This is a genomic window from Undibacterium pigrum, assembly GCF_003201815.1.
GTDB lineage: Bacteria > Pseudomonadota > Gammaproteobacteria > Burkholderiales > Burkholderiaceae_D > Undibacterium > Undibacterium pigrum.
Window position 1 is genome coordinate 173,014 of sequence record NZ_QJKB01000002.1, and the last position, 57,671, is coordinate 230,684.

The 57,671-nt window shown below is 51.8% G+C and carries 50 protein-coding genes (2 of these 50 only partly in view); 25 read left to right on the top strand and 25 right to left on the bottom strand.

Going from position 1 to position 57,671, the window contains the following annotated elements; translation table 11 throughout:
* The 9 genes from DFR42_RS07815 to DFR42_RS07855 form a co-directional block, all read left to right on the top strand.
* Positions 1 to 360, top strand: partial view of a riboflavin synthase subunit alpha gene (locus tag DFR42_RS07815; protein ID WP_110254430.1) — the 3' portion only. Its footprint begins 348 nt before the window's first position; the window shows 360 of its 708 coding nt (coding positions 349–708); its start codon lies beyond the left edge, outside the window; it ends in the stop codon at positions 358 to 360.
* A 46-nt stretch (positions 361 to 406) separates the two neighbouring features.
* Positions 407 to 841, top strand: coding sequence for a YybH family protein (locus tag DFR42_RS07820; protein ID WP_110254431.1), 435 nt, complete (start codon positions 407 to 409; stop codon positions 839 to 841).
* A gap of 47 nt (positions 842 to 888) precedes the next feature.
* Positions 889 to 1,461: a protein tyrosine phosphatase family protein gene (locus tag DFR42_RS07825; RefSeq protein ID WP_170133441.1), complete on the top strand. Its 573-nt coding sequence runs from the start codon at positions 889 to 891 to the stop codon at positions 1,459 to 1,461.
* A gap of 153 nt (positions 1,462 to 1,614) precedes the next feature.
* Positions 1,615 to 2,025, top strand: a complete 411-nt coding sequence (locus DFR42_RS07830; RefSeq protein WP_110254433.1) for a hypothetical protein — start codon at positions 1,615 to 1,617, stop codon at positions 2,023 to 2,025.
* Between the two features lie 154 nt (positions 2,026 to 2,179).
* On the top strand, positions 2,180 to 7,324 hold the full coding sequence (locus tag DFR42_RS07835; protein ID WP_211324192.1) for an alpha-2-macroglobulin family protein: 5,145 nt from the start codon (positions 2,180 to 2,182) through the stop codon (positions 7,322 to 7,324).
* Between the two features lie 605 nt (positions 7,325 to 7,929).
* Positions 7,930 to 10,299 carry a penicillin-binding protein 1C gene (pbpC, locus tag DFR42_RS07840; RefSeq protein WP_110254434.1) on the top strand — a complete coding sequence of 790 codons (2,370 nt, stop codon included), beginning with the start codon at positions 7,930 to 7,932 and terminating at the stop codon, positions 10,297 to 10,299.
* Between the two features lie 90 nt (positions 10,300 to 10,389).
* A complete protein-coding gene (locus DFR42_RS07845; protein WP_110254435.1) occupies positions 10,390 to 10,716 on the top strand; it encodes a hypothetical protein in 327 nt (108 codons plus the stop codon).
* 103 nt (positions 10,717 to 10,819) lie between these two features.
* The gene (locus DFR42_RS07850) at positions 10,820 to 11,497 is read left to right on the top strand and encodes a DUF2314 domain-containing protein (protein WP_110254436.1); all 678 of its coding nucleotides are present in this window, start codon (positions 10,820 to 10,822) and stop codon (positions 11,495 to 11,497) included.
* Between the two features lie 282 nt (positions 11,498 to 11,779).
* Entirely contained in the window at positions 11,780 to 12,523 is a 744-nt protein-coding gene (locus DFR42_RS07855) for a hypothetical protein (RefSeq protein ID WP_110254437.1), read from the top strand.
* Between the two features lie 68 nt (positions 12,524 to 12,591).
* Here the strand turns inward: DFR42_RS07855 and DFR42_RS07860 are convergent, their stop codons facing one another.
* From DFR42_RS07860 to DFR42_RS07880, 5 genes are all read right to left on the bottom strand, one after another.
* The gene (locus DFR42_RS07860; protein ID WP_110254438.1) at positions 12,592 to 12,918 is read right to left on the bottom strand and encodes a type II toxin-antitoxin system RelE/ParE family toxin; all 327 of its coding nucleotides are present in this window, start codon (positions 12,916 to 12,918) and stop codon (positions 12,592 to 12,594) included.
* Positions 12,915 to 13,190 carry a type II toxin-antitoxin system Phd/YefM family antitoxin gene (locus tag DFR42_RS07865; RefSeq protein WP_110254439.1) on the bottom strand — a complete coding sequence of 92 codons (276 nt, stop codon included), beginning with the start codon at positions 13,188 to 13,190 and terminating at the stop codon, positions 12,915 to 12,917. Before DFR42_RS07865 ends, DFR42_RS07860 begins: the two co-directional genes overlap by 4 nt.
* Before the next feature lie 94 nt (positions 13,191 to 13,284).
* The gene (locus tag DFR42_RS07870; RefSeq protein ID WP_110254440.1) at positions 13,285 to 13,740 is read right to left on the bottom strand and encodes a GNAT family N-acetyltransferase; all 456 of its coding nucleotides are present in this window, start codon (positions 13,738 to 13,740) and stop codon (positions 13,285 to 13,287) included.
* Position 13,741: 1 nt separating this feature from the next.
* A complete protein-coding gene (locus DFR42_RS07875) occupies positions 13,742 to 14,803 on the bottom strand; it encodes a serine hydrolase domain-containing protein (protein ID WP_110254441.1) in 1,062 nt (353 codons plus the stop codon).
* A 65-nt stretch (positions 14,804 to 14,868) separates the two neighbouring features.
* Positions 14,869 to 15,951 carry a DJ-1/PfpI family protein gene (locus tag DFR42_RS07880; RefSeq protein WP_110254442.1) on the bottom strand — a complete coding sequence of 361 codons (1,083 nt, stop codon included), beginning with the start codon at positions 15,949 to 15,951 and terminating at the stop codon, positions 14,869 to 14,871.
* Positions 15,952 to 16,033: 82 nt separating this feature from the next.
* On the opposite strand from DFR42_RS07880, the gene DFR42_RS07885 reads away from it, so the two are divergent.
* The 3 genes from DFR42_RS07885 to DFR42_RS07895 all read left to right on the top strand — a co-directional run bounded on the left by DFR42_RS07885 (position 16,034) and on the right by DFR42_RS07895 (position 18,082).
* A complete protein-coding gene (locus tag DFR42_RS07885; RefSeq protein ID WP_110254972.1) occupies positions 16,034 to 17,017 on the top strand; it encodes a GlxA family transcriptional regulator in 984 nt (327 codons plus the stop codon).
* A gap of 91 nt (positions 17,018 to 17,108) precedes the next feature.
* A complete protein-coding gene (locus DFR42_RS07890; protein WP_110254443.1) occupies positions 17,109 to 17,624 on the top strand; it encodes a peroxiredoxin family protein in 516 nt (171 codons plus the stop codon).
* Positions 17,625 to 17,641: 17 nt separating this feature from the next.
* Entirely contained in the window at positions 17,642 to 18,082 is a 441-nt protein-coding gene (locus tag DFR42_RS07895) for a GNAT family N-acetyltransferase (RefSeq protein ID WP_110254444.1), read from the top strand.
* A gap of 21 nt (positions 18,083 to 18,103) precedes the next feature.
* Here the strand turns inward: DFR42_RS07895 and DFR42_RS07900 are convergent, their stop codons facing one another.
* Positions 18,104 to 18,880, bottom strand: coding sequence for an L-asparaginase (locus DFR42_RS07900; protein WP_245936879.1), 777 nt, complete (start codon positions 18,878 to 18,880; stop codon positions 18,104 to 18,106).
* A 147-nt stretch (positions 18,881 to 19,027) separates the two neighbouring features.
* Between DFR42_RS07900 and DFR42_RS07905 the strand changes: the two genes are divergently transcribed.
* Together DFR42_RS07905 and DFR42_RS07910 are read left to right on the top strand one after the other, a co-directional pair.
* Positions 19,028 to 19,513: an asparaginase domain-containing protein gene (locus tag DFR42_RS07905; protein WP_110254445.1), complete on the top strand. Its 486-nt coding sequence runs from the start codon at positions 19,028 to 19,030 to the stop codon at positions 19,511 to 19,513.
* A 58-nt stretch (positions 19,514 to 19,571) separates the two neighbouring features.
* Positions 19,572 to 20,066 (top strand): hypothetical protein, encoded by a 495-nt coding sequence (locus DFR42_RS07910; RefSeq protein ID WP_110254446.1) that lies wholly within the window; start codon positions 19,572 to 19,574, stop codon positions 20,064 to 20,066.
* A 162-nt stretch (positions 20,067 to 20,228) separates the two neighbouring features.
* On the opposite strand, the gene DFR42_RS07915 is transcribed toward DFR42_RS07910, so the two are convergent.
* From DFR42_RS07915 to DFR42_RS07925, 3 genes are all read right to left on the bottom strand, one after another.
* Complete coding sequence (locus DFR42_RS07915; RefSeq protein ID WP_170133442.1) at positions 20,229 to 21,506, bottom strand: M16 family metallopeptidase; 1,278 nt, start codon at positions 21,504 to 21,506, stop codon at positions 20,229 to 20,231.
* 516 nt (positions 21,507 to 22,022) lie between these two features.
* Positions 22,023 to 23,087: a histidinol-phosphate transaminase gene (gene hisC, locus DFR42_RS07920; protein ID WP_110254448.1), complete on the bottom strand. Its 1,065-nt coding sequence runs from the start codon at positions 23,085 to 23,087 to the stop codon at positions 22,023 to 22,025.
* 29 nt (positions 23,088 to 23,116) lie between these two features.
* On the bottom strand, positions 23,117 to 23,587 hold the full coding sequence (locus tag DFR42_RS07925) for a MarR family winged helix-turn-helix transcriptional regulator (protein WP_110254449.1): 471 nt from the start codon (positions 23,585 to 23,587) through the stop codon (positions 23,117 to 23,119).
* Between the two features lie 38 nt (positions 23,588 to 23,625).
* On the opposite strand from DFR42_RS07925, the gene DFR42_RS07930 reads away from it, so the two are divergent.
* The gene (locus tag DFR42_RS07930) at positions 23,626 to 24,363 is read left to right on the top strand and encodes a siderophore-interacting protein (RefSeq protein WP_110254450.1); all 738 of its coding nucleotides are present in this window, start codon (positions 23,626 to 23,628) and stop codon (positions 24,361 to 24,363) included.
* Between the two features lie 31 nt (positions 24,364 to 24,394).
* Here DFR42_RS07930 and DFR42_RS07935 read toward each other — a convergent pair whose 3' ends face one another.
* The gene (locus tag DFR42_RS07935; RefSeq protein WP_110254451.1) at positions 24,395 to 25,285 is read right to left on the bottom strand and encodes a LysR family transcriptional regulator; all 891 of its coding nucleotides are present in this window, start codon (positions 25,283 to 25,285) and stop codon (positions 24,395 to 24,397) included.
* Positions 25,286 to 25,389: 104 nt separating this feature from the next.
* On the opposite strand from DFR42_RS07935, the gene DFR42_RS07940 reads away from it, so the two are divergent.
* On the top strand, positions 25,390 to 26,556 hold the full coding sequence (locus tag DFR42_RS07940) for a mandelate racemase/muconate lactonizing enzyme family protein (protein ID WP_110254452.1): 1,167 nt from the start codon (positions 25,390 to 25,392) through the stop codon (positions 26,554 to 26,556).
* A gap of 154 nt (positions 26,557 to 26,710) precedes the next feature.
* Positions 26,711 to 27,523 carry a hypothetical protein gene (locus tag DFR42_RS07945; RefSeq protein ID WP_146218804.1) on the top strand — a complete coding sequence of 271 codons (813 nt, stop codon included), beginning with the start codon at positions 26,711 to 26,713 and terminating at the stop codon, positions 27,521 to 27,523.
* 11 nt (positions 27,524 to 27,534) lie between these two features.
* On the opposite strand, the gene DFR42_RS07950 is transcribed toward DFR42_RS07945, so the two are convergent.
* Together DFR42_RS07950 and alaC are read right to left on the bottom strand one after the other, a co-directional pair.
* Complete coding sequence (locus tag DFR42_RS07950; protein ID WP_110254454.1) at positions 27,535 to 28,110, bottom strand: hypothetical protein; 576 nt, start codon at positions 28,108 to 28,110, stop codon at positions 27,535 to 27,537.
* A 20-nt stretch (positions 28,111 to 28,130) separates the two neighbouring features.
* Positions 28,131 to 29,384 carry an alanine transaminase gene (alaC, locus tag DFR42_RS07955; RefSeq protein WP_245936880.1) on the bottom strand — a complete coding sequence of 418 codons (1,254 nt, stop codon included), beginning with the start codon at positions 29,382 to 29,384 and terminating at the stop codon, positions 28,131 to 28,133.
* A gap of 191 nt (positions 29,385 to 29,575) precedes the next feature.
* Between alaC and DFR42_RS07960 the strand changes: the two genes are divergently transcribed.
* Positions 29,576 to 30,469, top strand: a complete 894-nt coding sequence (locus tag DFR42_RS07960) for a Dyp-type peroxidase (protein WP_110254455.1) — start codon at positions 29,576 to 29,578, stop codon at positions 30,467 to 30,469.
* Here the strand turns inward: DFR42_RS07960 and DFR42_RS07965 are convergent.
* Positions 30,455 to 33,424 (bottom strand): bifunctional diguanylate cyclase/phosphodiesterase, encoded by a 2,970-nt coding sequence (locus DFR42_RS07965; RefSeq protein ID WP_170133443.1) that lies wholly within the window; start codon positions 33,422 to 33,424, stop codon positions 30,455 to 30,457. The genes DFR42_RS07960 and DFR42_RS07965 overlap by 15 nt on opposite strands.
* Positions 33,425 to 33,848: 424 nt before the next feature.
* Here DFR42_RS07965 and kdpF point away from each other — a divergent pair, with 424 nt between their 5' ends.
* The 7 genes from kdpF (at position 33,849) to DFR42_RS08000 (ending at position 42,924) form a co-directional block, all read left to right on the top strand.
* The gene (gene kdpF, locus DFR42_RS07970) at positions 33,849 to 33,938 is read left to right on the top strand and encodes a K(+)-transporting ATPase subunit F (RefSeq protein WP_110254457.1); all 90 of its coding nucleotides are present in this window, start codon (positions 33,849 to 33,851) and stop codon (positions 33,936 to 33,938) included.
* A complete protein-coding gene (gene kdpA, locus DFR42_RS07975) occupies positions 33,938 to 35,746 on the top strand; it encodes a potassium-transporting ATPase subunit KdpA (protein WP_110254458.1) in 1,809 nt (602 codons plus the stop codon). Before kdpF ends, kdpA begins: the two co-directional genes overlap by 1 nt.
* Before the next feature lie 87 nt (positions 35,747 to 35,833).
* The gene (gene kdpB / locus DFR42_RS07980) at positions 35,834 to 38,002 is read left to right on the top strand and encodes a potassium-transporting ATPase subunit KdpB (protein WP_110254459.1); all 2,169 of its coding nucleotides are present in this window, start codon (positions 35,834 to 35,836) and stop codon (positions 38,000 to 38,002) included.
* Between the two features lie 27 nt (positions 38,003 to 38,029).
* A complete protein-coding gene (kdpC, locus tag DFR42_RS07985; protein ID WP_110254460.1) occupies positions 38,030 to 38,632 on the top strand; it encodes a potassium-transporting ATPase subunit KdpC in 603 nt (200 codons plus the stop codon).
* 18 nt (positions 38,633 to 38,650) lie between these two features.
* Positions 38,651 to 41,377 carry a two-component system sensor histidine kinase KdpD gene (gene kdpD, locus DFR42_RS07990; RefSeq protein ID WP_110254461.1) on the top strand — a complete coding sequence of 909 codons (2,727 nt, stop codon included), beginning with the start codon at positions 38,651 to 38,653 and terminating at the stop codon, positions 41,375 to 41,377.
* A gap of 7 nt (positions 41,378 to 41,384) precedes the next feature.
* Positions 41,385 to 42,092, top strand: a complete 708-nt coding sequence (gene kdpE, locus DFR42_RS07995; protein ID WP_110254462.1) for a two-component system response regulator KdpE — start codon at positions 41,385 to 41,387, stop codon at positions 42,090 to 42,092.
* A 97-nt stretch (positions 42,093 to 42,189) separates the two neighbouring features.
* Complete coding sequence (locus DFR42_RS08000) at positions 42,190 to 42,924, top strand: TorF family putative porin (protein WP_110254463.1); 735 nt, start codon at positions 42,190 to 42,192, stop codon at positions 42,922 to 42,924.
* 63 nt (positions 42,925 to 42,987) lie between these two features.
* On the opposite strand, the gene DFR42_RS08005 is transcribed toward DFR42_RS08000, so the two are convergent.
* From DFR42_RS08005 to DFR42_RS29865, 12 genes are all read right to left on the bottom strand, one after another.
* Entirely contained in the window at positions 42,988 to 43,569 is a 582-nt protein-coding gene (locus tag DFR42_RS08005; RefSeq protein WP_110254464.1) for a hypothetical protein, read from the bottom strand.
* Positions 43,566 to 44,036 carry a hypothetical protein gene (locus DFR42_RS08010; RefSeq protein ID WP_110254465.1) on the bottom strand — a complete coding sequence of 157 codons (471 nt, stop codon included), beginning with the start codon at positions 44,034 to 44,036 and terminating at the stop codon, positions 43,566 to 43,568. The genes DFR42_RS08005 and DFR42_RS08010 overlap by 4 nt, the downstream gene beginning before the upstream one ends.
* A 5-nt stretch (positions 44,037 to 44,041) precedes the next feature.
* On the bottom strand, positions 44,042 to 44,689 hold the full coding sequence (locus DFR42_RS08015; RefSeq protein WP_110254466.1) for a hypothetical protein: 648 nt from the start codon (positions 44,687 to 44,689) through the stop codon (positions 44,042 to 44,044).
* Between the two features lie 17 nt (positions 44,690 to 44,706).
* Positions 44,707 to 45,651: a 4-hydroxy-tetrahydrodipicolinate synthase gene (dapA, locus tag DFR42_RS08020; protein WP_110254467.1), complete on the bottom strand. Its 945-nt coding sequence runs from the start codon at positions 45,649 to 45,651 to the stop codon at positions 44,707 to 44,709.
* A gap of 42 nt (positions 45,652 to 45,693) precedes the next feature.
* On the bottom strand, positions 45,694 to 46,092 hold the full coding sequence (locus DFR42_RS29720) for a hypothetical protein (RefSeq protein WP_245936881.1): 399 nt from the start codon (positions 46,090 to 46,092) through the stop codon (positions 45,694 to 45,696).
* A 146-nt stretch (positions 46,093 to 46,238) separates the two neighbouring features.
* Complete coding sequence (locus DFR42_RS08030) at positions 46,239 to 49,955, bottom strand: two-component regulator propeller domain-containing protein (RefSeq protein WP_110254468.1); 3,717 nt, start codon at positions 49,953 to 49,955, stop codon at positions 46,239 to 46,241.
* A gap of 185 nt (positions 49,956 to 50,140) precedes the next feature.
* Complete coding sequence (locus DFR42_RS08035; RefSeq protein ID WP_110254469.1) at positions 50,141 to 51,205, bottom strand: ABC transporter ATP-binding protein; 1,065 nt, start codon at positions 51,203 to 51,205, stop codon at positions 50,141 to 50,143.
* Positions 51,206 to 51,299: 94 nt separating this feature from the next.
* A complete protein-coding gene (locus DFR42_RS08040) occupies positions 51,300 to 53,078 on the bottom strand; it encodes an ABC transporter permease (RefSeq protein WP_110254470.1) in 1,779 nt (592 codons plus the stop codon).
* A 112-nt stretch (positions 53,079 to 53,190) separates the two neighbouring features.
* Positions 53,191 to 54,267: an ABC transporter substrate-binding protein gene (locus tag DFR42_RS08045; protein WP_110254975.1), complete on the bottom strand. Its 1,077-nt coding sequence runs from the start codon at positions 54,265 to 54,267 to the stop codon at positions 53,191 to 53,193.
* A 104-nt stretch (positions 54,268 to 54,371) separates the two neighbouring features.
* On the bottom strand, positions 54,372 to 55,382 hold the full coding sequence (locus tag DFR42_RS08050) for a Bug family tripartite tricarboxylate transporter substrate binding protein (RefSeq protein ID WP_110254471.1): 1,011 nt from the start codon (positions 55,380 to 55,382) through the stop codon (positions 54,372 to 54,374).
* A gap of 363 nt (positions 55,383 to 55,745) precedes the next feature.
* Positions 55,746 to 56,861 carry an ABC transporter substrate-binding protein gene (locus tag DFR42_RS08055; protein ID WP_170133444.1) on the bottom strand — a complete coding sequence of 372 codons (1,116 nt, stop codon included), beginning with the start codon at positions 56,859 to 56,861 and terminating at the stop codon, positions 55,746 to 55,748.
* Between the two features lie 569 nt (positions 56,862 to 57,430).
* A protein-coding gene (locus tag DFR42_RS29865; protein WP_281275142.1) for a methyl-accepting chemotaxis protein crosses the window boundary here: on the bottom strand, positions 57,431 to 57,671 show its 3' end. It continues 1,682 nt past the right edge of the window; the window shows 241 of its 1,923 coding nt (coding positions 1,683–1,923); its start codon lies off the right edge, out of view; it ends in the stop codon at positions 57,431 to 57,433.

Genomic DNA, 57,671 nt, shown 5'->3' on the forward strand with positions numbered 1-57,671 from the left:
GAAAACAATTACGTGATACGTATCGCCGTGCCACCAGAGTGGCTGCGCTACATCTTCGCCAAAGGCTATATCGCCATCAATGGTGCCAGCCTGACGATAGCCGAGGTCAACCGCCAGGAAGGCTGGTTTGAAGTCTGGCTGATCCCGGAAACCCTGCGCATGACTGTTTTTGCCGAGAAAAAAACCGGTGCCAGCCTGAACATAGAAATTGAACGAACCACCCAGGTCGTGGTCGATACAGTACGCAGCATGCTGGCAGAAACCCTGGGGCCACTGATGCCGGCACTGGAAAGCCTGCTGGCGCAGCAAGGCAAGGACCTGGGGCAAATCCTGCAAAGCCAGGTGCCGCCACCCAAATAAGCCTGATCTGCGCTTGCTTCAGACCTCAACACAATAAAGGACAGCCATGCACAATGAAGGAAATGAGCAAGCCAGCGCAGCAGCCACAACCATATTGAACAATATCCTGCTATGGCAGGACGCCACCGCCGCCGGGGATGTGGATAAGTTGCTCGATCTGATGGATGAAGAAGTGGTATTCCTGGTGGCAGGCCATCCGCCCATGAAGGGCCGCGAGCAATTTGCCCAGAACTTGCGCAATATCTTGCAGACACATCACATCACTTCCAGCTCCCAGGTACAGGAAATTGTCGTGCAGACGGATCTTGCCTATACCTGGTCTTATCTGCAAGTCGAGATTATCCCCAAGCAGACAGGCCAGTACATGAAGCGTGCTGGGAATGTGCTGAGCATCTGGCGTTTGCAGGCCGATGGCAAATGGCGCATCTGCCGCGATGCCAATTTACTGACGCTGGAAACACAGCCTGAGCCAGAAGCGTGAGCATGGGCAAGCCTGTTAACACATTGCTCCACAGGATATTCACAGGCATGTCCACAAGCTTATCTACATACTTATGCACCGCTTTCCTGGGCTTGTCCACAGTCTTATGTACAGGCTTATCCACAGGTGCCTATGCACAAAACACACAAAACGCGCAAAACATTGACGCACCTAATGTCGTTCCCATCACCGCACAACTGACCAGCTCAGGCCAGCCTACTGCCAAAGCCCTGGAAAGCCTGGCTGCGCAGGGCTATGAAGCTGTCATTTACCTGGCACCGCCGCATGTCTCTGATGCCGTACGCGAAGAGAACATCATCGTCGGCCGCCAGAATATGTTGTTTGTGAATATTCCCATCGTTTTCAACAAGCCAGCCGTCAGCGACTACGAAACCTTTGCCGCCATCCTGCAAAGTCTGGGAAATAAAAAGGTGCTGGTCCACTGCCAGGTGAACATGCGTGCATCCACCATGGTCTTTCTCTATCGCGTGGTGGTCGGCAAGGAAGACCCTGTCCTCGCTTATGAAGCCGTCAGCAAGGTCTGGGCACCAAGCGGGCCGTGGAAGCAACTGATGCTGGACGTCATGCAAAAGCACAAGATCAGTTTTGAGCCATATTGATTGTTGACTGTCGGCATGAACACCTACTTTGGTAGGCTGTGTTTTTGTATCCCGCCTCTGTAGTATGCAATTGTGGGCATGTCACTATGCCAGTCATGCTGTCTTAAAGGCTTCATGAATAATCAGCATATTTGATGAACCGGGTGGGATATCGTGATTGACTACTTCAGTAATGCTATCAAGAACGAACATATCGTTACGTGGGGACAAGCTGTACGCGCTTTGCTGATTTCCATACCGGTCTTTGTACTTTTCCTGATCGTTTCGACTGTCGTCGTGGCAGGCGTCGTCGTACTCGCTGGTTTTGCGGGACAGGGCGGGCATGGCACCAACCCCGGCAACACAGAATTTTTTAATTCTGCATTCAGCTATGTAAAAATATTTGGTCTTATTACTTTCCTGAGTTCACTGGCCGTGATACGCGCCATCTGCCTGTGCATAGCTGCCATGTGCCAGGCAAGTTACGGCAAAACCAATATCGTTTTCTTTATATGTACTGGCGTACTTGCTGCTGTCTTGTTGATGATGATGGTCTATTTTACCTATCTGCGCCCGTCTCCCTGAGTGCTGGCGCGAAAGACTGCTGAAAAATCTTCACAACTGCGGAAGAAATCGTAACACCGGAAGATATCGTAACAAGTGAAATTATTGACAATGCCCATGTCATAATCAATGTGCAAAATTTAAGCAATCCATCCAGATCAATCAGGGAAGCACCATGCAAAGCAAATCGTTCAAAATGGCGATGTTGTTCGCCTTATTCATCGCTATCATAGGCGGCGCATATTGGTACAAGAACAAGAGCCCGGGAGCGTCTGATGCGATAGGCGGTCTGGTGGTCAATGACGACCCGAACGCGCCGCTTACCCTGGTTGATGCGGCAGACCGTGGCCTCGATGGTGCGCCCGCACTGGCGCTGACCTTCAGTATTCCCCTCGACAGCAGCAAGACTTATGAAAAGTATTTGCAGGTATTCGAGATGCCACCCTCGGCGGCTGATCTGAAAAAAACCGAGACCAATAGCAACGATGAAGACTATGGCTATGACGATGATGGTCAGCCCAAAAAAGGCAAGGTCAGCACCGTCAGTACCAAGGCAGAAGACACCGGCAGCAAGGGTGGCAAGCCAGTAGCCGGTGCCTGGGTGGTGGGTGAAAATCCGCGCCTCTTGTACTTCCCGCATATCAAGCCGCAAACACGTTATGTGGTCCAGGTGCAGACCGGCCTGCCTGCACGCAATGGCAAGACCCTGGGGAGCGAAGCACGCTATTCGATAGTCTCTGCGCCAGTTTCCCCCTCCTATTATTTCGCCAGCAATGGCATGGTCTTGCCTGCCAAACAAAATGGCGGCTTGCCTATCGTCACAGTGAATGTGCCTGAAGTCGATGTGCAATTCCTGCGCGTGAAAAATGACCAGTTGCCACGCTTTCTGGACCGCGTCATCAATGGCAAGCCCAAAAAAGCCGATGCCGCAAAAACTGAAGGTGAAGAAGGCGAAGGCGGTGAAGACTACAACTATGATTACAGACGCAGCAGTCTGAAAGGTGCTGTGCAGGTTTACCAGCTGGATGATTTGCGCAATATGTCAGACAGCGTCTACCTTGGCCGTTTCATGACCGAGCAAAAAGCCAACAAGCGCAGCGTCACCTATATCTCGGTAGAAGACATCAAGGAACTCAAAGACCCCGGCGTCTACGTCGCTGTCATGAGCCAGCCTGGCCGTTTCCGTTATGAATACCAGACTACTTATTTCTATGTATCCGATCTGGGTCTGCATACACATTTGTATGACAAGTCAGCCGATGCCTTTGTCAGTTCTTTGACTGATGGCAAGGCCGTCAGTGGCGTAGAAGTATCCTGGATGGATGAGGCAGGCAAGGTGCTGGCCAAGTCGGATACCGATGGCGATGGCCATGCAACTTTTGCCGAGCAACCCAAGACTGCCAAGGTCTTGATGGCACGTAAGGGTGAGCAGATTTCTGTGCTGGCCCTGAAAGAACCGGCGCTCGATTTGTCTGAATACGACATCACTGGCTCGCCATTCAAGGCGACACGCTTGTTTGCTTACTCTGGCCGCAATTTATACCGGCCTGGCGAACAATTTGATTTATCGGTGCTGGCTCGTGATGCCGATGGTCGCACCGTGCCTGCCAAGGCCATACAAGCCAGGCTGAAACGCCCCGATGGCAAGGACCAGTTCACCGCTACCTGGCGACCAGACCAGCGCTTTGGCGGTTACCTCGTCAAGCGCATAGAATTACCCGCCGATGCACCTACCGGTTTCTGGACTCTGGAATTGCGTGCTGATCCTGCCGACAAGGTGCCGGGCACGGTATTCCGCTTCGGCGTCGAAGAATTCCTGCCAGAACGCATGAAGCTGGACCTGAGCAGCAAGCTGGCAACGCTGGCCGCTGACAGTGACTACAGTGTCGATGTCGTTGGTAACTACCTGTATGGCGCACCGGCAGCAGGTAACCGCCTGCTGGGTGTGGCTCAGTTTGAGCGCAATAAAAACCCGCTGGCCAAGCAATACCCGGGTTTTGAATTCGGTGATGTCACCGAGAACGAAGCCAAGACCCGTACTGAGCTGGAAGAAAGCAAGTTGGATGATGAAGGCAAGGCCTCCGTCGATGTTGATCTTTCACCCATCGCCAAACGCCGTTCACCTTTCACCGTGCGCACTACCCTGAGCCTGCTGGAAAGCGGTGGCCGTCCTGTCGTACGCAGCATGGAACGCGTAGTCTGGCCTGCCCCCGTACTGGTTGGCCTGCGTCCCATGTTTGCGGGTGAATATGCGCCTGAAGGCAGTCCTGTGGAATTTGAAGTCATACGTTCAGACAAGGATGGCAAATTGCAGGCATCACCTACCTTGCCGGTACGCCTGTTCCGCGAAGACCGCAACTACTACTGGCGCTTTGAAGACCAGCGCGGCTGGCAGTCTGGCTTCACTGAAACCGATGAGCTGGTAGAAACCACTGCAGTTGCCGTGCCCGCCAATGGCCGTGGCAAATTGCGCCTGCCGGTACGTTATGGCCGTTATCGCCTCGAAGTGCTGGACCCGGACACCAAGATGCAAGCTGTCTACCGCTTCTATGTAGGCTGGAGCGCCCGCACAGATGAAAGCCAGGGCGTGCGCCCTGACAAGGTCGCCATGAAGCTGGATAAACCTGTCTACAAGGATGGTGATACTGCACGCCTGACGATCACTCCGCCGCACAAGGGTGAAGCCCTGATCACGGTAGAAGGCGACAAGACCCTGTGGGTAAAACGCCTGTCTGTCGGTGCCGATGCAACGACTATCGATATCCCGCTCAATAAAGACTGGAAACGCCACGACCTGTATGTTTCTGCCGTAGTTCTGCGCCCTGGCAATGAAGGCGACAAGGTGACACCAGCGCGTGCACTGGGTATCGCCCATATCCCGCTGGACAGGGCAGACCGCAAATTTGCCGTGACCATGGAAGCACCTGTCAAAGTGCTGCCGGACAGCACCGTCAAGGTAAAAATCAAGGTGCCAGAAGCCAGAGGCCAAAAAACCATGGTGACCCTGTCAGCAGTGGACGTGGGCATTTTGAACATTACCAAGTTTGCTTCGCCTGATCCACACGCTTTCTTCTTTGCCAAATTGCGTTATGGCGCAGACCAGCATGATATCTATGGCCGTCTCATAGAAAAAATGCAGGGCCAGAAAGGCAAGCTGAAGTTTGGTGGTGATAACACGCCCAAGGCCACCAAGAGCTTGCCGAAAAAGGTCAAACTTATCGACATCTTCAGTGGCCCTGTGCAATTGAATGAACAAGGTGAAGCCGAAATACCATTGGCTATTCCAGACTTCAATGGCACTTTGCGCCTGATGGCCGTGGTGGCTGGTGGCGAACGTTTTGGTGCCAAGGATGCCGAGATGACAGTCGCCGCACCGCTGATAGCCGAGCTGGCGACACCACGCTTCCTGTCCTTTGGTGACACTGCCATCGTCGCGCTGGATTTGCATAATCTCTCAGGTGCAGGACAGAACCTGAAAGTCAGCATCAATGGCGGCGAAGCCCTGAAACTGACAGAGGCAGAACGCAGCCTGAGTCTGAAAGACCAGCAAAAACAAACTCTGCGCTTCCCTATCGAAGCCAAGCCTGTGCCGGGTTTGCATACTATTACCGTCAACATCAGCGGCTCTGGTATCAAGATGGAGCGCAGCTTTGCCCTGACCGTGCAGGCACCAACGCCACAAACCCAGATCACCAAACGCTTTACCGTAAAAGCCGGTGAATCGCTGGATCTCAGGGAAGCTGACCTGGCAGGCTTGCACAAGGCATCTTTGCTGGCGCATATGGTGGTATCGAACAAGGCACCGATTGATATCCGCGCTGCCATCCAGGGTTTGCTGACTTACCCCTACGGCTGTGCCGAGCAAACCACAAGTACTGCTTACCCGCATGTATTCGTCGATGAAGAAGCCGCCAAGCGCTTTGGACTCAAGCCCTATACACGTGAGCAAAGGGTGGAAATGCTGGACAAGGCCATCGCCCGCCTGGCCACCATGCAGGCACCGAATGGCGGCTTCAGCCTGTGGGGCAATGTGTCGGAGTATGAATACTGGTTGTCTGCCTATGTCACCGGCTTCCTGGTGGATGCACGCGAACAGGGCTTTGCTGTGCCAGATGCCATGTATAACAAGGCACTGGATTTCCTCCTGCGCGGTTTGCAGGAAGGGGTAGCACGTTTGCCAGCTGCTGCTCCAGCAGCCGCGACCTCCACCACTACCAATGGCACCGGTTTGTGGGAAGAAAATCGTGTTCGTGATAATGGCCGCTTCAGTGTGCTGGCAGCAGGTGCCTATGTATTGGCACGCCAGAACAAGGCACCACTGGCGACACTGCGCCAGATGCACGATGCCCGTGGCAATGCGCAATCTGGCCTGGGCCTGATACAACTGGGTATCGCCCTGAAGCAAATGGGTGACAAGGCACGCAGCGATGTCGCCCTGGCAGAAGGTGTCAAAAAAGGCCGTGACAATGGCTACTGGTGGTATGACTACGGCAGTAACCTGCGCGATGCTGCCCTGTCCTATGCCTTGCTCGACAGGCATCAGATCACGCTGGCTGGCCGCGATAACCTGATTGGCGTCATCGCCAATGAGATGGAGAAACACCGCTACTACAGCACTCAGGAAAAACTCGCCCTGTTCCTGGTAGGCCGTTCTTACAGCACTGGCGAAACAGCAGCATGGACGGGCACCCTGGCCGTTGCAGGCAAGACCGATGAATTGTCAGCCAAGGCCACGCTGTTCCGTGAATTGCAGGCCAGTGAACTGGCTGGCGGTGTCAAACTCAGCAACAACAGCAAAGACAATCTGTATGTGGAATTGTCTGTGACTGGTAATCTGATCAAGCTGCCGCCTGCCAAGACTGATGTCATAGAACTGAGTCGCAAGATGTATGCTCCAGACGGCTCAGAAATCGGTAACCGTGCCCTGAAGGTAGGCGAAACCATCATCATGCGCATCACAGCCCGCAGCCGCAGCGCCATGGGCACAGGCATGATAGTCGATCGCATCCCGGCTGGCCTGGAAATCGAGAACACGAATATCGTTCAGGGTGAGCAAATGAGCACAGTCACGATAGATAAAATCAACCCTGCCGAAGCCATGCAAAGTCCGCACATCAAACATGTCGAGTTCCGTGATGACAGGTTTGTGGCAGCAGTACGCATGGACTGGAATGTACTGAACCTGTTCTACCGCGTGCGGGTAGTGACACCAGGTAAATTCGTCATCCCGCCGCTGTATGCTGAGGATATGTACAGGCCGGATTTGTATGGGCAAACGGGTGGGACGGATGTGTTGACTGTGGTGGAGAGTGGGAAGTAGTAGATATTGAGAGTCGTAGGTTGGGGTTGATCTTGTAGGTTGGGCTACGCTTCACCAGCCCAACACTTGGCCTTTGAACAGCGTATTCGTTCATTATGGTTAGACCTAAAACCTCTCACCACAGAGGCACCGAGACACAGAGGAAAAGCGGAGAAATGCTCGTCGATGAACGGCAATTATAAAGACGTCGCTCCAGCGAAGGCTGGAGCCCAGCGGCGTTCGTTGCATTACCGTACTTCGATTAAAGCGATCGCCCTTCGCAGATGCTAGCCGGGTCTCGGCCCGGCGGCCGAAATCCTTTCTTTGCTTCGCCAAAGAAAGGATTCAAAGAAAGGCGACCGCAGACTTGCCCTTCGGGTGCTTGCGCTGCGCTCCAGCACAATTTGCGCATCACAAAAAATGGGAAAGCTTCGAAACTCGCTACGCTCAAACAACGAAGCTTTCTGATCCATTTTATGTGATGCACAAATTGCTACGTCCCAAGCGGTTGAAAAGCAAAGTCAAAAACAACAGCAACAGCAACACCGAAAACAAGATCAGTTCGACCAACATCCACAATACCCATTTGCCGTTTATTTGATTTTTCTATATCCGATTTCCACCGCATGACGCTCAATCTCAAGAAGTACGCCAACTTCACTTCCCTGCGTAAAACTCTGCTCATTCATAAAAAGAAATGCGCAGCAATCATCATCGTCGTCCTGACCTTCATCATCGCCGACCTCTGCTTCCCCCTGCCCAAACCAGGCCGTGACTCCCCCTACGCCATGGTAGTCCTGGCCCGCGACGGCACGCCTTTACGCGCTTTCCCTGACAAAGACCATATCTGGCGTCACGCCATCAGCCTGCAGGAAGTCTCGCCCTACTATGTCGATGCACTGACGCAGTATGAAGACCGGGCATTCTGGTGGCACCCCGGTGTCAACCCGCTGGCATTGACGCGGGCAGCATGGCAGTGGCTGCACAATGGCAAAATCGTCTCCGGTGGTTCCACCATCACCATGCAGGTGGCGCGCATTATTGATCCCACGCCGCATACAGTGCGTGGCAAACTCAAGCAAATTGCCCGTGCCCTACAACTGGAAGCGCATTATTCAAAAAAAGAAATCCTGACCCTCTACCTCAACTATGCCCCCATGGGCGGCGTGCTGGAAGGGGTGGAAGCTGCCAGCCGTGCCTACCTCGGCAAGCCAGCCAGTCGCCTCACACATGCCGAGGCAGCGCTGCTGACGGTGCTGCCGCAATTACCGTCCGTCTTGCGGCCAGACCGTTATCCACAACGTGCGCAAGTGGCGCGTGACAAGGTGATACGCCGCATGGAGGGCAACTGGAGCAAGGACATCATTGCCGATGCCCTGACCGAGCCTGTGACCGCCCAGGTGGTGCGTGAACCTCTACTCGCGCCCTTGCTGGCACTGCGAATGAAGCAGCAAGCGAAGCGTGCAAAAAACCAGCAAGCCGTGATCCAGACTACCGTCGATACCGCAATCCAGCAAACAGTAGAAACCCTGCTGGCAGACCGCATACGGCAATTGCCGCCACGCGTTTCCATGGCAGCGATGGTGATGGACAATGCCACGTTTGAAGTGCTGGGCTATGCCGGTTCGGCAGATTTTAGCGACCGTGAACGTTTCAGCGATGTCGACATGGTGCGGGCTGCGCGTTCGCCAGGTTCTGCCCTGAAACCCTTCCTGTATGCATTTGCACTCGATGAGGGTCTGATCCACTCAGAGTCTTTATTGTCCGATACACCGCAATCTTTTTCTGGCTATCAGCCTGGTAATTTCCAGCAAAACTTCCACGGCCCGGTCAGTGTTTCTGAAGCCCTGGTGAAATCCCTGAATGTGCCTGCGGTTGAAGTGCTGGAACAACTGGGTTCATCGAATTTTGTTTCCATGCTCAGGCGCGGTGGCTTGAAGCTGGAATTCCCGCGTGGTGCCACACCCAACCTCAGTGTCATTCTCGGCGGTGCAGGCGCCAAGCTCGAAGACATGGTTGGTGCTTATTCTTCCCTCGCCCGCAAAGGCATGGCTGCCGTACCGCGCATGACACCCGCCGCAGCACGCAAGGAACAAAGGATGATGAGTGAAGGTGCCGCCTTCATTGTGCGCGATATACTGGAAACCGGCGGGCCAGTGGCACGTGCCGTTGAAGGCAATGGTAGCTACCGCGGCATCGCCTGGAAGACCGGCACCAGTTTTGGTTTCCGCGACGCCTGGGCAGTCGGCGTCAGCAATCGCTACACCATAGGTGTCTGGGTAGGGCGGCCAGATGGCACGCCCAATCCTGGCTTCTTTGGTGCGAATGTCGCCGCTCCCTTGCTGGTGGATATCTTTACCGCCATACCCGATGGCCGCAGCCCCAGCCCGGCCGCCCCACCTGCCACTGTCAGCCAGGAAAAAATCTGCTGGCCGCTGGGCACACGCGCCAGCGAACAGCCAGAAAAACTCTGCCCGCTGCAACGCACGGCATGGATCTTGAATGGCGCAGCACCACCAAGCTTTGCTGATCGCCTTAAAACCGCCTCGCCAATTTTCACTTACTTTGTCGATAGCCAGAGCGGCTTGCGGGTAGCACCAGAGTGCAGCAAGCGCCCCATGGATAAATTGCAGGCCGCCCGCTGGCCATCCGCCCTCGAACCCTGGCTGGACGCAGGCCTGCGCAAAGTCGCCCTGCCACCCGCCTGGGCAACAGAATGTGCAGCGATCTACAATGCCGATGAAAGCATCAAGATAGTCGGTCTCAGCGATGGCGAAATCCTGCACAGGGCCAGCGGCAAGGAAGTACCCAAAGCAAGGCTGGAAATCCGTGGCTCTCAGGCAGAAGTCAGCTGGATGGTGAATGGTCATCTGGTGGCCAACAAACTGGCCAACCAGTCGCAGATCATAGAATTCCCTGAAGCCGGACGCTATGACATTACCGCTTTTGATGCTTATGGAAGATACGATAGAATCAGTATCGGCGTAACAAAGTAAAGCTATGTAAAGAAGCGACTATCTTCACTTTTTCTTCATATTTTTTGCTTAAGATCTATCCTGTCATCAACACCCTTGAAAGGAAACAGGATGAAAAACTTACTAAACCTGGCACGCGCCAGTATCTTCATGGCGGCATTAGGTGCCAGCCTGTTTGTCCATGCCCAGCCTCCCGGCGGCGACCAGAAAAAACCGCCTGAAGCTGGCAAAGACGACAGACCACCCCGCGAACCACCACCACAGGCTTATGAAGATTGCAAAGGCAAGAAAGAAGGTGCGCTAGTGCAAATCACCACACCACGCGAAGGCAAGATTTCTGCGACTTGCACCAATTCACCCAAGGGTTTGTTTGCCAAACCAGAACGGCCACCACGACCACCGGAAGGCAAGGACAATAATCCGCCACCCAAGAAATAAATTGTCACAATAAAATTTTTCTTTACGTAGATAATTTCCATGCACAGCGGATTGCCAGAGTAGAATTTCCTATTCTGATAATCCTGCATGCGATGGAATCTACATGAGTGAAGAAAAATTAGTCCCCGTTTTTATCCCGGCGCTGGTCGCTATTCTGGTCAATGTAGAAGACAAGAAAGGCAGCCCATTAAGCTATGACGAAGTCATAGAAATCCGCGACAATGCCAGTGTCATCATGATGGAAAAACCCGATGCTGGTGAACTCGCCGAATCACGCGGCTATGACGATATCGATCCAGAAAATTGCTGGTATGACTGGCAAATGTACAGGAGAGATATGGGCCGCAAGCCTGATCTCGACCCCGGTATAAAAATCACCATGAGCAATTCAAACGATGCGAGCATGCAGCAAGCTTTTGCAGATGCCCAGCAATCATTGCCACACTTCAGAAAGCTTATCCACAGCAATACTGAGGAAGAATTTTTCCCTCTGATCAAAATCAAATTTGTACTTGCCACTGGCAATATGTTTATGTGGTTGAGAGTGATTGAAACCAGCGATACTGGCTTCACAGGCGAGTTATTTGAAGTACCCGCAGAGCTGCGTGATTATGAAATTGGTGACACTTTCAATCTTGAAGATGCAGCGATCATCGACTGGATGATCAATCACGATGGTGCCATGCATGGCGGCTATACCATCAGGGCGCACAGGGCAACGCTAAACGCGGAAGAGCAAGCGAGGCTGGATACGCATTTGGGTGTCAGGGATTATCTGTAAGTTTTTTGTAGGAGCGGCTTCAGCCGCGAATTGTCAACGCTGCTAGCCTGAAATTACTACCGGATTTTTAAAATCATGCATGCGAATACGCAAGCTTTTGGCCTATCAAGCTCCATCATTTAAAAGTCTTGAAATATCGTAAAATTAACGCGTGCATATTTCTCCCCTCAGAGAAGCGTTTGCTCGAACGCAAACTTCTTAGATGCGAAGGACTCAGTATAATCGGTGCAAAACTAATCTTACCAACCAAGCCAAATATAAATTCCGAAGAAAAGACAAACGATGTTAACCAAAGAAGACCTTGCGACAAATTTTTCGGGAGTATGCGAGTTAGGCCAAGGTGTATTCAAATGCCTGGATGAACTTCCTCAAAAAACCTACTTTAACTATATAAAATTTGGGGCAATAAATGACAGTGGGCCAGACTTATTGCTTGTCTCGGAAAACATTGAAGACGACGTCTTTGCTTCGATAGTATTTTCCAGCTTGAGCAGCATCAATTATGCAGATACGCTTCAACTCACCATATTGCCTGAGAACGGCTATGGCTTTACAAACGTAGTTTTGGCAGGGCCAAGTTATCATCGTCATTTTAAGGGCAGGCTAGATGAAAAACGAGATAATTTGCTATTGTGTATCCCATCGTATCAATGTGAATTCACGGCTACTGAAAGCATAGAAGATTTTTTTCTGGTGCGTCGCTATATTACTCCCTCAGAAGATTGGCACAGATCACAATCGCCAATCATACGTCTTCGTTGCGACAATCCTAAAACACAATCTGGAACAGGGGAAGAAACGGTCCTTGTCAGATTCTCCAATCTCGTAAGCGAGATTGGCATGCTCAGTGGAGTTAGCAACGGCTACATTGAAATTAGCAACTACGAAAATAGGGCTATTGAGATATTGTCGCCGTCAATAGACGAATTTATCCTAATTCGTGAACGTGACGATCAAACGCGCGAAACAATCACGCACCAAAACTTGCTAGACTCAGTTTGGAAGTTTTTGGTAACAACTGTTTAGCGCGTGTAGGTGCGATTAGATTGTAACGTAATCGCACGCATGTCCAGCCTGGAAATACCACTTGTCATTTATTTTCTCATCAATCTGTCGTAAAGAACGCTGGCAAAATCCCTGTTCGTATCCACAAACATGTGAACGAAAATTTCCTCGCCCTTGATCTGGTAGATGACTCTGGTTTGTCCTACCAGGCGCTGCCGATAATGGACAAGGCCAAGCGCTTCAATTTCTTCAGGGACAAAGCCGGCAACTGGCATATCAGCGATTTGCTGGAACATTTTTTTGAATTCTGCCTCAACAGTCATCCATACTTTATCGCCGAATTTTCTCTTCACATAACTGCGTATTTCACGATAGTCGTCTTTTGCATAAGCAAGGACTTTGACTTTGTGACTCATTGCTGATTTTCCTTCTCCATCTCGGCAAAAAAGTCGTCAGCGTCTTGAAATTTAGCTTCTTCAATTTGTTTATTGCCAAGCGCGAGGATTTTTAGCAAAGCCATGGTTTCCTGCTGTTTCTGATAGCTGTCGATGTCCATGACAACCATTTTCGCTTCCCCGTTCTGGGTGATGATCAGAGGATCACCATGGTTCTCACTAAAATCCCTGGCGATCTCGGCGGCATTTGCTTTCAAGTAGGAAATGGGTTTGATTTGTTCGGAAAGCTTCATGATCGCTCCAGATGAATAACGGACAGGAAGTCCAATTATAGTCCAAATATGGTCTATGCTCTTCTTTAAGAATCATGCGTGCGAATACGCAAAGCTATTCGTACCTTGTATCGGCCTGTGGATAACACAGATAGTAATTATCAAACTCGGCTACTTCGCGCAAAACAAAGCCATGTCGAAGATAAAAACGGTTGGCATCACTGTCACGCAAGGCACCAACATGGATGACTTTTCCGAGTTCGTCGGCCTCTGTCAATATGAGCTTCATGACTGCACTACCGAGACCGTGTTGCTGAAAATCTGGATGCAGGTAAAAATGGTCTAGCAAGAGATCATTGTCCTGCGGACGCAGTACTACAAACCCGGCGAGCAAGCCATCCAGTTTGATGAGCCTGGTATATTCGGTTGCAAAATTTTGCAGCAAACGCTGTCTTGCTCTCTCTGCATCAAAGCGGCCTATGCGTTCAAGACTGGGGCGCATGGCGAAGACGCGCAGTTCAGCCAACTGCGCGGCATCATCGAGCGTGCAAGTTTCAAGTTTTAAATTCATTTCACGAACAATTCTGCACCAGCAATTTCGCCATGTGGATAAAAACATTCTTATCCACAGTTTTTACATCCCATTTTCCCTGCACAGGAACGCGGCGCTGGTGGGAAATTACCATATCCAGTCTGGGGATAACCAGCAAGTATTGCCCATGCAAACCCCAGGCCATGTAAGCGCCTTGCAGCGGTGAATCTACGGGTTCTTCGAGTACCCACCACATATAGCCATACGCAACACGACGTGCTGCTGTGCTGGCTGGATGCATCTCGGATGATGGCGTATAGATGCTGGTGCTCAGGCGCATCCAGTCTGCTGGTATCAACTGTTTGCCATTCCAGTTGCCTTCGTGCAGGGCCAGCAGGCCTATGCGTGTCATGTCCCTGGTGGATAAAAGAAAATGATAAGGCAGATGGATGGATTTGCTGCTGTCACCAAATTTCTTTTGTGCGCTGAGTTTATAGTCCTGCAATTGCAGGCTTTGGGCGATGTCTTCATCAAACAATTGATAGATACTTTTTTGGGTAGCATTTTCCAATACGGTGCCTGCTGCATTGAAGTCCCAGTTGTTATATAAAAAGTAGCTGCCGGGGGCGTGTGAGCCGCGTGCAGGGGCATTTGCCAGATCATCGCCGCTATTGGCGGCAGCATGGAAAACACCTGAGCGTGCCGTCAGCAAGTCGCGCAGTCTGGCCTGTTTTTCTGTGGATAAGAGGCCGCCAACATCGTCAATCTTTGCGGCCTCCAGGGTCTGGTCCAGATTGATGGTGTCATTGGCGACGTATTTGCCATACAGCATGGACAGGATGCTTTTGCGCTGTGACTCTATGATGCCTGGTACGTCGGTACGACCATAGCTGTACAGGATGCGACCATCCTTGATGGCGAGCAAGGCAGTGGTGGCCTGCTTTTGCACGTAGTCATCAAGCTCGGTCTGGCCTTGTTTGCATGTCGCACTGGTCGTGGCAACGCTGTCCCATTCAACACCCGGGAAAACTGTGGTGGCATGGCCAGTCAAGCTAATAGCCGTCAGCAGTGTAAGCAGTAATTTGAGTTTGTAAGTAGCCATGGATACCCTTTCGCATGAGCATAGTACTACTTGACCAAAATCTAATCACTTGGTTCCTGGCCCCTCTATTGCGGGTATTCCATAAACGTACTGACCAATGCCCTGGTCGCTTGCCCATACGCCTTGCCTATTTCCTGCAAGGCCTTATCCATGGCTAGTGCCGGGGCGATGTCGGTAAGCCAGTGGTGCTCTTTTTTCAGTTTTTCTAAAACTGGAGCATCTGCAACCGCGTCGGGCAGCAGTTGCAGGCCATAGCGGCTCTGTACTGCCTGCATGCTGCTCGCAAAGGTTTTTACTTGCGAACGATAGGTGCGCGACCAGGCATCGGCGTACAGGGCCAGGGCGATATCGTTCACGCCTGTGCTCAGTGGCAGGGCGATTTCTTCATGCGACCAGAAACGCAGCCAGTTGCCTGCAATGGTCGTGACATGGGCGAGGCTCATGTTGAATTGCTGGCTGTCGTGTGTGGATAAGTAATCATTTATCCCCAGCTCACTGGCCAGCGCAGTGGCTCGTTCATGACCAGCGATAGAAGCGACCAGGGCCAGTGATACTGGCAGGGATGCCGTTACCCCGGTTGTGGTGATGATCTTGCCATCGGCCATGTAGCGCTGGTTGCGCACCCAGGTCGTGTTTGGGAATTGCTTTTGCAAACTATCCATGGAATACCAGAAACCCACAGCGCGGCGCTGTTCCAGCAAACCGGCATGCGCCAATACCCAAACACCGTCGCAGATACCAACGATGACAGCGCCCCTGGCAGCCTGGGCCCTGACCCAGTTTTGCAGTACCGCTGCCTGAACATTGTGCAGGGCCGGGACGATGACATAATCAGCACCTTGTGGATAAGTCTGGTCAAATTCTGTCATTGTCGTTTCTGCCTGCATTTTGAGTGCAGGGTAGAGATGGACCACGCCGCTACCCGTTGCTACCGACAAGACTTGCGCTGTACCGCTAGCCTTGAGCACAGCATAGGGCACGACAAAGTCGGTGAGCTCGGTCATCTCATTATCTGCGACCACGGCAACGACGGGCTGTGCACGGCCAAAACGTGGTTGATAGTCAGGTAAAGGCATGGGCAAGCTACCTGCTTTGGCCATGGAAAGGCTCAAGGCCAGGAACAGGAAGAGCAGGATTTTTGTTTTCATCAGTACACCGGGGGTTTATCCACAGGCACACTATAATCATCAACATCTTGGCCGCAGTGCCAATCTTGTCGCAGATTCTGCCATGGATACAAAATCACTTATCATTGTCTTTGTCACCCTGAATGGTGTGCAAAGCCTGGACCTGTCTGGCCCCATGGAGGTGTTTGCCGTGGCCAACCAGCACAAGCAGTCAGGCATGCCCACCTATCGCCTGATAGTCGCCAGCCCGCATGGTTGCAGTATCACCACCCACGCCGGGCTGGAAATACATGGGGTATGCGCACTCAGGGATTTGCCCACAGAGATTGATACCATCATCGTCACCGGTGGTAGTGAGGCTGCAATGCGCGAAGCTGCGGGAGAGAATATCCTGCTGCCCTGGTTGCAAGCGCGCAGTAAAGATACCCGCCGTATTGCCAGCGTCTGCATAGGTGCGCTGGTACTGGCTGCTGCCGGTCTGCTCAATGGCCGTCGCGCTACTACTCACTGGAATAGTTGTGCGCTATTGCAAAAGCTCTTTCCTGATGTGAAGCTCGATGCTGATGCAATCTTCACCGCCGATGGCCCCATCTATACCTCGGCAGGAGTCACTGCCGGCATAGACCTGTGCCTGTCACTTGTGGAAACTGATGTTGGCCCGGCCTCAAGCCTGGCGGTAGCACGTGAACTCGTGCTGTACATGCGCCGTGCTGGCGGGCAATCGCAATACAGCACTACCCTGCAAAATCAATCCCTTGCTGCGCCACGCTTGCAACAATTACTCAGCGACATACTGGCCAACCCGGTTGGTGACTTGCGTAGCGCCACGCTGGCAGCGCGTGTACACATGAGCGAACGCACTTTTTCGCGTGTTTTTCAACAGGAAACAGGCACCACCGCAGGACGTTTCGTCGACACTGCCCGCCTGGAATTTGCCAAGAACTTGCTGCTCACTACAGATTGGCCACTGGCCCGTATCGCTGACCGGTCCGGCTATAACAGTCTCGATACCCTGCACCGCAGTTTTATCAAACACCTGGGCACCACGCCCGGGTTTTTTAGAGACAGGTTCGGCAGTTCAACATAAAATTCCGTAAGCTTTTGATAGTGCCCCCGACTAATTTATATCTGTCGTATTATTCATGCATAAGTAAACATATTCATAGAAAGTTCTCATCGTGAACAAGAAAAAATTACTCAGTGTCATTACAGCAGCGATGCTGGCAGCGGCCAGTTTTTCCGCATCGGCACAGGCAAATAAAGATAATCAGCAGATGAGTTTTCAGGGGGCTGAGCTGAATGGCAAGAAAATTGCGCTCAGCGATTACGCAGGCAAGACCCTGCTGGTCAGCTTTTTTACGGCGGGTTGCAATCTCTGTGCGCGTGACTTGAAGCTCATGCGTGATTTTTATGATCGCAATATGAAGCGCAATTTTGTCTTGCTGGCGATTAATATTGATGCAGACAAGAAAGATTTTGATTCTTATGTGCAACTGATCAATCTGGCTGTGCCTGTAGAGCAACGTTTTCCCATTATCTGGCGCAATACGCCGGGTTATAAGGACAATTTCGGTACTATTGTCAGCCAGCCCACGCATTTTGTGATTAATCCTAAAGGCCAGCTGGTCTTGAAGCGCGAAGGCAGTTTCCAGCCGAATGACTGGGATAATCTGTGGGAATCGCTGGGCTCATGAAATAAGGATGGAATGGCATGGACATAAAATACGAAGTGAGCATAGTTGATACTGCCCATGTAGAAAACATACGTCAGTGCTACGCCGTATTCAGCTACCTGCGGCCACACCTGGATGAAGAAGAATTCGTCAGCCGGGTACAAACCCAGATGGCTGAAGGCTATACCATCGCCTGTATTCATGTGGATGGCGAGGTAGTAGCTGCTGCCGGTTATCGCGTCCAGCATTATCTGGCCTGGGGCAAGATTCTTTACCTTGATGACTTGATCACCCACCCGCAAAAGAAAAATGCCGGTCTGGGATCAGCGTTAATGGACTGGGTAAAATTGCAGGCAAAGATCTTGAATTGCAATGAATTACACCTCGATACCGGCTATCAAAGGCATGATGCACACAGGCTGTACCTGAATAATGGTTTCGACCTGAGTTGTCACCATCTTTCCAAAAAAATAAGCTGAACTCATTGCCTGAATTTAAACTTAAAATTCCAGCGGCAAACTCCAGCTAGTCGGGATGACATCATGCCTGACCACGGCGCGCTGTTGCTGGCGGCGTTGCAGGCTGTCGGGGCTCCAGGTTTTTTCCCAGCCGGGTGGATAGGCCAGGCCCTCACCTTGCCAGTCTGGCAGGCGCTGGCGTACAGCGATCACAGGCAGGTACAGTGGCAAAGGCTGCTCAGGGGTATCTGCCCCCAGGCTATAGGCATAATTTGGCAGCAAGGCATCGCAAACCGCTGCAAACCAGGCTGTGTGATCTTCATCCTGACCCAGTGCATTTGCCAGGCCAGCCGGATCGAAGCGGGCCAGGGCCTCTATCAGTTCTGCCGTACTGGCGCCGGGTGCATCGCCCCAGCCCATGACAGGGTTGAAATTGTAATCGGCACCTGAGCCATACCAGCCTTCACGCCAGGGTCTTTGCATCCAGTTGCGCGGGCCTGTGAATAACTGCCAGCGCCAGTGCAGGCCAGAAGCCTTGGGCCAGCTATACAGATAGAGTTTTTGATAACCGGCAGCATGCAAGTCCCTGACCACGGCCATCAAACGCGCATGCGGCATACGTTCTGGCGGGGTACGGCGGAACAGTATGGGTTCACCATCAGCATGCTGGACTTCATCTGTGGATAAGTTCAAGTCCAGGGTGCGTTTTTCATCGCCAAAACGCGCTGCCACCCAGCCACTCAGCAGGTTCACGGCAGTCAGTACGCCATAGCCACGATGGCGGTGAAAAATAACGGTTCCGGGGGCTATCGGTTTCATATATTGGCAGTGTATCCGGGATGTATCAACAAGCTGTATGCGATGAAATGCAACAGCTTAGTGTAGCAGTTTTCACTGGCCCCCTATGCGCGTTACAATGTGTCTAATCCAAAATTTTTGAAATCCTTCATCTACAGAGACTAGACCATGACTTTGCGCATCATCGCCACTGGCGGCACTTTTGATAAACATTATGACGAACTGGCAGGCAAGCTCAGCTTTGCTGACAGCCACCTGCCTGAAGTGCTGAAACGTGCGCGTCTGACGATACCGGTAGAGCTGGAAGTCTGCATGCTGGTAGATTCACTGGACATGAACGACAGCCACCGCAATACCGTCTTGCAGGCTTGCCAGCAATCGGCAGAAAAAGCGATTGTCATCATCCACGGTACCGACACCATGCGTGAAACGGCAGAAGTACTGGGTGCGGCCAATCTCGGCAAGACCATCGTGTTCACTGGCGCCATGATCCCTTACGAAATCGCTAATTCCGATGCCTTCTTCAATCTGGGTTTTGCCTGCAGCGCGGCGCAACTCTTGCCAGCAGGTGTGCACGTCGCCATGAATGGCAAGGTCTTCCCCTGGAATGACGTACAAAAGAACCGTGAAGCTGGCGTATTCGTGAATAAGTAAACCCGAAGTAAAATCCGCTAAGACCGGGTAAGGCTAATAGAGACGAATTGAGACCACCATGAAACTGCTGCTGGCGACATTATTGCTGTGTATTTCCACCCTGACGCAGGCAGCAGAAACGCGTTTTGATTCCATCTATTTTTTCCAGTCGCAAGCCGAGCTGGAAAAAAAAGGCATCAATGTAGACACCTTTGGCCGTTATACGCGGACATTGCAAACGCAGATTTACCGTGCTTTGAAAAAAGTTAAATTGCCAGAAAGCTCGGGTTATCTGGTGGTGGCAATACGCTCGGATGGTGAAGTCACCTGCTGGCTGGACATGTCCCCTGCCGTGCATGAATATTACGATAACCAGATTTACGAAATCGTCAAAAAAATCCAGCCTGTCGATGTACAAAGCGGCATTCTGGTATTCGGCATGAAGATGGCGATAGACACTGCCGTCCACACCAAAAAAACTGTACCCGCCCCTGCCGACTGGGCAGAGGCTAAAAAGAAACTGAATGACCCGAATAATATAGAAGAGCTGGTGTTATCCAGGTGGCCTGAATGAGGAAGGGACAATTTCAGATTACGATGCTGGCCTCGTGAACCAGCTTCGGGCACACGACATCTTCTGCGCAACCGTCGCCCACATGTCAACAACTGCTCCACACGGTAGAATCAACATTCTTGAGCACCCATTTGCGTAAAATAATTGCCATGATGTTCAATATCAGCGCCTGACAGGTTCTCTGAGAGTTATTGCAAGTCTGTTCGAAGAAGTAATCCACTCTTCCCCTTTTTTCTGAAGCTGGGTCAGATCATAGTTTTGTATGTCTTGTTGCAGAGTAAAGTAGCGCTGCCAGTTGCCTCCGGCGATAAAAGTGAGGAGTTTAAAAGCCAGTTCGTCTGAATTTTCCGTGATGTGCATATGATCCCTGGCAGCAGCTTTCTTTGCTTTTAAAAACGCTTGCTCAGTGACGGGCTGTTTTGGAAGATTCTCAAGTACGTCAATAAATTTGGTTTTGAATATGCCTTCACTGATCCCGTACTGAAAGTCTATCCCAAACATTAACAAGCCTGCTTGCTGAAGCAACATATAACTAGCTCTGGTACTCTTTATTTTTTCCAGGTCAGAAAAATCATTTTTTGTTCTTTCTGCGGAAAGCAGGACTCTGCTTAGCAAGTCCATGGCCGCGGCATCAGGATGATTAATATCCACCGCCCGGTAAGAAATGATTGCATACGGTGCGGTGGTTTTTCTCAATAAGACAATTTCACGTTCACCATTTTGCGGCGGCTCAACGGTAACAATAGGCTTTTCTTCATACCTGGCTTCGCTGATGGGGCCAAATAATTGCAACACCGTATTGAGCACGTCGGCTTCATCATATTTTCCACTGATGATGAGTGTCGCATTTTCAGGTCTGTAATGTTGATACCAAAATTCCTGCATATCGCTCAATGTCAGATTTTGCAGATCACTGGGTATCCCAACTGGGTCTCTGCCATAGGCATGCCAGGTGAAAAGATTTGACGTGGCTTCACGTAATAAGAAATTGAAGCGACCGGCTCCCGTATTTTCTCTTTCGTTAATAACTTGCCTCTTTGCTTGCTCCAGTTGTTCAGGCGTGGCATTGAAACTCGCCATCATCGAAGAACTGTATTGCAAGGCAAACTTGAGCGTCTTTGTATCAGAACCAGGCCAGGTTTGATAATCTGTAAAATCAAAATTGGTAATTCCTTTAACCCTGAAATCTGATATATGTCCTTGAAAATTCTTTTTGACATTTGCCCCCGACTCAATTAAAAGCAGATGCTCGAGCAAGTGCGCGAGACCTTTTTGCCCATATTTTTCCTTGCTGGAGCCACTGCGATAAATCAGGTGAGTTGTTACCGCAATCTGACGGGTATCAGGAATGAGTAACAAGGCCATTCCATTTTTTAGTTTAAATTCACGGACGCCGTGGACTTCTTGTTGAAACTTTATTGCATCGATATTTTGATCCACATCCGTATGCTCTCTCGCACACGCAAGTGAACATACAAAATAGCTGATCGTCAATAATAGTCGGGAAAATTTGCTGAAACTGCAGTTAATCATCGTGTCCATCACATCAAATATTTATTGCTGGAATTGCTTCACGGCCTGATTACAAGCCAGGTAAGTGAAACTGGGCTACAACAGCCGTGCTATTCATAAGGAGCAGAATTGTTCACACCTTACAGCGCAGCGTGTCATAAGGAAAACATCAGGCAAACCGGTACGCTTACTGCGTAGCCTCGACATCTTTTACACTGAGCAGTAGCATAAATGAAAACATTTAGAAATGTCACACAAAGTTAAAAATATATTTTAATCATGCTTAAAGATTAATTTATATACCGTGTCAGCTTGTGCATTGCATGTGCGTGACAGTGAAGTTTGTGCAGCAGGTGTGATCTGTTTTGTGATGACGAGAATACTCATTTGCAGAACTGCTGATTCGCAGTCTGCAAGCAAGAGTGTACTGAGCCTGTATTCAGGTCAGGCGGGATGGAGCAATAGCTTCAGCGCAGAGATCAGTGAGGCGGATTCTTCATCTGTACCTATGGAAATCCGCAAGAATTCACTGATGCGCGGCAGCTTGAAATGGCGCACGATAATGCCGGATTCTCGCAAACCCAGGGCAATTTCTTCTGCCGCAAAACGAGGATGACGGGCGAAGATGAAATTCGTCGCTGATGGCAAGACTTCAAAATCCAGCTCCCGCATAGCTGCTGCCAGTCTCTCGCGCGTCGCCATCACTGCCTGACAAGTCTGCAAAAAATAATCCTGGTCTTCAAATGCAGCGATCGCGCCCGCCACTGCCAGCCTGTCCAGCGGGTAAGCATTGAAACTGTTTTTGACGCGGTTCAAGCCCGCAATCAAATCTGCATGCCCTGCCGCAAAACCTACCCGCAAACCCGCCAGCGAGCGAGACTTTGAGAGCGTATGCACGACCAGCAAATTGGGGTAGCGGTCTATCAAAGCAATCGCAGTCTCGCCACCAAAATCCACATAGGCTTCATCGATGACGACCACGCTGTCGCGATTATTTTTCAGCAGGAATTCAATTTTTTCCAGCGGCACGGCGCAGCCGGTTGGCGCATTGGGATTGGCGAAAATAATCCCGCCATTTTCTTGCAGATAATCTTCTACATTGAGTTGAAATTCGGCATCCAGTGGCACGCTGTGGTGAGCGATTTCATACAGGCCGCAATACACGGGATAAAAGCTGTAACTGATGTCAGGGAAGAGTAGAGGCTGCTGATGTTTGAGCAAAGCCTGGAACACGTGGGCCAGCACTTCATCAGAGCTGTTACCGACAAAAACCTGGTCTGCCTGCAAGCCATAATAACTGGCGATGACGCTACGCAAATGATCTGAGCCGGGATCAGGATAGAGACGCAGGTCAGCATTGGTGGCTTGCTGTATCGCCGCCAGCACACGGGGTGAAGGCGGGTAAGGGTTTTCATTGGTATTGAGCTTGATGAGCCTGGCCATCTTTGGCTGCTCACCAGGGGTATAAGGGCTCAGCTTGTGGACAACTTCACTCCAGTATTTACTCATGATTTGGTAATTTTTTAGCGAAAAATTGTTTACGTGCCGGTATCCAGATTGACTTTAACTCTTTGCAAGAGTTGCAGTAATTGCTGTTGTTCCTGACTATCCATTGCCTGCAATGCCAGGGTATTAAGGCGTTTGGCCTGCTGGCGTAATGTAGTTAGCACGCTTTGTCCATCGGTAGTCAGTGTCAGCCTGACATTGCGCTTGTCGCTTTCATCGGCAACCGCATCAAGCAAGCCTTGATCACGCAAGCCCTTGATCAGCCTGGCCAGTTGCGCCTTGTCGCGGCCACTGTGCTTGGCCAGGTCACTCTGGGTAGAGCCAGGGTAATGGCCAAAATAGCTCAATACCTTGCCTTCCATATGGGTGATGTCGTGCGGGCCATCGCGCAAAGCCTGGTATTGCATGGAACGGTATTGATGCATGACCGTATGGATAAGGTCCAGCACCCCATCCTCATTATTTTCTTGAGAATGGTTGACATTGTCATTTGTTTTGCGCATTATAGTAGATATTGTCAACTAATTTGATGGGTGAATAAATGAGTATAGCCTCTGAAACCAGCCGCGTACAACGCGTACGCCATGAAATCAAACGCCGTAATCTGCAAGTTGTCCGTGTTGAAAGCCCTACCCCGCACTTCCGCCGCATCACTCTCAGCGGTGCTGATCTGCCAGGTTTTATCAGTGCCTCTTTTGATGATCATCTTAAGCTGATACTGGGTGCCGACAGCGACAATGTTGTCATGCGTGATTACACGCCCAGGCATTACGATGCCACCAAAGGTGAACTGGTGCTGGAATTTTCCATACACGGTGATGGCCCCGCTGCCGCCTGGGCCAGCCAGGCAGATGTTGGTCATAGCGTCACTGTCGCCGGGCCGCGTGGTTCTTTAGTCATCCCCACCGACTATGACTGGCATTTGCTGGCCGGTGATGAAACCGCCTTGCCAGCGATATCGCGACGCCTGGAAGAATTGCCAGCTGGAGTGCGCGCCATTGTCATCCTGCAAGTACCACCAGCCGAACGCCGTGAATTAAGTAGCGCGGCAGATATCAGCATAGTCTGGGTAGATAGCGCACAAGAGTTTTTGGACACCCTGCGCGCCCTGCCTTTGCCAGCGGGTGATGGTTATGCCTGGTGCGCCGGTGAAGCTGCCACCATGGCTGCAACACGCCGCATACTGGCTGAAGAAAAAGGCCATGCTGGTACTGCCATGCGGGTAGCGGCTTACTGGAAACATGGTTTGATTGCGCATCATGAAAACCTGGAAAGCTGATCATTGATGAAATCCGGCTACAGCCGGATTCTCATTTGAACTCTTCCACCAAAAAATCAATAAATGCCCTGACCTTGGCAGGTTGCTGGCGGCGGCTCAGGTAATACACATACAGGTCAGCCGCTGGCAAGGTATAGGCGGGCAGGACTATCTGCAGCCTGCCGCTCTCCAGGTATTTATTCAAATCCCATTCAGAGCGCACCAGTATGCCGTGGCCATCGAGTGCCCAGTTCAGCACCACATCGCCATCATTGCTCGACACTGCCCCGCGCACCTTGACCAGCTCTTCCTTGCGCCCTTTTTCCAGACGCCAGGTGCCATATACATCATCATTTTGCCGGTGCAGGATGCAGCGGTGATGATGCAGCTCAGCCGGTGTCTGTGGGTGCCCGGCCTGTTTCAGATAGGTGGGTGAGGCGCATAAAAAGCGCCGGTTGCTCATGAGCTTGCGGGCACCCAGGCGTGAATCGGGCAACTCACCAAAGCGTATCGCCAGGTCATAGGCTTCTTCTACCAGGCCTATGGGGCGGTCAGTCAGTTGCAATTGCACTTCGACTTCTTCATGCAGATGGGCAAAGCGTGACACCAGCGGTGCAATGTGGGTGCGGCCAAAGCCTGGTGTGGCGTTAATCCGTAACAAGCCCTTGGGTGTGCCGCGGCTGCTGGATACAGATTCTTCCATGTCGCGGATACTGCCCAAAATCTGCGTAGCTTGCGCCAGATAAGACTCGCCCTCGCTGGTCAGGCTGAGGCGGCGGGTAGTACGGTTAACCAGGCGCACGCCCAGGCGCTGCTCCATCAGCATCAGGCGTTTGGTCACCGCAGGCGGGGTGATACCCAATTCGCGTGCTGTCGCCGACAAACTGCCCAGCTTGGCCAGTAGCACGAAAAAAGTCAGCTCAGGGGCGATATCGATATTCACTTGAAGTAAATAATGGTTTAAATGTGAGTGAATTATATCTCTTGAAATGAAGAGTAAGCTTTGACCATGCAAATTCCTTTTTACAACTGTCAGGACAAAGCCAAATGAAAATCGTAGAAATCCGCGAACAAACCGTTCCGATCAGCTCACCCATACGCAATGCCTATATCGACTTCAGCAAGATGACGCTGAGCCTGGTGGCTGTCGTGACCGACGTGGTAAGAGATGGCAAGCGCGTCATCGGATACGGTTTCAATTCCAATGGCCGCTATGGACAAGGCAAGCTCATGCGCGAACGCTTCATCCCGCGTGTACTGGAAGCTGAGCCAGAAAGCCTGGTCAATGATGCAGGCGATAACCTTGATCCACACAAGATCTGGAATTGTATGTTCACCAATGAAAAACCCGGTGGTCATGGTGAACGTTCAGTGGCTATCGGCACCATCGACATGGCAGTCTGGGATGCAGTCGCCAAGATAGAGGGCAAACCGCTATTCCGTTTGCTGGCAGAACGTTATGGCAATGGCACGCCAGACCGCAATATCTTTGTCTACGCAGCAGGTGGCTATTATTACCCCGGCCAGAACCACGACAAACTCAAGGATGAAATGCGCAGCTATATTGACCGTGGCTATACCGTGGTCAAGAAAAAGATAGGTGGTGCCTCACTGGATGAAGACTTGCGCCGCATTGACTCCATTCTCAGTGTGCTAGGCGATGGCCAGAAGCTGGCGGTGGATGCGAATGGCCGCTTTGATCTCGACACTGCCATTAAATATGCCAAGGCACTCTCGCAATACGACTTGTTCTGGTATGAAGAACCGGGTGACCCGCTGGACTTTGAACTACAGGCAACATTGCGCAATTACTACCCCAATCCCATGGCAACAGGTGAAGACCTGTTCTCCATGCAGGATGCCCGCAATCTGATACGTTACGGCGGCATGCGCGCAGACCGCGACTGGTTGCAGTTCGATTGCGCCCTCAGCTATGGCCTCGTCGAATACCTGCGTACGCTGGACATGCTGCGTGAACATGGCTGGTCAGCCAAACGTTGCATCCCTCATGGCGGCCATCAGATGTCGCTGAATATCGCCGCTGGCCTTGGCCTCGGCGGCAATGAATCTTATCCCGACCTGTTCCAGCCCTATGGTGGATTTCCGGATGGTGTCAAGGTGGTCAACGGCCACATCCTTCTGCCAGAATTGCCAGGCATAGGTTTTGAAGGCAAGGCAGATTTGTATGTTGAGATGCGCAAACTGGCAGAATAGTGGATAGTGACTGGATAGCGGGTTTGAAGCGAACAACACAATTTAATGACAGGGTTCTGTTGCTGTATATTGGCGCACCGCAATTTCAATTTGTTTTAGCATGTACAAACCCAGGCCTTTTTCGTCTGCAAGAAGCAAGCGAATATTCACTTTATTGGCATTGTCTATATTCCCTGCTTCTGTTCTTGCTGGCGATATCCTTAGCTGCAAGGACGTAAATGGCAAAACCATTTATACCGACGACGGCGCAAAATGCGCAGGGCAGGTGCAAAAATTTCAGGGGCATGACTCTGCTAGCTCGGGCCTGGCAAACTACAGGTCGCCGCCACGTGTGTATCAAAGCATACCGGGAGACTGGAAAATATTGGTAGAGCAGGATATGGCAATTGCCGACCCCAAGCTGACAGCCAAAGCCAGCAGCAGATTACAGCAGGCTCTGGCCAGTATCCTGGAGAAATTACCTGCTGCATCACATGCCCATGTCAAAGGGCTTAATTTTTACCTGCTATGGGGACCAAATTCACCCAAGGGTGGGCAAAAAGGCGGGATGCGTGCGATTTTGCAATTCAATCCTGTTACCTACCCACTGTATGATCCTGTCTGGAAAAATGCCGTCATCATTTACAGTGCAACAAACTTCGTTGCAGTGGATGAAGTGGTCGTGCGAAAAGACTTGAGCCATGAGATAGGGCACACCTGGCATCTGCGCGACTGGCCAGTGAAACATCCTGAAGTGACAGATGCCTTCCAGGCAGCAAAGCTCGCTGGCCTGTATAAAAATGTGGAAACCTATCAGGGCAAGATGCTGGACTCTGCCTATGCACTGGCCAATGAAAGAGAGTATTTTGCCGAGCTGACGGCCATGTATTTCATGGGCAGTACCTACTATCCTTACGACAAAGCAGGCCTGAAAAAATATGATGCGCGTGGATATCAGATGATAGAACAGTATTGGGGGATACGCTGATATCTGCCTTATCAACAATACCAGCGCCAGGCCGCCAGCATTTGACTGGCATCTGCACTGCCAGCCAGTAATTTATCCAGATCATCAACAACCCGCGCACGTGCGGCGGCTGTCAATTCATAAGTCTCATCAAAAGCCTGCTCATCCAGTTCGTGCATGGTATTCGCGACGCAGGCGATGGCGGCAAAGGCTGTCAGCAAGTCTGGTGCGAATAACTGGAAATCAGGCTTGCCGCCAGCCAGCGCAAAATAGACTTGTCCTGATATGGTATCGAGCATGAAGGGATTGCTGCCTTCCGTCGCTATCACCAGCCAGTGGTCCTGCCACTCAGGCAGGCGCTCACCAGTATTGCCATGCCAGCGATAGCAAGCCTGGCGCGACCATAAATGCTTCAATGTGGGAATGTCAACGGGGTTACCACCCGCAGCTATGCTTAAACCCATAGGCCCATGTTTTTCATGCACCTCACCCCACGGGCCTATCTCTTCATAGAAGCTGGCAAGGGCAGCAGGCAGGGCTACTTCACCCTGCCATTCACTTGTCGCTTGCGGGCGCAATTCTCCCCAGGGTGACAGCAAGTCACGCAAGACAGCAATAATGATCGTGCTTATTTTGTCACCCCATCATCCTTGAACATGGTTTTCAAACCACGCAAAGCCTGGCGTATGCGCGACTCATTTTCAATCAAGGCAAAGCGCACATATTCATCGCCATATTCACCAAAGCCTATGCCGGGTGAAACGCATAGTTTGGCTTTTTCCAGTACCTGTTTGGAAAATTCCAGCGAACCCAGATGGCGGTAGTGCTCAGGGATATGTGCCCAGATATACATTGATGCTTTTGGTTTTTCCACCATCCAGCCCAGTTCATGCAAGCCTTTGACCAGTACATCGCGACGGCGCTGGTATTGGTCACGTATCTCATTGACGCAAGTCTGGTCACCTTCCAGCGCAGCAATCGCAGCTACCTGTACCGGTGTGAAACTGCCATAGTCATGGTAACTCTTGATACGGGCGAGTGCTGCCACCAGTTCCTTGTTACCGACCATGAAGCCTATGCGCCAGCCCGCCATGTTGTAACTCTTGGACATCGTGAAAAACTCGACGGCCACATCGCGTGCCCCTGGCACCTGCATGATGGATGGTGCCTTCCAGCCGTCGTAGGTGATATCGGCATATGCCAGGTCATGCACTACCAGGATATTGTGTTCTTTGGCCAGCTTGACCACGCGCTCGAAAAATTCCAGCTCCACACATTGCGCGGTGGGATTCGATGGAAAGCCAAAGATCATCATCTTTGGCTTGGGATACGTTTCGCGTATAGCTCTTTCGAGTTCCGCAAAAAAATCCACGCCCGGGCTCATGCGTATGGAGCGTATATCGGCACCGGCGATCACTGCACCATAGATATGGATGGGGTAGCTGGGGTTGGGCACCAGTACCGTGTCGCCCTTGTCCAATGTCGCCAGCATCAAGTGAGCCAGGCCTTCTTTCGAACCTATGGTGACGATGGCTTCGCTGTCAGGATTGATATCGACTTCGTAACGGCTCTTATACCAGTGCGCAATTGCACGGCGCAAACGGGGTATGCCCTTGGAGGCAGAATAACCGTGGGTGTCAGGGCGTTGTGCCACTTCGACCAGTTTTTCTACGATGTGTGCAGGTGTCGCGCCATCGGGATTACCCATGGACATATCAATGATGTCTTCGCCACGACGGCGTGCAGCCATCTTCAGCTCGGCAGTGATATTGAATACGTAAGGGGGGAGACGGTTGATACGAGCGAAAGAGAACTTTGTTGCAGGCGCAGGCGTGCCTTCAACAGCAGAACCCCGGCCCGGCGGAGTAGATGTATTTGTCATGATCTGAATTGTACGTAGCCCTTGCAATCCATAAGACTGCAAGAACGGGCGCCCGGAACCGTCCGAGCGACGTTGAAGCGATTTGCCTCGCGTTTGATTGTAGCGAGCAATCTGGATTTCAGCAAGATGCGTTATGCTTGCTAAAACAAATTTGTCGCTATTCAATCAATTCGAAAAAAGTGGAGCCGTACATGAACTTATTCCAGGAAGGCATATTACAGGCAGCCCCTGCCCATGCCGTTTATCTCAGTCTGAATATCAAGGCAGGTGCAGACGCAGTAACCGTCAAGAGCGTCGTGCGCGCACTGGCAGACAAGACCGATGGCCAGAGTCTGGTCATAGGCTTTGGTGTCAGCCTCTTGCAAGTATTGGGCAGCGAGATCGCAGGCATGAAAGAATTCCATGGCATAGATGGCAGTCGCATGCGCCTGCCAGCGACACCTGCCGCATTGTGGTGCTGGTTGCGCCAGCATGAACGCGGTGACCTGGTTCGTCAATTACATCAACTCCTTGCTTTGCTGGCACCCGCGTTTGAAGTGCAGCAGCAGGTTGATGCCTTCAAATACAAAGAAGGCCGTGACCTCAGCGGTTATGAAGATGGTACAGAAAATCCGCATGACGATGCAGCCATCGCTGCTGCTTTTGTTGCGGGTGACACGCCAGGTCTGGCGGGTTCGAGCTTTGTCGCCATCCAGCAATGGCTGCACAAATTTGATCGTTTTGATGCCATGGCAACAGCAGACCAGGACAATGCCGTGGGCCGTCGACGAGTTGATAATGAAGAGCTGGAAGATGCGCCAGAATCAGCCCACGTCAAGCGTACTGCACAAGAAGATTTCACGCCTGAAGCTTTCATGCTCAGGCGTTCCATGCCCTGGTCTGCACAGGATAAAGCAGGTCTGTATTTTGTCGCCTTTGCCAATTCCTTCTACCCATTTGAAGTGCAGTTGAAACGCATGTCAGGTGCTGAAGATGGTGTCACTGATGCCCTGTTCCAGTTCACGGTGCCGCAGACAGGCAGCTATTTCTGGTGCCCGCCCATGCAGGATGGCAAGCTCGATGTACGGCTATTAAATCTGATCTGATTCCGGCGCTTTTAACAGGGCGTGGAAGCCTTCCAGCGGCAATGGCTTGGAGAAGTAATAACCCTGGAAGGCATAGCAGTTATGGGCAATCAAAAACGCCCGCTGGGCGCTAGTTTCCACGCCTTCGGCAATCACGTTCAAACCAAGGTTAACGCCGAGAGAAATAATGGCGCGCACGATGGTCGCATCATTTTCATCATGACTGAGATCACGCACAAAAGACTGATCTATTTTTAACTGGTTCAGCGGCAGGCGTTGCAAGTACGCCAGCGAAGAATAGCCAGTGCCAAAATCATCCATGGAAAAAGCGATACCCAGTTTTTTCAATTCATGCATTTTCTCTGTCGTAGCATCGACATTGTCGAGCACCGTACTCTCGGTCAGTTCTATTTTCAGGCGGGTCGCATCTATCTTGTGGCGGCGTATGATTTCACTGAGGGTATCGACAAAATCAGGCTGCTGGAATTGCTTGGCGCTGACATTCACAGCCAGGGTCAGGTGACGGGTCTCCTTGCTGCTTTCCCATTGCTTGATCTGGGCGCAGGCAGTTTCCAGCACCCATAAACCTATGGGGATAATCAGGCCGGTTTCTTCTGCCAGCGGGATGAAATCTGCCGGTGAAATAAAACCACGGTCAGGGTGTATCCAGCGCAGCAGGGCTTCAGCACCGATGAGCTTGCCTTCAGAATTAACCTGCACCTGGTAGTAAAGCTGGAATTGATTATTCGCCAGTGCCACGCGTAAATTCGATTCCAGCAACATGCGCACCACAAGTATCGCCTGCATGGCGGGATCAAAAAAGCGCACTGCATTGCGGCCTGCCGTCTTGGCTTCATACATGGCAGTATCAGCACGCTTGAACAAATCCTTGACCGTGATATCGCCACCCTGGAACAGGCAGACACCGATGCTGCTCGATCCATGATGTTCAAAGTCAGTGATCATATAAGGCTGGCTCAGTAGCTGACGTATCTTCTCGGCGATGCGGTCAGCCTGGCGCAGGGCATCTTCTTTTTCTATGCTCAGTTCTTCCAGCACTACGACAAATTCATCGCCACCGAGTCGTGCCACGGTATCACTGTCACGCACGCAGGTTTGCAGGCGGCTGGCGGTTTCTATCAAAAGCAGATCGCCAGCGTCATGGCCGCGGGTATCGTTGAGGGTCTTGAAATTATCAAGGTCAATGAAAAGGATGGCGCTATGATTGTCCTTGCGGTTGCTGACCGAGATCAGGTGTTGCAACCTGTCCATGAGCAAACGGCGATTCGGTAATTGCGTCAGCGGATCATAAAAAGCCAGATTGCGTATCTCGGCTTCATAACCTTTGTGGCGGCTGATGTCATTGAAAGAACCTATGTAATTGCTGACTTCACCACGGTTATCGGTGATGGCCGTCAGTGTCACCATTTGCGGATAAATTTCCCCATTCTTGCGGCGGCTCCATAGTTCACCATGCCAGTAGCGGTGTTCGGCCAGTGAGAGATTGATCTGCTCAAAAAAATCCCTGTCCTGCTGTTTGGTCTTGTGCAAGGGCGGACGCCTGCCTATCAGGTCTTCTGTCGTATAACCAGAAATGCGGGTGAACGCCTGGTTCAGCCTCAGCATGATCCAGTTGGCATCCGTGACGAAAATACCTTCCTGTGATTCAAAGGTGCAGGCAGCAATGCGCAAATCCTGCTCGGCCTGTTTGCGTTCTGTGATGTCGGTAATGAAGCAATGCCATAGCATAGAACCACCAGGTTCAGGCTCAGGCAGGCCATCCAGATACAGCCAGCGCACCGTGCCATCCTTGCGATGCATGCGGAATTCACTTTGCCAGGGTGCCAGATTGCGCATGGCATCGCGTATCAGCTCAGTACCCTTTTCTATATCTCGCGGGTCTATGCGGGCAAACAAATGCAGGGCATCGTTCCTGACTTCTTCATGCGTGACTTCAAACATCTGCACGATGGCATCGCTGGCAAACGGGATGGAGGCGCTATGGTCAGGCCGTATGCGGTATTGCAAGACCAGGCCAGGCAGGCGCGAGGCGACTTTATTGATGCGCTGATAAGCCTCCTGTATCTGTCGCGTGGCGTCTATGCTTTCTGACTGCAGGGCAGTGATGATCAGGGTGATCAGCACCATGGTCGTCATATAGGCCCAGAGTATCAGCAGGTTGGCCTGGCCACCATCATAAAACGGCCCCATGCTGTGGGAAGTAGTCCAGGCCGAGAATAAAGAGGTGATCAGCACCGCGCAGGAGGCACCGGTAATGCCAAAACGCATGGCTGCCCAGATCATGATGCCCACCATGATGAAAGTCAGGTGCAGATGGCTATAAGGAGATGCAAAAATCAGCCAGTTGGCCAGTGCAAACACCAGCAGGAAGCCAAAAATCTCTTTCCTGCGTCTGGATAGACCAGCCAGGGACTTGAATGAAAAAGACAGCAGCAAGGGAGCGGCCAGCAAGGCACCGACAGTATCGCCTGCCCACCAGGTCAGCCAGACTGCCGCCAGATCCGTGTTGAGGCCATGCAACCAGAGCGTTAATGTGCCACCCGTTGCCGAGATGCACATGCCCAGCATGACCGCCATGCCAAAGCCGATGACATCGCGCCGCCTGGAAAAATCTCGTCTGAAACCCTGTTTGCGTAATAACCATTTACTGAGCACAGGCCCCAGGGTATTGCCCACGGCCAGGCTGCCAGCCACCAGTACGCTAAAGCCTGCCGATATTTCCAGCAACCATGCCGCTATAAATATGGCAACTGCAGCCAGCCTGCCATAACGCAGCAAGCCTGTGATGGCGATGCCGGTTGGCAACCAGATCAGGCTGACATTGGGATTGATATAGGGGATGGATAAACCTATGCGGCCAGCACCAAAGTAGGCCAGCATGATCAATAGAAAATGCCCCAGCCTTATTTCCTGGCGAAAATTTCTGGTATGGGCAAATTGCTCAGGCTTGTACATGAATAAAGACTTTAAAAGACTTGAGCAATTATGCGGCAAAGCAAGAATGGCGTTAGTTAACTTTTGATAAGTCAACATTCTTTGTCATTCGTTTAATCATGACAAAAATATATCAAGACAGTCTCCCTTAATCTTAGATCAATATCCGCGCTCTTTCAATTTGCCTTTGAATTGCGAATTTTGCCGAACCCTGCCGAATTTTTACATTTTGAATTTTTACATCTTTAATTTTTACACTTTGTTTACGCCCCCTGTTTAAGTCTTTACGAATTTTTTACACGCTTCTCACTATGCTTCACTGTGTAAAAACGAAGGAGTAAAGCATGGAATATCTGATGGAATTTTTATATCTCGCAGGCATGGGAATGTTCTTCCTGCTGGTCTGGGCCCTGGTGCTGGCCTGCGACACTCTGGGAGCAAAAGCATGAATCCCTTCTACATCCTGGGCACGGTGGTGGCTGCCGCCTTGTTCGTCTATCTGATCGCAGCCTTGTTGAATGCCGAGGAGCTGTGATGACTACGCAAGCAATTGTTTTATTGGTATTGTTCCTGACCGTACTATTGCTCCTGGCTTATCCCCTTGGTGGCTTCATCGCCAGAATAGCGGATGACAAGGCTGCTGTACCCGGCATGGGCTGGTTACGCTGGCTGGAAAAAGGCCTGTATCGCCTCGCCGGTGTGAAAACTGAAGCGGGCATGGGCTGGAAGCAATATGCCATCGCCCTGCTGATCTTTAATACCCTGGGTGCGCTGCTGGTGTATGCCGTGCAGCGCCTGCAAGTCTGGTTGCCTTTGAATCCGCAAAACATGGCCAATGTCAGCATGGATTCATCCCTCAATACCGCCGTCAGCTTTGTCGCCAATACCAACTGGCAAGGCTATGCCGGCGAATCCACCATGAGTTACCTGACCCAGATGCTGGTGCTGGCTGGACAAAACTTCTTTTCCGCAGCGACCGGCATAGCAGTCGTGTTTGCGCTGATACGTGGTTTCAGCCGTCATTCAGCCACATCCATAGGCAATTTCTGGACTGATATCACACGTTCCACTCTGTATCTTCTGTTGCCACTGGCTGTCATTTTTGCGGCCTTCCTCATGGGCCAGGGCGTGATCCAGAATTTCTCTGGCTATAAAGAGGTGCAACTGATCGACCCTGTCACCTACAGCCAGCCCAAGCTCGGACCCGACGCCCAGCCTTTAAAAGATGACAAGGGCGCACCTGTCATGGAAACCCTGACGGCTACTACCCAGACCCTGCCCATGGGCCCGGTTGCCTCACAAGAAGCGATCAAGATGCTGGGCACCAATGGTGGCGGCTTTTTCAATGCCAACTCGGCACATCCTTATGAAAACCCCAGCTACCTGAGCAATTTCATGGAGATGATCGCCATCTTTCTGATCCCTGCTGCACTGTGCTTTGCCTTTGGCCACATGGTTGGTGATATGCGCCAGGGTTGGGCGGTTTTGACGGCAATGACAGTCTTGTTCGTGGCCATGACGCTGACGGTGATGCTGTCTGAGCAGCAGACTCATCCTGTACTGGCCAGCATGAATATCGACCAGGCCACGTCAGCTCTGCAAGCCGGTGGCAATATGGAAGGCAAGGAAACCCGCTTTGGCATAAGTGCCTCCAGCCTGTTTGTCGCTGTGACCACCGCAGCGTCTTGCGGCGCGGTGAATGCCATGCATGATTCCCTCATGCCTATCGGCGGCCTGGTGCCTATCGTGCTCATGCAGTTTGGTGAAGTAGTGTTTGGCGGCGTAGGCAGTGGCCTGTACGGCATGCTGATCTTCGCGATACTGGCCGTTTTTATCGCTGGCCTGATGATAGGCCGCACACCGGAATACCTGGGCAAAAAAATCCAGGCATTTGAAATGAAGATGACTTCCATCGCCATCCTGGTGACACCTGTTCTGGTGCTGGCAGGCACGGCCATCGCAGTCATGTCAGAAGCAGGCAAGGCCGGCATCCTGAATCCTGGTGCCCATGGTTTTTCTGAAGTGCTGTATGCCTTTACTTCAGCCGCCAATAACAATGGCAGCGCCTTTGCCGGCCTGAGTGCGAATACACCCTTTTACAACATCATGCTGGCGATCGCCATGTGGTTTGGCCGCTTTGCCATGATCGTGCCTGTGCTGGCGATAGCCGGTTCACTGGCAGGCAAGAAAAGGCTGGAAGCCAATGCTGGCACCATGCCCACCCATGGCCCCATGTTCATCGCCTTGCTGGTGGGTACGGTGGTGCTTATCAGCGTGCTCAATTATGTGCCTGCCCTGGCACTGGGTCCGGTGGTTGAACATCTGCAACTGATAGCGAAATAACGCACGAAATAATTTGGGGAACCTGAATGAGGCTTTGCCTGATGGAGCACACTCATTCAGACCCACTCGTAGTCTAAGGGGATTAACATGTCTAGTACCAGTGTACAAAAGTCGACAGACAGCAAAGTCAATACAGCCGCCAAACCTGGCGCTGGACAAGCTGGCGACACAACATCCAGCGGCAAGCCACGCTTGTCGCTATTCGACAGCAGTCTGATCATGCCTGCCGTCATCGATTCATTCAAAAAACTCAGCCCACGCACGCAATTACGCAGTCCGGTGATGTTTGTAGTCTATGTAGGCAGCATCATCACCAGCATGTTGTTCGTGCAATCCCTGATGGGTGAAGGGGAAGCCAGCCCTGGCTTTATCCTGGCGATTTCCATCTGGTTATGGTTCACCGTCCTGTTTGCCAATTTTGCCGAAGCACTGGCAGAAGGCCGTAGCAAGGCCCAGGCCGCTTCCCTGCGCGCATTGAAGCAAACCGTGATGGCCAAGAAACTGGCGATACCAAAACATGGCACCACCTGGCTGCCAGCCCAGGCCAATGACTTGCGCAAGGGCGATGTGGTACTGGTCGAAGCCAACGACGTTATCCCTATCGATGGTGAAGTCATAGAAGGTGTGGCGACAGTCGATGAAAGCGCCATCACTGGTGAATCCGCACCCGTGATACGTGAATCTGGCGGTGATTTTTCTGCCGTCACCGGTGGTACCCGCGTCTTGTCAGACTGGCTGGTGATGCGTGTAACATCCAACCCTGGTGAAGCCTTCATCGACCGCATGATCGCCATGGTAGAAGGTGCGAAACGCCAGAAGACACCGAATGAAGTTGCCCTGACCATTTTGCTGGTGGCCCTGACCATCATCTTCCTGGTGGTGACGGTGACCTTGCTGCCATTCTCGCTGTTCAGCGTCGATGCCGCCAAGGCCGCCGGTTTTGCTTCTGCCCCTATCTCCATCACGGTGCTGATTGCCTTGCTGGTTTGCCTGATTCCTACCACCATAGGCGGCTTGCTGTCTGCCATTGGTGTGGCTGGCATGAGCCGCATGATGCAGGCGAATGTCATCGCTACGTCTGGCCGTGCGGTGGAAGCTGCCGGTGACGTTGACGTCTTGATGCTGGATAAAACCGGCACTATCACCCTGGGTAACCGTCAGGCGTCTGATTTTTTCCCTGCGGCTGGTGTGACGCTGCCACAACTGGCTGACTCTGCCCAACTGGCTTCTCTCGCAGATGAAACACCAGAAGGCCGCAGCATCGTCATCTTCGCCAAGCAAAAATACAATTTGCGTGAACGTGAGATGGCCAGCCTGAATGCGACTTTTGTGCAATTCACTGCACAAACCCGCATGAGTGGTGTCGATATCGGCAATCGTCAGATACGCAAGGGCGCTGCAGATTCCGTCAAGAAGTTCGTTGAATCCCTCGGTCGCCCCTTTCCTGCCGAACTCAGTAAAACCGTGGATGATATTTCACGCCGTGGCAGCACGCCATTGGTCGTCGTTGATGATGGCAAGGTCATGGGCGCGATAGAACTCAAAGATATCGTCAAGGGTGGCATCAAGGAAAGATTTGCCGAGTTGCGCCGCATGGGTATCAAGACCATCATGATTACTGGCGACAACCGCCTGACAGCCGCCGCCATCGCAGCCGAGGCCGGTGTTGATGACTTTCTGGCAGAAGCCACGCCAGAAGACAAGCTCAAACTGATACGCAGCCACCAGGCAGAAGGCCGTCTGGTCGCCATGACAGGTGACGGCACCAATGATGCACCGGCACTGGCACAGGCTGACGTGGCAGTCGCCATGGCATCCGGCACGCAGGCAGCAAAAGAGGCTGGCAATATGGTGGACCTGGATTCCAATCCTACCAAGCTGCTGGAAATCGTCGAGATAGGCAAACAGATGCTGATGACACGTGGTTCGCTGACGACGTTTTCGATTGCGAATGATATCGCCAAATATTTTGCGATTATCCCGGCAGCCTTTGTCGCCACTTATCCACAGCTCAAGGCGCTGGACATCATGCACCTGACCAGCCCTTCATCGGCCATCATGTCTGCGGTGATCTTCAATGCCCTGATCATCGTCTTCCTGATCCCGCTGGCTTTGAAAGGTGTCAAATACCGCGCCATCGGTGCATCGCTGCTGTTGCGCCGTAACCTGCTGATCTATGGCCTGGGTGGCATCGTCCTGCCTTTTGTTGGCATCAAGCTCATTGATGTCATCCTGGCCGTTTTGCATCTTGCCTGAATTTATATCGCTCAATAAGGAATCATCATGAGTACTATTACAAACAATGACACTGATAGTTCAATTTTTCGCCCCGCCATCGTCCTGCTCGCCGGGCTGACACTGGTGGTTGGCGTTATCTATCCCTATGCCATGACAGGCCTGGGCAAAGTAATGTTTAACGATCAGGCAGAAGGCAGCCTGGTCGTACAGGATGGCAAGACCGTTGGTTCTTCCCTGATAGGCCAGGCTTTCACGTCGCCGAAATACTTTTGGGGCAGGCCATCTGCGACTGGTCCCATGCCAAATAATGCAGGCGCATCCAGTGGTTCCAACTTTGGCCCCACCAATGTGGCGCAATTTGATGCGATCAAAGGCCGGGTAGAGGCCTTGAAGGCGGCTGACCCTGGCAATACGGCAAAAATCCCAGTCGATCTGGTGACGGCATCGGCCAGTGGGCTAGATCCTGAAATCAGCCTGGCTGCAGCCAATTACCAGCTCGCCCGGGTGGCACGCGAACGCAAGCTGCAAGAGTCGCAAGTCAAGGCTATCATAGACCAGTTGGCGCAACATCCCGCCCTGGGTTTGCTGGGTGAGGCCAGGGTCAATGTGCTGGCTTTGAATCTGGCACTGGACAAGCTCGCCAAGTAGTTTAAGAATAAGATCAATATGGCCACTAATAGCGAACAACGCCCTGACCCTGATGTCTTGCTTGCCCATGTGCAGGAGCAAGAACGCCGGGCCACGCGTGGCAAGCTGCGTATCTATTTCGGTGCATCCGCTGGCGTAGGCAAGACCTACGCCATGCTGACTGCCGCACGCAAGCTGGTGGCCGAGGGCCAGCAGGTATTGGTCGGTGTCATAGAAACCCATGGCCGTGATGAAACCGCAGCCCTGGTCGATGGTCTCGAAGTCTTGCCTCCGAAAGCCATCGCTTACCGCGACAAGACCCTCAGTGAATTTGACATAGACACAGCGCTGGAGCGTCACCCGCCATTGATCTTGATGGATGAACTCGCACATTCCAATGCTGCCGGTTCACGCCACCCCAAGCGCTGGCAAGACGTGGATGAATTACTAAGCGCCGGTATCGATGTGTATACCACCGTCAATGTCCAGCATCTGGAAAGCCTGAATGACGTGGTCGGTGGCATCACCGGCATACGCGTCAATGAAACTCTGCCGGACAAGGTGTTTGATGAAGCTGATGAAGTCGTGCTGGTGGATATCCCGGCTGACGAGTTATTGGCCAGGCTCAAGTCTGGCCGCGTCTATAAGCTGCAACAGGCAGAACGCGCTGCCAAGAATTTTTTCCGCAAAGGTAATCTGATCGCTTTGCGCGAGCTGGCCCTGCGCCGCACCGCCGACAGGGTCGAAGATGATGTACAGGCCTATCGCATAGAAAAGTCCATAGGCACGATCTGGAAGACCGATGCCGCCCTGCTGGCCTGCATAGGCCCGCACGGTGATGCCAACCACCTGGTACGCAGCGCTGCCCGCCTGGCCAGCCAGATGAATGCAGAATGGCATGCCGTGTATGTAGAGACACCGCAGTTGCAAAGGCTGCCATCGGCGCAGCGCGAACGCATATTAAAAACCCTGAAGCTGGCGCAAGACCTGGGTGCAGTGACTGCCGTGCTGACCGGCAAGGATATTGCGCTGGCGATAGTTGATTATGCCCATAGCCACAATTTTTCGCGTGTGGTGCTGGGGCGTCGCAACAGTAAGTGGAATGGTAAGTGGCGACTAGCTTGGCAGCAAGCTAAACTGTTGAACGATATCGCCGACTACGCTCCCGATCTGGATTTGATCGAGGTAGGTGAGGCCAGGATCGCCAGATCGGAAACCGCTCAAGAAAAACAGACACAGGCTGTCAGTATCAATGAGCCTGCCACACCGCGTGTACCAGCACGGCACTGGCGTTATGTTTACGCCGCCCTGGCCAGTGTGGCAGCAGGGTTGGTTGCCGCCCCCTTGTTCGAGGTTTTCAATCTCGTCAATATTGCCATGCTGTTTTTACTGACCGTGGTCCTGGTCGCCGTCAAATTTGGCCGTGGCCCTTCGGTGCTGGCAACGATAGTTGGTATTGCTGTATTTGATTTCTTTTTTGTACAACCGCGCTTTTCTTTTGCCGTCAGTGATTTTCAATACCTGATGACCTTTGCCGTCATGCTGGTGGTCGGCCTGATCACCGGTCACCTGACGGCAGATTTGCGCTATCAGGCCAGGGTCGCCAGCCATAGGGAAAACCGCGCGCGTGCCCTGTATGAATTTGCCCGTGACTTGTCCGGCGTCTTGCAGGCTGAGCAGATTTCAGAAACCACCCAAGTCATCGTGCAGCGTGCCTTCCGCGCCAAGGCTACTTTGCTCTTGCCGGATGATGCAGGGCGTCTGCAGGCACCAGATAATATGCTCGCAGGCCTGGACCTGGGTATCGCGCAATGGGCTTTCGACAAGGTAGAGGCAGCAGGCATAGGCACGGATACCCTGCCCGCCAGTAACTTCTTTTACCTGCCTCTGGTCGCACCCATGCGCACCCGCGGCTTGCTGGCGATACAGCCAGAGAGCAAGCGCTGGATCATGATACCCGAGCAAAGACAGCAACTCGATACCTTTGCCGCCCTGGCAGCAATCGCGCTGGAACGCGTGCACTATATCGAGGTCGCGCAAGATGCCCTGATTCATATGGAATCTGAACGCCTGCGCAATTCACTGCTGGCTGCGCTGTCGCATGATTTGCGCACACCACTGACTTCGCTGGTGGGTATTTCGGAATCACTGGCCATGTCCAAACCCGCACTGGCGGATGCACAACTGCACATGGCGCAAGCCCTGCGTGACGAGACCCTGCGCCTGTCTGCCCTGGTGACTAATTTGCTCGACATGGCGAGGATAGAAAGTGGCGAAGTCAAACTGAATTTGCAGTGGCTGACATTTGAAGAAGTAGTCGGCACTTCCCTGCGCATCTGCAGTGCGCAACTGCAAACACATCAAGTGGAAACCAGGCTGGAAGCTGCTTTACCACTGATTAATTTTGATGCTGTGCTGATAGAACGGGTACTGTGTAACCTGCTGGAAAATGCCTGCAAATATACCCCGGCAAATTCCCTCATCACCATTTCTGCCGAGCTCAATGGCAGCATGCTGGAAGCCAAGGTCTATGACAATGGGCCGGGTCTACCAGCCGGGCGTGAAGAAGCCATATTTGAAAAATTTACCCGTGGTGAACGTGAATCTGCCCTGCCCGGCGTTGGCCTGGGGCTGGCAATTTGCCGTGCCATTATCACGGCCCACAAGGGCAGCATGCATGCAGCGCAATCGCCGAATGGTGGAGCCTGTTTCATCTTTACCCTGCCTTTAGGCACGCCACCGGCGATGCCTGATCTTGAAGAATAAGCACACGATGACTACTGCTACTCAAACAACGCCAGTCGCCTTGCTGGTCGAAGATGAACCACAGATACGCCGCTTCGTGCGCAATGCGCTCGAAGAAGAACAATGGCAAGTCCATGAATCAGTCAACTTGCAACGTGGTCTCGTCGATGCTGGTACACGCCAGCCTGACCTCATCATCCTTGACCTGGGTCTGCCAGATGGCGACGGCATCGACTTCATCCTCGATGTACGCAAATGGTCTAATGTTCCCATCATCGTCTTGTCTGCCCGCGTCAGTGAACAGGACAAGATCAAGGCGCTCGATGCCGGCGCTGATGATTACCTCAGCAAGCCTTTTGGCGTGGGTGAACTACTGGCACGCGTACGTGCGACGTTCCGGCGTCAGCGCCAGCCTGGTGTCAATGTCGACGGCATAGTCCAGTTTGGCGATGTCAAGGTCGATATGAAAGCCCGCCTCGTCACCAAGGCCGGGGCGATGGTGAAACTGACACCGACAGAGTTCCGGCTGCTGATGGTGCTGGTCACCAATGTAGGCAGGGTCGTCACCAACCCGCAATTACTGCGTGAAGTCTGGGGCCCCAGCCATTCTGAAAGCGGTCATTACCTGCGCATCTACATGGGGCATTTGCGACAGAAACTCGAAGATGACCCGGCGCAGCCGCGCTATTTGTTGACAGAGACAGCGATAGGCTACCGCCTCCTGCTCCCAACTTAAAACCACATTGCCTATTTGAATAACCGGCAGCAGCCTTTGCTCGCCGGTGGGACTTTTGCATCCTTAAATTTTGCAAATACTTTTTGAGCGGACTCAAATGAAAAAACTCATCATGGCAGCAGCCATCAGCACCGTCTTTTTTGCCGGATATGCCAGCGCAGAAGATGCCAAACCTGAGCATGAAATCAGCTTCAATGCAGCAGTGACTTCTGATTACCGTTATCGCGGCATTTCGCAAACACGCCTGCAAGCTGCATTGCAGGGCGGTGCTGACTATACCCATAATCCCAGCGGCTTTTATGCCGGCACATGGGCATCCACCATCAAATGGACCAAGGATGCTGGCGGTGGTGGCGATGTGGAAATTGATCTGTACGCAGGCAAGCGCGGTGAGCTCAGCAAGGACATCAGCTATGACGTCGGTGTACTCAGCTATGTCTATCCATCCAATGGCCTGGCGGTGAGTGCGAATACCACAGAGATTTATGGTCAGCTTTCCTACGGCCCGGCTTATGCCAAATATTCACACTCTGTCACCAACCTGTTCGGTTTTGCCGATAGTAAAAACAGTGGCTATCTGGACCTGGGTGCGAATGTGGAAATGGCCACCGGCCTGACACTGAACCTGCATGCCGGTCACCAGCAAGTGAAGAATAATGGTGCTTACAGTTATACAGACTGGAAGCTGGGTTTGACAAAAGACTTTGGTATCGTTACAGGTGCTGTGGCCGTCATCGGCACCAATGCGGGTGAAGTGGCTTATGCATCGCCAGCCAACGGCAAGTTCCTCGGCAAGACAGCACTGGTAGTAATGGTTAGCAAAACCTTCTGAGTCAGAACATGGTGAGCCAGATGCAATTCTGGCTCATGCTAGGCAGGGGAAATTACAGGGCAATCATGGTAAATAGATTGCCCTGTAAAGCTGAGTCAGCGACATATCATGCGCCTGATCGAGGTAAATGAATTTGATATGGCAAAGCTGTCGGGATAAGTCACTGATAAATTTCTGGCTTTGCATGCAAGCGATTTTATCTATCGTGATCAGCACTGGTAAACCCTTATTTTTATTGCGCGCCAGCCTGATGCATTTATAGAGTTTGGCCTGTTTTTCTTTATTCCATTTATCCAGTTCTGTATGGCATACCAACAGCTCACAGCAGGATAAAGCGGTGGCAGCATCTGCATAAAATGGCTTGGAAATATCCATCACTATATCGTGGAAATTTGCATTTCCAGGCGTCAGCTCTTTAGCTATGGCACAGCAAGAAAGTGCAGTAGAACTGGCTGCCGTTTTTATCTCCTGGCGTGACCATGCAATATTCTCAGCTTCTTTGCGGTATTGGTTAGCCTGTTTTCTTGCGCTATTTTGTTTAAGCAGCAAGACGTTCCTGCCTGCATGTGCCCGGCGTTCAGCCAACCTGGTGGCTGTGCTCAACTTTGCTGATGCAAAGTCTGCAGTCACTATCGCCACTATCATGGTTGGTGCAATCCTGAAGAAAACTGCGCATGCAAGCCAGCTAGCAATTCCTGTGTTGCCAGCATGATTATTATCAAGGCCAACAATTTTTGCAAGCTGATGAGTAGCAGTGCATAGTTCTTTTGACGAGGCCACTGTACACCCGGGCGGGCGATTGCTAGCTGTATGAAGCTTGTGGAGACTAGCACCAACATAACTTCTATTAAGCAGCTATCGGTGTTCGTTTGATATGCCGTGAGTGAAGACAGGGATGCAGCTGCCAGCAAGCAAAGCGAGATGCTAAAACCTTGCTCAGTTTCTTTATTTTTCTGCTTGATCCCCATGAATATGCAAATAGCAGTTGCCAGTAATATCAGTCCAGAAATTATCTGCAAGCGCAAGTCTTGTATCTGTAAACAGGCAAGCACAGCAAAGCCAGACAAAGTCATACTGCTATATGCAGCAAGTGCAATAAACAGGCGTTTCATTGCATTCAGTGGCTGGCAAAAACCTTGCTGGACAAAGCCTGCATGGCCTTGATTGTCATGGGATGGGCAGCAGGGTATTCGCAGACAGACAAGCCATGCTGATAGGCCTGATGAAAACTGCCGCCGCAGAATAAGGGATAGGGAAATAATTCTGCAGCGTCCAGCTTGCTGACAAAATCTTTTACCCTGATCACTTTATCAGCGGCAGCCTGTACATCACTGCAACTCATGACGACCAGAGTGCGCATGCGCGGGTTTTCTGCTTGTGCAAGCTGTATGCGCTTGCTCAGTTCCTGCTCTTGCAATTGCGCCAGTTGATCAAGGTCGATGACGAGTATGGTGACATGGGCAGCCTGCAAGGCGCTGCGGCTGCCCATGCAGTCGCGTGCTTCTGCATCAATGACAATATCCTGATAATGAAAACCCAGGTTTTCCAGTTCAGCCTGCATGCCCTTGCCGCTGACTCTGCGCACGGTCACGGGTGTGCAGTCAGCCTTGCAGCGACGGGCACGGCTCCAGTCCAGAGATGAGTGACGGGCGTCATTATCGAGCAAGATAAGTTTGCTGCCAGACAGTGTACGCAAGGTAGCGAGATTGTCGGCCACGATGGATTTGGCGCAGTCTCCCGCGCCATGTGCAATGGTGATGATCATAGATAATTTCTTTGTGCTTAGCGCACCATGCGCAGGTTACGGACATTGTTGATAACTGGACCAGGCAAGCTCCTGGCTTTGACAGGTAGAGGCAAATCAGAGAGTCTCTGCAGCTCATGTGCAAGTTTGATTTTCCCGGCAAGCGACATGGCTGTCATGGGCAGGCGCAGTTCTTCCTGTATCAGACCCTGCATCGCCAGTGCGGCTTTGACGGGGGCTGGATTGGATTCTGAAAACAACAGACGTATGAGATTCTGCATTTTCGCAAACAGAGCCTGTGCTTCAGGAAAATAATCAGCGCGCATGAGTTCATACAATTGCACGAACAAATCAGGCCGCACATGCGCCGCCGCAGAAATAGCACCCTGGCCACCCATGCTCAAGGTATCCATCAACATGGCATCGTCTCCGCATAAAACTTTCAGATGACTGCAATTCACCAGCCCCATCATTTGCGTCAGATTGCCACTGCTCTCCTTGATGGCGACAATATTCTTTTGCTTTTCCAGCGCGATAATGGTGCTCAGGTCTATGTTCACCCCCGTCCTGGCGGGCACGTTATACAGGACGACATCTTTCTCAGTCGCCCTGGCGATAGTCTCAAGATGCAGGCGCACACCTTCTTGTGAAGGACGTAGATAAGATGGCGCGCTGACCAGAAATCCTTGCAGGTGCTGGTCATCATAAGCGTGTACTTTTTCTGCCAGCGAATGTGTATCGCTACCGCTGATACCCATCAGTACAGGACAAGAATTTTTCGTCACTTCCAGCACGGCAGTCAATAGCTGTTTCTGCTCATGCTCATTCAATGTTGCGGCCTCGCCGGTAGTGCCACAGACCACCAGGCCATGTATGCCTGCTGCCATCAATTGTGTGGCCAGTTGCTGTACTTTATCCAGCTCAGGTCTGCCATTTTTAAATGGCGTGACGAGTGGAACCCAGATGCCTTCGTAGATAGACATAGTGATCTCTTTAAAGATTTGATTTGTCGACGTGTCTTAAAATCAGGTCGCGATCAGCGGTGTGATTTTCCCGAATTCGGCCTGCGGCAAGGCGCGCATGATATGACTGATGATGGTGTCGACTGAGGACTTGCTAAGGCATAACCACACCTTCATTTTGCTGGCATGGTCTACTGGTTTAACGCGCATGAACAAGACCAGGTCACCACAGGTTTTGAGTATCAGATGGCGCAGTTCAGTGATGCTGGCGGAGTCGACCGTGATACGCATGACGAAATCATTTTGGACCAATTTCGCTGATGTTTTATAGGTGACTACAGGCTGATGCTGGGCATAAGCGCTTTGGCGTTCGCGATGTTTTTCAAATAAGAACTTCTCGCGCTTGCAGGATGCCAGGACATCTGAATAGTTTTCAGATGTGTGGCCGGAATGATGATTCATCGTAATCTCGTGTTGTTTGACACAAAACAAGATTAGCAGTCACAGCGTAAATATTCTCTAAAAAACAGGGGTGAAAATCGTAAACATCATGTAAATGTTTTTGTTTCAAATGCCCTGGTACAGAAAACCATCTTCACTCCTTGGCTTCATTCCTTGGCTTCATTAAGCAATTGTGCCAGAGATGCATGCAAAAGCTCTGCCTGCACGGGTTTGTGCATGAGGATAAGTTCGGCTTTTTTTGCATCGTCCGACAATTGCGCCGAAATATCGCCAGTAATCAGGATGGCGGGAATCTGATGATTGAATTCTTCGCGCAGCTTGTTGATCACGTCTATGCCATTTTCATTGAGTTTCAGGCTGTAGTCACAGACCAGTAAATCAGGAATTCTGATTTCTTCACTGCACAGGTCCAATGCCTGCATGCCCGAGGTGGCCGTGATGACACGCGCATCCCATTGTTCCAGCAAGGCACGCATGGCGACCAGTATGCGTTCATCGTCATCGATGACGACGATCAGGGCTTGTAATAAAGAAGCAGTCGCACCGGCTTTGCTGCGGCTTTGCCTGTCTCTCATCTCCTCACTCAGGATGAGTGGCAGGCTGATTGCAAAAGTGGAACCTTTGCCTGGCTGGGAGCGCAATTGTATGGGGATGTGCATGAGCCTTACCAGTCTCTGCACTATTGCCAGCCCCAGGCCCATTCCCTTGGTGCTGCGTTGTGATTCGACCTGGAAGAATTCTTCAAAAATGGTTTCCTGGTCATGCAGGGAAATGCCTATGCCAGTATCTTCTACTGAAACTTGCAGTAGCTGCCCGGATTCCGTGCAGTTGACGATCACCTGGCCCGCAGGCGTGTAGCGGATAGCATTGGCAATCAGGTTGCGCAAGATTTGCTCTATCAGTGCAGGGTCACTATTGACCACCGCCATACTATGCAATATCTGGAAATGCAGGCCTTTCACCAGGGCCTGCGGTGCGAACTCTACTTCCAGCCGTCCCAGCACTTCTGCAATCGCAAATTCCTGTAATTGTGGTTCTACGATCTGTGCATCCAGGCGTGACAAATCCAGCAGATTGGCAAACATGTCATCCATGGTGCGGGCGCAATGCCGGAGATTATTGACGACGGGGCGCACATCGGCAGGCAGTTCAAAATTATTCAGGGCACCAAGATACAGATTCAGGGCATGCATGGGTTGGCGCAAATCATGGCTGGCAACAGCCAGGAAACGCGTCAATTCACTTTGCTGCAACTCTTGCCGCTTGTTTACCCTGAGCAGGGCTTGATTGGTTTTTTCCAGTTCTTCTTTTTGTGCGCTGACTTCCATGGTCCTGCTGTTGACTTCGGCTTCCAGAGCATCCTTTTGCTGTACCAGTGCACAGACTCGCCAGAGGTAGGTAAACCACATGGCAGCCAGCAAACCTGCCGCCAGCATCAGCCTGAACCAGATGGTATGCCAGAAGGGCGGCAAGATAGTAATTTTCAGGCTTCTGCCGGTTTCATTCCATATACCATCCTTGTTGGCTGCCTTGACCCTGAAGGTGTAAACACCGGGATCGAGATTGGTATAAGTGGCATAACGCTTGCTGGCATCTGTGTAGACCCAGTCCTGATCAAATCCCTGTAATTGATAAGCGTATTGATTGCGCTGGGGGTCGGCATAATGTAACGCAGAAAATTCCAGGGAAAAAATCGTATGTGCATGCTTTAAAGTGATTTCATGTGCATCCTGAATTTGCCCTTGCATGGAAAACCCCTGTGGTAGTTTTCCTGTCGTTACAGATTGATTAAAAATTTTCAGGTCGGTGAGCAAGACCTGCGGTGCTGCAAGGTTGTCACGGATTTCCTCAGGCTTGAAACTGATCAGCCCGGACGGGCTGCCAAAATACATCTTGCCAGCTTTATCCATGCGGCAGGAGTTCAGATAATAGGATTCTGCGAGGCCATCATCATAGGTGTAATGCCTTGATTCGCCGGTTGCCGGATCAAGACGCATCAGTTCACTTTCCAGACTCATCCACAAGCGTCCCTTGCTGTCTTCCAGCAGGCAATTGACAGGCTGATTGATGGGGAAATTCTGGAATTGTGCCTGTTGGTCTTTCCAGCCTGTCAGTTTGCTCAGGCCAGTTTCCGTACCCACCCATAACTGTTTTTTGCTGTCCTTGAAAACATGCAGTACATTGTCATGTAGCAGGCTGTGCGCATTATTTGCATCGCGCTGGATATGCCTGAACTTGCCAGACTGTAGTTCAAATATGTCCAGGCCATTCTGAGTCGCTACCCAAAATACGCCAGCTTCATCCATCAACAGGGCATTGACGATATCATGCGCGATACTGTCAGTTTTATTGGTCTGGTGTTTGTAGACGCTCAGTTCATCCTTGCGGGTATCCAGCTTGAGCAAACCATTGATACTGGCGAGCCACAAATTACCCTCCTTGTCGGCATGCATATCATTGATGTTGAATTTCGTCGATGGTTCACCCGGTTTGGATGTTCGCAATACCAGTTCATCAGACTTTTCATCCAGCCTTGCCAGGCCAGCCCGGGTTGATGCCCAGGTCTGGCCATTGGCCGTTACACGCACACCGTTGACGATATCAAGATCATTGATGCGGTTGTCTCCGTCCGGAGTCTGGCGTATGGTTTTCAATACCTTGCCGGATACCGGGTCCAGCAGTTTCAGGCCTTTTCCTATCGTGCTTATCCACCATAGCTGCTCGTTATATTCGGTCATGGATGCCACCTTGCTGTCTTTCAGCGTATCGGCATTCATAGGCAAATAAGAGAAATTGGTAAAGCCTCCACTGGCGAGGTCAACTCGGTTAACGCCTCCTGACCAGGTGCCAACCCAGAGTGAGCCAGTCTTGTCCTGATGCAGCGCCTCTACCTGGTTATCGGACAAGCTTTCAGTGATGCCGGGCTGGTTCTGGTAACTGGTGAATTTCTGGCTGCCTGCATCCCAGCGTAGCAAGCCTTTGTCAGCCATGCCTACCCAGATGTTGTGTTCACGGTCTTCCATGATCCTGTAGGCAACGCCAGGTATCCAGCCTTCGCTCATGCCAAATGTGCGGCGGCTTATCTGAGCCTGGCCCAACTGCCAGGTTTCCAGGCCATTATTGCTTCCTATCCACAGGTTTTGCGCATGGTCGATCAGCAATCCCCTTATGGCCTTTTGTGTTCCATCCTTGTTCTGCGTAGCTTCAGCCTGATAATGCTTGAATTGATCACTGCCATATTTCTTGAAGTCCAGACCGGATACCGTGCCTATCCAGAGATTTTTTTGTGCATCCAGTGCCAGGGAAGTCAGCTTGTCATCTATCAGGGAGTCGGGCCTGGCATCATCATGCTGGAAGAGCGTGAATTTTTCTGTACCAGGGTTGAAATGCTTGAGCCCTTTGCGGCTGGCTATCCACAGTCCGTTATCGCCATCGCCGATGATCATGCGTACAGGGTTATTTGTGCGATTGTCTGCGTCGCTTGAATAATAGCGTTTGAAATTATTGGTCCGCCTGTCATACAGATGCAGGCCGCCGCGGCTGCTGCCTGCCCACAGTCGCCCGGATTTATCTATGTAGAGGCTGCGTATCCAGTTGTCATCCAGGCTGGCAGTATTTTCCGGCTGGTTCTTGTAGATGGTGAATTTGTAGCCGTCAAAGCGGGACAATCCCTGTTGTCCGGCCAGCCAGATATATCCTTGTGCGTCTTGCACGATATCGGTAATTGGCCCGGCCTGTATGCCTTGTTTTCTCTTGATATGTTCAAATTGCAGGCTGCGCATGGGCGTGCTTGCACTGGCAATGTGCCAGTTTGATAGCAGCAGGGCAAAGATTATCAGCAGGCAGGCGCGGAAAATATGCATCTTTGAGACATGGATTTGGTGTAGGAAGGCATGATGACCGCATATCCAGGTCGCGGCAATAGCAGTGATACCTAAGTATGTCTCAGGATGCCGGATTTTTCATTAAAGTAACAAAAAGCCCACAAAGTTTTGCACTATGTGGGCTTGTTGGCAGCCTGGCATGGCCAGGTTGTAGTGGTTGCGCCTCAGTACAGCCAGAGCTTGTCGGCATCCAGTTGCAGATAATAATCGCCAGGGGTGAGCTTGAATGGCGAGTATGCCCGCAAGCCGCCTTCTGCGGGGCCAAACAGACATTCCCAGCGGTCACCCAGATACATGCAGGTAGTCAGTGGCAGCTTGATGGCATTCTCGGTATGGCTGTCGGTGATTCTGACTTTTTCCAGGCGGATGATGGCAGTGACTTCCTCCGCCACATCTTTGCCGCGCACCGTGGCTTTCAATTGCTCGCCATTGACGCTGATGGTGGCGGTGTCGCCATTACGCTGCACGATCTTGCCTTTCAGCTTGTTATTACTGCCCATAAATTCAGCGGTAAACAAAGTGTTGGGGGTTTCATACATACTTTGTGGCGTACCTTGCTGCTCTATAACGCCGTTGTTCAATAACAGGATGCGGTCAGAGATCGCCATCGCCTCACCCTGGTCATGCGTGACCATCAGCGCCGACAGATTCAGCCTGACGATCAGTTCACGCAGAAAAGCACGTGCTTCTTCACGCAGCTTGGCATCGAGGTTGGACAGCGGTTCATCCAGCAGGATAACCGGTGGGTTGTATACCAGCGCGCGGGCAATCGCCACACGTTGTTGCTGGCCGCCCGACAATTGATGCGGGAAACGTTCGCCCAGATGACCCAGGCCAAGCTGGCCCAATACATCCTTGACCTTGTCACTGATCTCGCTATTGCCCAGTTTGCGCAGTTTCAAACCATAGGCGACATTGTCAAATACAGTTTTATGTGGCCACAAGGCGTAGGACTGGAATACCAGGCCCAGGTTGCGTTGTTCGGCCGGTATTTCCAGCCCTTTGCTGCCATCAAAAATGGCGCGTTCACCCAGGGTGATGGTGCCTGTCTTGGGCGACTCCAGTCCGGCGACTGCGCGCAACAAGGTAGTCTTGCCGCTGCCGGAAGGGCCGAGCAGGGCGACGACTTCGCCACGCTGCAAGTTCATCGACACGCCTTTGAGAATGGGGTTGGCAGTCGCTCCGGAACCATATTCCAGGGTCAGATCTTTTACGCTTAATTCAGACATAGTGTGCTCTCGTATAATTTTTTAAGGCTATGTAATGTTTTGTTCTTGCTGCGCTATCAGTGGCTGGCTAAGTGGCTGGCTCAATGTCTCAGCTTCAATGACTCAGCTTCACGCCAAAACGCAGGGCCAGACCCAGACCTATGGCTACCAGAGTGATATTGATGAAGGACAGTGCTGCCACCAGATCAACAGAACCACCCGCCCACAGTGAAACGATCAAGGCACCAATGACTTCAGTGCCTGGCGACAGCAAGTACACGCCAGTTGAATATTCACGCTCAAAAATCAGGAAGACCATGAGCCAGGCACCCAGCAAACCAAACTTGACCAGAGGCAGGGTCACATCACGCGTGACCTGGCCACGGCTGGCACCAACGGCGCGGGCCGCTTCTTCCAGCTCAGGGCCAACCTGCAGCAGGGCTGTGGAAATCAGGCGCAAGCCATAAGCCATCCACACCACGGAATAAGCAATCCATACCGAAAAGATGGTGGAACGCAAGGCGCGTAATTGCGGGATGACGTTTTCTATCAACCAGACACAGAAGGCATTATCAAAACCCTTAAGACCCCCTTCGAGCCAGCTGGGCACGAACAGGAAGACCCAGAGGAAAGACAGGCCAGCCAGCAGACCGGGGACTGCACGTGGCACCAGTACGCTATAGTCGAGCAGGCGGGTAATGCCATCCGGTTTGCGGTGCATGGCCAGGGCAATGCCAGCATAGCAAATCACTGCCAGCGCACCGCCGATGATACCTATCAGCACAGTATTGAAAATGCCGCGCATCAGCGAAGGTTGTTCGAGGATATCCTTGAAATGCTGCAGGGTGATCACATCGGCCAGCTTGACACCTTCACCCCAGTAGGAGACGAAGGCGCGCAGCACTATGCCAGACAGTGGCAGTACGATAGTAAAGATCAGCCAGGCGGCCAGTACGCCAAAAGCCAGCCATTTCCACTTGCCCAGTGGCAGCGGTTTCTGGCGTGAGCCCTTGCCCTTGATAGACACATATTTATTCGCTGATTTCAACAGCCAGCGTTGTACCATGACCAGTGGCATGGTCACTGCCACCAGACAGACTGCTGCAGCCGCCATCAGATGATAAGACGGTGTACCCAGTTTATTGGTGAGCTTGTACAGATAAGTCGCCAGCACCAGATGGCCTTCCGGATCACCCAGCACCAGTACCAGACCGAAGACTTCAAAACCCAGGAAGAACACCAGCACCGCAGCAAAAGCCAGCGCTGGCATGATCATGGGCAGTGACACATGCATGGCGACCTGGAAAGGTGACGCACCGGCGACACGTGCTGCTTCTTCCACGTCAGAACCCAGACTCTTCAGGGCTGCAGATGAATACAGGTAGACATGCGGCACATGGGTCAGACCAGCGATCAGGACGATACTGAAGAAGGAGTAGATATTCCATGGCTCCACCCCGGTCATCTGCTTGACCCACAGGGTATAAAAACCAACTGGCCCCATGGATACCACATAACCAAAACCCATCACCATGGGCGAAACAAAGATAGGCACCAGCAACATCGGTTCTATCCAGCTGCGCCCTGGCAAATCGGTACGTATCATCAGGAAAGCCAGCAAGCCACCCAGTGGCACGGCAATCCCGGCCAGACCTGAGGCGAGGATAAGACCATTCCAGAAAGCCTGGCGAAAATCAGGGTCGTCGAAAATGAAGCGATAAGAATCCAGGCCCAGCTCTTTTACCGGTGAAAAGAAAGGGGCATTCAAAAAACTCTGGAATAAAATCAGTGACAGCGGCGTAAATATCGCCAGCAGCGTCAGCGTCACAACCAGGCCACGCGGCCAGTTGAATTGTGACCACCGGCTGCGTGGGGGTAGACTCAGGGTGCTCATGCTAGGCCCATTAAGAATGTGGTTGCGTTTATGTTAGCGGCCGAGAAATGGCCGTGGGATGCGATTCGCAATGCCAGTGGTGCTGAACCGGCATTGCGACAGCTTTACAGGCTTATTTTTTGCCCGCAGTTTCTTTCCACTGTTTCAGGAAAGCGAGGCGTTTATTTTGATCAAGGTATTGCAACAACATAGGGTTGACTGGCAAAGGCTTGAGGCCCACACCAATCAGTTTTGCCAGGTCAGAATACGTGGTTTCACCCTTGACGTCAGCGCGTATAGCATACAGCTTGGCTTCATTGGCGATCATGGTCTGGCCGCGCTTGGAGAGTGTGTAATCCAGCCACAGTTTGGCTGCGTTCGGGTGCTTGGCGGCTTTGCTGATGAACATCACGCGTGACAAGACCAGGGTGTAATCCTTGGGGATTTGCACACCTATCGATGGGTCTTTGGCAGCGCGTACCAGAGCATAGGAACCAAGGATGTTATAACCCAGCAGGTTTTCACCGGAAGACAGACGTTCCAGCATGGTGCCGGTAGATGACTGCACGCGCACGCTGGCATTGCCGAAGGCTTTGGCCAGTTCCCAGAATTCTTTGTTTTCACGACTGTCCTGGGTAATGAACATGAAACCTACGCCAGATTTTTCAATGTCGTAAGTCGTCACCTTGTTTTTGAATTTATCCAGCTTGCTGTTGATGAGCTTGGCAAATTCTGCATGGGTTTTGGGTACTTCATCGGCACTGACGAGACGCTTGTTATAAACGAAAACTGCCGGTTCAAAAGTCGTACCGTAAGCAGAATTATTCCAGATGGCCCATTGCGGTATGCCGCTGATTTCTGGCGATGCATATTGCATGCCATAGCCATCAGAGACCAGTTTGGTTTGCAAGTCCATGGCAGAAGACCACATCAGGTCGGCGCTATTGCCACCAGCAGCCATTTCCGAGATATAGCGGTTATATACTTCGGTGGAATTCATGTCATTGTATTCGACCTGCACATCCGGATACATGCTGCGAAAATCCTTTATCAGCGACTCCACTGCCTTGGTATCCGTCGCGCTGTAGATGACCAGCTTGCCTTCTTTTTTTGCGCCATCGACGATCTTGCTGTAATCAGCCGGATAACCCGCTGGTGCCTGCGCCTGTGCATTGAGCATCATGATGCTGCCGACAGCGAGTGCGGCCATGCTCTTGATGAAGTAATTTTTTGTTTGCATTTGTCTTCTCCTGTTATTGTTTGTTCGGGTAATACAAGTTGAGTGAACTGATTTGAACGTGCTACTGGCAAGTGTTAACGCACCATGCCAAATTCTTTCGCTTGCAGGCGGTAATTACTGACAGCTTTTTGTATATATTCTGTCAGCTCCTTGCCTGTCATGGCAAAGGGAAACAGGCCGTGGATTTTTCTTTGCTCATCAAAGGCCGGGGTATTCATGGCTTGCTGGAAATAAGTGACCCATCTTTGATAGTCCTTGTCGCTGACTTGCGGCCCCATGTAGACGCCACGGATAATCGGCCAGGTGACGTCAAAGCCCTGCTCCCTCGCCGTGGGCACATTTGCCAGTGGGCCAGGCAGGCGGGCATCGGATAGCACAGCCAGTACGCGTATCTTGTCATCGCGGGCATGCAGGGCTGCTTCAGAGGCATCGCCAGAGACCGCTTGTACGTGGTCAGCCAGCAAGGCAGTGAAAGATTCGCCGCCGCCTTCAAACGCCACCAGGCGCATGGATTTGGAATCTATACCCAGTTGCTTGCCAATCTGGGCCATTTTCAGCCAGTCCTGGCTGCCTACTGTGCCACCGGCACCGATGGCGATATTGGCAGGCTTGCTCTTGATGGCTTCCATCAGCTCACGCAGGTTTTTGTAGGGGGAATCCTTGCGGACTGCGATCATGCCGTAATCGGTACCGATCGCTGCCACCCAGCGCACATGGCTGGCATCAGATTTGCCAAACTTGCCTTCGGCCAGGTTCAGTAAAGAACCGCCGGAATAGGCAACCAGGGTATTCGCCTCGGCTTTTCTTTGGGAAATGATGGTGGTCCAGGCAATTGCGCCCACGCCGCCAGGCAGGTAATTGATTTGCATGGGCTGACTGACGCCTGTCTGTTGTGCCTGTTGCGCCTGCTGTGCCAGCTTGCAGGTCAGGTCCATGCCGCCACCGGGTTTGGCCGGGACTATGCACATGGCTGCCCCGGGCTTTTCTGCTGCTGTCACCGCTGCCACCGGCTGGACTGCACCCGCATGCATGCAGGCCAGCAGGCTGCTCAGCAAGAATGTCAGATGTGTATACCGGATTTGCATGATAAGACCATAGTGGATGGGTTACATGGATCATACCGAAACGAATCTTTCAGTACGCTTTCACAATAGATGAGCCTGACGGACTGCGACGCGAGAACTCATTTCATAAATAGAGTGAGATGCGTTTGCCTCATAACGTGGGCTAGCAAGGCGGACGAGGCAGTCAATAGCTTTTCCTATTGACAACGAGTCCAACGCAGTCCAATGCGCGTTATGAGGCAAACCCTTCGGGAACTGACGATTTGGGCGCATTGCTGCGTTGCGCCCCTCGCTAAGGCAGCAGCCTTAGCAGCGGGCCACGCCTTGCACTGCATCCCAAATCGTCTTGTTCGCACTCACCCTATTTATGAAATGAGTTCTAGCTTACCGCAATATCACACCATTTTTACCAACGATGGTCAGTTCTACAAAATGCGAGCCATCATGGTCTTTGGGGCCGTAACTGACTTCTACGCCACCCAGATGGACATTACGCATGTTTTCCAGTGCCTGCAGTAACTTCCTTGAATCTGGATTGGCGCCAGCGCGGCGCAAAGCTTCAGCCATTAATTTTGCAGCAACATAGCCTTCCAGTACAGCATAGGACAAAGGCGGCGGATTTTTTGCCGATTTCAAGGCTTTTTGCAATTCCTTGACCACAGGTATGCCTATGTCCCGTGGATAAGGCATGACTTGCATGACACCTATGCCACGGCCTTCTGCTCCCAGGGATTTGAAAAAATCATCAGAATTGACATTCGACAGCATTAAAAATTGTGGTCTCTGCCCCAGTTTTTGCATTTGCCGTATGAAGTCGGCGCAAGCGGCTGGTGTGCATGCCATCAATACCGCTTGCGGGGATGCTGCCGCGATACTGACAACGGCTGCATCGACTTTCATTTCCTTTCTATCGTATCTGGCGATGACAGCCGCACGCATGTTGCGTTTTTCCAGATTGCTGACAAAGCCGTTCAGGCCATCTTTACCAAAGCTGTCATCCTGATGCAGGATGGCGACTTTGCTGATTCTCAGGTCGGCCAGCGAGTCCACCATTTTGGCCGTCTCATCCTGGTAGCTGGCCCGCAGATTGAATACCTGGGGCTGCAGAGGCTGATGCAGGCTCAGCGCGCCAGAAAAAGGAGCGACCAGTGGTATTGCATGCTTGTCCAGCAGTGGCAGGATGGCTTCTATAGTCGGCGTGCTACGGTAGCCAAACAGGGCAATCGCATGGTCTTCGTTGATGAGTTTCAGGGTATTTTCTTTGGTCAGCGCCGGATCACGCTTGTCATCATAGCTGATGAGTTCTATGCTTTTGCCATGAATGCCGCCCTGGCGGTTCAGTGCGTCAAAGTATAACTGTGCACCTTCACGGTTTTCCTTGCCAGTGGCCTGGCCCGACAATTCTACCGACTGGCCTATGACGATTTTGCCTTCTGCAATGGCGAGGGTCGGGCAGATGAAGCAGGCGAGCAGGAAGAAACTGAGGCGTAAGGGCTTCATGATGATAGTCTCCGGAATTTTTTTTGTAAGGGAGCATAGAGCTGGGAGGCTTTCAGTTTGCTTGCAGTGATTAAGCTTTTGAGGAATTGTGATGCGCGGATATTCGCATATTGGGTGCATTGGGGTAATCTTATAAACGTCATTCCAGCGTGGGTTTGGCTGGAATCCAGTGACGTTCGTGATATAGCATATTGTTTGTTACATGCCACACTTTGATTAAAACGATCGCCCTCCGTAGATACAAGCCGGGTCTCGGCCCGGCAGCCGAAATTCTTTCTTTGCGTCGCCAAAGAAAGAATTCAAAGAAAGGCGACCCAGGCGTAGTCGCCCCTGCGGGGTTCCCGTTTATGCAGTACAAAAAATGGGAAGATCCGAAACTCGCTTCGCTCAAACAGCGGCTCTTCTTGATCCATTTTCTGTACTGCACAAACGGCGCCTACACATGGGAACTGCGAAGGTCAAAAACAACGTCAACACATCCTTTATTCAGATTGCTTCGTGTATTGCAACCCAACAAATCAAAAAGGACGCCTGCGCGTCCTTTTGTCGTTAGTGAAAATACCGTCCCTTTACAACTTAAACACACTCACCGTCTGCACCAGCGCCTGCGATTGTTCCTGCAAGCCTTCGGCGGCTGCAGCAGCCTGTTCTACCAGGGCGGCGTTTTGCTGGGTCATTTCATCCATTTGTGTGATGGCCAGGTCGATTTGTTCTATGCCTGTGCTTTGCTCTGCCGTGGCGGTGACGATTTCTGACATGATGTCGGTGACGCGTTTGACGCTGGCGACGATATCGTTCATGGCTTTACCA

Excerpts from the sequence above, each read along its gene's own strand:
- DFR42_RS07820 (WP_110254431.1), top strand. The coding sequence starts at position 407 with ATGCACAATGAAGGAAATGAGCAAGCCAGCGCAGCAGCCACAACCATA.
- DFR42_RS07825 (WP_170133441.1), top strand. The coding sequence starts at position 889 with ATGTCCACAAGCTTATCTACATACTTATGCACCGCTTTCCTGGGCTTG.
- DFR42_RS07835 (WP_211324192.1), top strand. The coding sequence starts at position 2,180 with ATGCAAAGCAAATCGTTCAAAATGGCGATGTTGTTCGCCTTATTCATC.
- pbpC (WP_110254434.1), top strand. The coding sequence starts at position 7,930 with ATGACGCTCAATCTCAAGAAGTACGCCAACTTCACTTCCCTGCGTAAA.
- DFR42_RS07845 (WP_110254435.1), top strand. The coding sequence starts at position 10,390 with ATGAAAAACTTACTAAACCTGGCACGCGCCAGTATCTTCATGGCGGCA.
- DFR42_RS07850 (WP_110254436.1), top strand. The coding sequence starts at position 10,820 with ATGAGTGAAGAAAAATTAGTCCCCGTTTTTATCCCGGCGCTGGTCGCT.
- DFR42_RS07855 (WP_110254437.1), top strand. The coding sequence starts at position 11,780 with ATGTTAACCAAAGAAGACCTTGCGACAAATTTTTCGGGAGTATGCGAG.
- DFR42_RS07860 (WP_110254438.1), bottom strand. The coding sequence starts at position 12,918 with ATGAGTCACAAAGTCAAAGTCCTTGCTTATGCAAAAGACGACTATCGT.
- DFR42_RS07865 (WP_110254439.1), bottom strand. The coding sequence starts at position 13,190 with ATGAAGCTTTCCGAACAAATCAAACCCATTTCCTACTTGAAAGCAAAT.
- DFR42_RS07870 (WP_110254440.1), bottom strand. The coding sequence starts at position 13,740 with ATGAATTTAAAACTTGAAACTTGCACGCTCGATGATGCCGCGCAGTTG.
- DFR42_RS07875 (WP_110254441.1), bottom strand. The coding sequence starts at position 14,803 with ATGGCTACTTACAAACTCAAATTACTGCTTACACTGCTGACGGCTATT.
- DFR42_RS07880 (WP_110254442.1), bottom strand. The coding sequence starts at position 15,951 with ATGAAAACAAAAATCCTGCTCTTCCTGTTCCTGGCCTTGAGCCTTTCC.
- DFR42_RS07885 (WP_110254972.1), top strand. The coding sequence starts at position 16,034 with ATGGATACAAAATCACTTATCATTGTCTTTGTCACCCTGAATGGTGTG.
- DFR42_RS07895 (WP_110254444.1), top strand. The coding sequence starts at position 17,642 with ATGGACATAAAATACGAAGTGAGCATAGTTGATACTGCCCATGTAGAA.
- DFR42_RS07900 (WP_245936879.1), bottom strand. The coding sequence starts at position 18,880 with ATGAAACCGATAGCCCCCGGAACCGTTATTTTTCACCGCCATCGTGGC.
- DFR42_RS07905 (WP_110254445.1), top strand. The coding sequence starts at position 19,028 with ATGACTTTGCGCATCATCGCCACTGGCGGCACTTTTGATAAACATTAT.
- DFR42_RS07910 (WP_110254446.1), top strand. The coding sequence starts at position 19,572 with ATGAAACTGCTGCTGGCGACATTATTGCTGTGTATTTCCACCCTGACG.
- hisC (WP_110254448.1), bottom strand. The coding sequence starts at position 23,087 with ATGAGTAAATACTGGAGTGAAGTTGTCCACAAGCTGAGCCCTTATACC.
- DFR42_RS07925 (WP_110254449.1), bottom strand. The coding sequence starts at position 23,587 with ATGCGCAAAACAAATGACAATGTCAACCATTCTCAAGAAAATAATGAG.
- DFR42_RS07930 (WP_110254450.1), top strand. The coding sequence starts at position 23,626 with ATGAGTATAGCCTCTGAAACCAGCCGCGTACAACGCGTACGCCATGAA.
- DFR42_RS07940 (WP_110254452.1), top strand. The coding sequence starts at position 25,390 with ATGAAAATCGTAGAAATCCGCGAACAAACCGTTCCGATCAGCTCACCC.
- alaC (WP_245936880.1), bottom strand. The coding sequence starts at position 29,384 with ATGACAAATACATCTACTCCGCCGGGCCGGGGTTCTGCTGTTGAAGGC.
- DFR42_RS07960 (WP_110254455.1), top strand. The coding sequence starts at position 29,576 with ATGAACTTATTCCAGGAAGGCATATTACAGGCAGCCCCTGCCCATGCC.
- DFR42_RS07965 (WP_170133443.1), bottom strand. The coding sequence starts at position 33,424 with ATGTACAAGCCTGAGCAATTTGCCCATACCAGAAATTTTCGCCAGGAA.
- kdpF (WP_110254457.1), top strand. The coding sequence starts at position 33,849 with ATGAATCCCTTCTACATCCTGGGCACGGTGGTGGCTGCCGCCTTGTTC.
- kdpA (WP_110254458.1), top strand. The coding sequence starts at position 33,938 with ATGACTACGCAAGCAATTGTTTTATTGGTATTGTTCCTGACCGTACTA.
- kdpB (WP_110254459.1), top strand. The coding sequence starts at position 35,834 with ATGTCTAGTACCAGTGTACAAAAGTCGACAGACAGCAAAGTCAATACA.
- kdpC (WP_110254460.1), top strand. The coding sequence starts at position 38,030 with ATGAGTACTATTACAAACAATGACACTGATAGTTCAATTTTTCGCCCC.
- kdpD (WP_110254461.1), top strand. The coding sequence starts at position 38,651 with ATGGCCACTAATAGCGAACAACGCCCTGACCCTGATGTCTTGCTTGCC.
- kdpE (WP_110254462.1), top strand. The coding sequence starts at position 41,385 with ATGACTACTGCTACTCAAACAACGCCAGTCGCCTTGCTGGTCGAAGAT.
- DFR42_RS08000 (WP_110254463.1), top strand. The coding sequence starts at position 42,190 with ATGAAAAAACTCATCATGGCAGCAGCCATCAGCACCGTCTTTTTTGCC.
- DFR42_RS08005 (WP_110254464.1), bottom strand. The coding sequence starts at position 43,569 with ATGATAGTGGCGATAGTGACTGCAGACTTTGCATCAGCAAAGTTGAGC.
- DFR42_RS08010 (WP_110254465.1), bottom strand. The coding sequence starts at position 44,036 with ATGAAACGCCTGTTTATTGCACTTGCTGCATATAGCAGTATGACTTTG.
- DFR42_RS08015 (WP_110254466.1), bottom strand. The coding sequence starts at position 44,689 with ATGATCATCACCATTGCACATGGCGCGGGAGACTGCGCCAAATCCATC.
- dapA (WP_110254467.1), bottom strand. The coding sequence starts at position 45,651 with ATGTCTATCTACGAAGGCATCTGGGTTCCACTCGTCACGCCATTTAAA.
- DFR42_RS29720 (WP_245936881.1), bottom strand. The coding sequence starts at position 46,092 with ATGAATCATCATTCCGGCCACACATCTGAAAACTATTCAGATGTCCTG.
- DFR42_RS08030 (WP_110254468.1), bottom strand. The coding sequence starts at position 49,955 with ATGCATATTTTCCGCGCCTGCCTGCTGATAATCTTTGCCCTGCTGCTA.
- DFR42_RS08035 (WP_110254469.1), bottom strand. The coding sequence starts at position 51,205 with ATGTCTGAATTAAGCGTAAAAGATCTGACCCTGGAATATGGTTCCGGA.
- DFR42_RS08040 (WP_110254470.1), bottom strand. The coding sequence starts at position 53,078 with ATGAGCACCCTGAGTCTACCCCCACGCAGCCGGTGGTCACAATTCAAC.
- DFR42_RS08045 (WP_110254975.1), bottom strand. The coding sequence starts at position 54,267 with ATGGCCGCACTCGCTGTCGGCAGCATCATGATGCTCAATGCACAGGCG.
- DFR42_RS08050 (WP_110254471.1), bottom strand. The coding sequence starts at position 55,382 with ATGCAAATCCGGTATACACATCTGACATTCTTGCTGAGCAGCCTGCTG.
- DFR42_RS08055 (WP_170133444.1), bottom strand. The coding sequence starts at position 56,861 with ATGAAGCCCTTACGCCTCAGTTTCTTCCTGCTCGCCTGCTTCATCTGC.